The sequence below is a fragment of the Achromobacter mucicolens genome (genome assembly GCF_902859725.1).
GTDB classification, from domain to species: domain Bacteria; phylum Pseudomonadota; class Gammaproteobacteria; order Burkholderiales; family Burkholderiaceae_B; genus Achromobacter; species Achromobacter mucicolens.
The window spans coordinates 1-57671 of record NZ_CADIJP010000019.1; the positions used below are offsets into that span (position 1 = coordinate 1).

50 protein-coding genes (1 of these 50 running past the window's edge) are annotated in these 57671 nt (G+C 67.0%); 34 read left to right on the forward strand and 16 right to left on the reverse strand.

The features are described from left to right. Both HV786_RS21450 and HV786_RS21455 read right to left on the reverse strand, forming a co-directional pair. Positions 1-1356 (reverse strand): collagen-like triple helix repeat-containing protein (locus HV786_RS21450; protein WP_175211781.1); only part of this gene is annotated, 1356 nt, incomplete at its 3' end. Between the two features lie 348 nt (positions 1357-1704). Next, positions 1705-3432, reverse strand: coding sequence for a ShlB/FhaC/HecB family hemolysin secretion/activation protein (locus tag HV786_RS21455; protein WP_128827500.1), 1728 nt, complete (start codon positions 3430-3432; stop codon positions 1705-1707). A 481-nt stretch (positions 3433-3913) separates the two neighbouring features. On the opposite strand from HV786_RS21455, the gene HV786_RS21460 reads away from it, so the two are divergent. From HV786_RS21460 to HV786_RS21540, 17 genes are all read left to right on the forward strand, one after another. After that, entirely contained in the window at positions 3914-4744 is an 831-nt protein-coding gene (locus tag HV786_RS21460) for an MHYT domain-containing protein (RefSeq protein ID WP_128827499.1), read from the forward strand. A 120-nt stretch (positions 4745-4864) separates the two neighbouring features. After that, positions 4865-5077, forward strand: a complete 213-nt coding sequence (locus HV786_RS21465; RefSeq protein WP_128827498.1) for a Flp family type IVb pilin — start codon at positions 4865-4867, stop codon at positions 5075-5077. Positions 5078-5226: 149 nt separating this feature from the next. Then, on the forward strand, positions 5227-5733 hold the full coding sequence (locus tag HV786_RS21470) for a prepilin peptidase (protein ID WP_128827497.1): 507 nt from the start codon (positions 5227-5229) through the stop codon (positions 5731-5733). Then, positions 5679-6140: a TadE/TadG family type IV pilus assembly protein gene (locus HV786_RS21475; RefSeq protein WP_175211783.1), complete on the forward strand. Its 462-nt coding sequence runs from the start codon at positions 5679-5681 to the stop codon at positions 6138-6140. Before HV786_RS21470 ends, HV786_RS21475 begins: the two co-directional genes overlap by 55 nt. Before the next feature lies 1 nt (position 6141). Then, on the forward strand, positions 6142-6633 hold the full coding sequence (locus tag HV786_RS21480; RefSeq protein WP_175211784.1) for a TadE/TadG family type IV pilus assembly protein: 492 nt from the start codon (positions 6142-6144) through the stop codon (positions 6631-6633). Next, positions 6630-7604, forward strand: a complete 975-nt coding sequence (cpaB, locus tag HV786_RS21485) for a Flp pilus assembly protein CpaB (protein ID WP_175211786.1) — start codon at positions 6630-6632, stop codon at positions 7602-7604. Before HV786_RS21480 ends, cpaB begins: the two co-directional genes overlap by 4 nt. Positions 7605-7669: 65 nt before the next feature. Further along, on the forward strand, positions 7670-9031 hold the full coding sequence (locus HV786_RS21490; protein WP_128828835.1) for a type II and III secretion system protein family protein: 1362 nt from the start codon (positions 7670-7672) through the stop codon (positions 9029-9031). Continuing rightward, positions 9028-10344: a pilus assembly protein CpaE gene (locus HV786_RS21495; RefSeq protein ID WP_175211788.1), complete on the forward strand. Its 1317-nt coding sequence runs from the start codon at positions 9028-9030 to the stop codon at positions 10342-10344. Before HV786_RS21490 ends, HV786_RS21495 begins: the two co-directional genes overlap by 4 nt. Positions 10345-10380: 36 nt before the next feature. Beyond that, positions 10381-11739: a TadA family conjugal transfer-associated ATPase gene (locus tag HV786_RS21500; protein WP_128828648.1), complete on the forward strand. Its 1359-nt coding sequence runs from the start codon at positions 10381-10383 to the stop codon at positions 11737-11739. Further along, positions 11739-12662 (forward strand): type II secretion system F family protein, encoded by a 924-nt coding sequence (locus tag HV786_RS21505; RefSeq protein ID WP_175211797.1) that lies wholly within the window; start codon positions 11739-11741, stop codon positions 12660-12662. Before HV786_RS21500 ends, HV786_RS21505 begins: the two co-directional genes overlap by 1 nt. A 13-nt stretch (positions 12663-12675) precedes the next feature. Further along, positions 12676-13665 (forward strand): type II secretion system F family protein, encoded by a 990-nt coding sequence (locus tag HV786_RS21510; protein ID WP_175211799.1) that lies wholly within the window; start codon positions 12676-12678, stop codon positions 13663-13665. Next, the gene (locus tag HV786_RS21515) at positions 13665-14528 is read left to right on the forward strand and encodes a tetratricopeptide repeat protein (protein WP_175211801.1); all 864 of its coding nucleotides are present in this window, start codon (positions 13665-13667) and stop codon (positions 14526-14528) included. The genes HV786_RS21510 and HV786_RS21515 overlap by 1 nt, the downstream gene beginning before the upstream one ends. Positions 14529-14550: 22 nt before the next feature. After that, a complete protein-coding gene (locus HV786_RS21520; protein ID WP_175211803.1) occupies positions 14551-15006 on the forward strand; it encodes a DUF3613 domain-containing protein in 456 nt (151 codons plus the stop codon). Between the two features lie 102 nt (positions 15007-15108). Beyond that, positions 15109-17151, forward strand: coding sequence for a TadG family pilus assembly protein (locus tag HV786_RS21525; RefSeq protein ID WP_175211805.1), 2043 nt, complete (start codon positions 15109-15111; stop codon positions 17149-17151). 49 nt (positions 17152-17200) lie between these two features. Next, on the forward strand, positions 17201-18589 hold the full coding sequence (locus HV786_RS21530) for a sigma 54-interacting transcriptional regulator (RefSeq protein WP_128828541.1): 1389 nt from the start codon (positions 17201-17203) through the stop codon (positions 18587-18589). A 117-nt stretch (positions 18590-18706) separates the two neighbouring features. Continuing rightward, positions 18707-19411 (forward strand): DUF2968 domain-containing protein, encoded by a 705-nt coding sequence (locus HV786_RS21535; RefSeq protein ID WP_175211807.1) that lies wholly within the window; start codon positions 18707-18709, stop codon positions 19409-19411. 46 nt (positions 19412-19457) lie between these two features. After that, positions 19458-19916, forward strand: coding sequence for a DUF1178 family protein (locus HV786_RS21540; protein WP_056323766.1), 459 nt, complete (start codon positions 19458-19460; stop codon positions 19914-19916). A 50-nt stretch (positions 19917-19966) separates the two neighbouring features. Here the strand turns inward: HV786_RS21540 and efp are convergent, their stop codons facing one another. From efp to HV786_RS21555, 3 genes are all read right to left on the reverse strand, one after another. After that, entirely contained in the window at positions 19967-20527 is a 561-nt protein-coding gene (efp, locus tag HV786_RS21545) for an elongation factor P (protein ID WP_006220534.1), read from the reverse strand. A 128-nt stretch (positions 20528-20655) separates the two neighbouring features. Then, positions 20656-21768, reverse strand: a complete 1113-nt coding sequence (gene earP, locus HV786_RS21550; RefSeq protein WP_128828644.1) for an elongation factor P maturation arginine rhamnosyltransferase EarP — start codon at positions 21766-21768, stop codon at positions 20656-20658. A gap of 7 nt (positions 21769-21775) precedes the next feature. Beyond that, the gene (locus tag HV786_RS21555) at positions 21776-22978 is read right to left on the reverse strand and encodes a DUF2863 family protein (RefSeq protein ID WP_128828643.1); all 1203 of its coding nucleotides are present in this window, start codon (positions 22976-22978) and stop codon (positions 21776-21778) included. A 234-nt stretch (positions 22979-23212) separates the two neighbouring features. Here HV786_RS21555 and HV786_RS21560 point away from each other — a divergent pair, with 234 nt between their 5' ends. Continuing rightward, entirely contained in the window at positions 23213-23986 is a 774-nt protein-coding gene (locus HV786_RS21560; protein ID WP_175211809.1) for a DODA-type extradiol aromatic ring-opening family dioxygenase, read from the forward strand. 168 nt (positions 23987-24154) lie between these two features. On the opposite strand, the gene acnA is transcribed toward HV786_RS21560, so the two are convergent. Beyond that, a complete protein-coding gene (gene acnA, locus HV786_RS21565; protein ID WP_128828641.1) occupies positions 24155-26860 on the reverse strand; it encodes an aconitate hydratase AcnA in 2706 nt (901 codons plus the stop codon). A 249-nt stretch (positions 26861-27109) separates the two neighbouring features. Next, positions 27110-28018 (reverse strand): LysR substrate-binding domain-containing protein, encoded by a 909-nt coding sequence (locus HV786_RS21570; RefSeq protein ID WP_128828640.1) that lies wholly within the window; start codon positions 28016-28018, stop codon positions 27110-27112. Positions 28019-28169: 151 nt separating this feature from the next. On the opposite strand from HV786_RS21570, the gene HV786_RS21575 reads away from it, so the two are divergent. Continuing rightward, complete coding sequence (locus HV786_RS21575) at positions 28170-29078, forward strand: pirin family protein (RefSeq protein ID WP_175211818.1); 909 nt, start codon at positions 28170-28172, stop codon at positions 29076-29078. 231 nt (positions 29079-29309) lie between these two features. Continuing rightward, positions 29310-31538: a TonB-dependent receptor gene (locus tag HV786_RS21580; RefSeq protein WP_175211819.1), complete on the forward strand. Its 2229-nt coding sequence runs from the start codon at positions 29310-29312 to the stop codon at positions 31536-31538. Between the two features lie 204 nt (positions 31539-31742). On the opposite strand, the gene HV786_RS21585 is transcribed toward HV786_RS21580, so the two are convergent. The 4 genes from HV786_RS21585 to HV786_RS21600 form a co-directional block, all read right to left on the reverse strand. Then, positions 31743-32339, reverse strand: a complete 597-nt coding sequence (locus HV786_RS21585) for a transglycosylase SLT domain-containing protein (protein ID WP_062839126.1) — start codon at positions 32337-32339, stop codon at positions 31743-31745. 207 nt (positions 32340-32546) lie between these two features. Next, the gene (acnB, locus tag HV786_RS21590) at positions 32547-35138 is read right to left on the reverse strand and encodes a bifunctional aconitate hydratase 2/2-methylisocitrate dehydratase (RefSeq protein WP_128828638.1); all 2592 of its coding nucleotides are present in this window, start codon (positions 35136-35138) and stop codon (positions 32547-32549) included. Positions 35139-35371: 233 nt separating this feature from the next. After that, positions 35372-36259, reverse strand: coding sequence for an FxLYD domain-containing protein (locus tag HV786_RS21595; RefSeq protein WP_175211821.1), 888 nt, complete (start codon positions 36257-36259; stop codon positions 35372-35374). Beyond that, complete coding sequence (locus tag HV786_RS21600; protein ID WP_128828637.1) at positions 36249-37127, reverse strand: FxLYD domain-containing protein; 879 nt, start codon at positions 37125-37127, stop codon at positions 36249-36251. The genes HV786_RS21595 and HV786_RS21600 overlap by 11 nt, the downstream gene beginning before the upstream one ends. Before the next feature lie 311 nt (positions 37128-37438). Here HV786_RS21600 and HV786_RS21605 point away from each other — a divergent pair, with 311 nt between their 5' ends. Continuing rightward, positions 37439-38203 (forward strand): TSUP family transporter, encoded by a 765-nt coding sequence (locus HV786_RS21605; RefSeq protein ID WP_128828636.1) that lies wholly within the window; start codon positions 37439-37441, stop codon positions 38201-38203. Between the two features lie 37 nt (positions 38204-38240). Here the strand turns inward: HV786_RS21605 and HV786_RS21610 are convergent, their stop codons facing one another. The 3 genes from HV786_RS21610 to HV786_RS21620 form a co-directional block, all read right to left on the reverse strand. Further along, positions 38241-38681, reverse strand: a complete 441-nt coding sequence (locus HV786_RS21610) for a CBS domain-containing protein (protein WP_056324612.1) — start codon at positions 38679-38681, stop codon at positions 38241-38243. A gap of 104 nt (positions 38682-38785) precedes the next feature. Then, entirely contained in the window at positions 38786-39790 is a 1005-nt protein-coding gene (locus tag HV786_RS21615; protein ID WP_175211823.1) for an acyl-CoA dehydrogenase family protein, read from the reverse strand. Between the two features lie 11 nt (positions 39791-39801). After that, positions 39802-40950: an acyl-CoA dehydrogenase family protein gene (locus tag HV786_RS21620; protein WP_128828635.1), complete on the reverse strand. Its 1149-nt coding sequence runs from the start codon at positions 40948-40950 to the stop codon at positions 39802-39804. A 212-nt stretch (positions 40951-41162) separates the two neighbouring features. On the opposite strand from HV786_RS21620, the gene HV786_RS21625 reads away from it, so the two are divergent. Next, positions 41163-42344, forward strand: coding sequence for an acetyl-CoA C-acyltransferase family protein (locus HV786_RS21625; protein WP_062839119.1), 1182 nt, complete (start codon positions 41163-41165; stop codon positions 42342-42344). A 57-nt stretch (positions 42345-42401) separates the two neighbouring features. Here HV786_RS21625 and HV786_RS21630 read toward each other — a convergent pair whose 3' ends face one another. Then, the gene (locus tag HV786_RS21630; RefSeq protein WP_128828634.1) at positions 42402-43181 is read right to left on the reverse strand and encodes an IclR family transcriptional regulator; all 780 of its coding nucleotides are present in this window, start codon (positions 43179-43181) and stop codon (positions 42402-42404) included. A gap of 112 nt (positions 43182-43293) precedes the next feature. On the opposite strand from HV786_RS21630, the gene HV786_RS21635 reads away from it, so the two are divergent. The 11 genes from HV786_RS21635 to HV786_RS21685 all read left to right on the forward strand — a co-directional run bounded on the left by HV786_RS21635 (position 43294) and on the right by HV786_RS21685 (position 56014). Further along, complete coding sequence (locus tag HV786_RS21635; RefSeq protein ID WP_128828633.1) at positions 43294-44157, forward strand: enoyl-CoA hydratase; 864 nt, start codon at positions 43294-43296, stop codon at positions 44155-44157. After that, entirely contained in the window at positions 44154-46238 is a 2085-nt protein-coding gene (locus tag HV786_RS21640) for an acetate--CoA ligase family protein (RefSeq protein ID WP_175211825.1), read from the forward strand. The genes HV786_RS21635 and HV786_RS21640 overlap by 4 nt, the downstream gene beginning before the upstream one ends. 32 nt (positions 46239-46270) lie before the next feature. Further along, positions 46271-47239, forward strand: a complete 969-nt coding sequence (locus tag HV786_RS21645) for a Bug family tripartite tricarboxylate transporter substrate binding protein (protein ID WP_175211827.1) — start codon at positions 46271-46273, stop codon at positions 47237-47239. Between the two features lie 4 nt (positions 47240-47243). After that, positions 47244-48446, forward strand: a complete 1203-nt coding sequence (locus HV786_RS21650) for an acyl-CoA dehydrogenase family protein (RefSeq protein ID WP_175211829.1) — start codon at positions 47244-47246, stop codon at positions 48444-48446. A 6-nt stretch (positions 48447-48452) separates the two neighbouring features. Further along, positions 48453-49472 carry an acyl-CoA dehydrogenase family protein gene (locus tag HV786_RS21655; protein ID WP_175211831.1) on the forward strand — a complete coding sequence of 340 codons (1020 nt, stop codon included), beginning with the start codon at positions 48453-48455 and terminating at the stop codon, positions 49470-49472. Positions 49473-49507: 35 nt separating this feature from the next. Continuing rightward, the gene (locus HV786_RS21660) at positions 49508-50278 is read left to right on the forward strand and encodes a class I SAM-dependent methyltransferase (protein ID WP_128828631.1); all 771 of its coding nucleotides are present in this window, start codon (positions 49508-49510) and stop codon (positions 50276-50278) included. 159 nt (positions 50279-50437) lie between these two features. After that, complete coding sequence (locus HV786_RS21665) at positions 50438-51190, forward strand: GntR family transcriptional regulator (protein ID WP_062839112.1); 753 nt, start codon at positions 50438-50440, stop codon at positions 51188-51190. Further along, positions 51141-52457 (forward strand): malonyl-CoA decarboxylase domain-containing protein, encoded by a 1317-nt coding sequence (locus HV786_RS21670; protein ID WP_175155877.1) that lies wholly within the window; start codon positions 51141-51143, stop codon positions 52455-52457. The genes HV786_RS21665 and HV786_RS21670 overlap by 50 nt, the downstream gene beginning before the upstream one ends. A gap of 54 nt (positions 52458-52511) precedes the next feature. Beyond that, complete coding sequence (locus tag HV786_RS21675; protein ID WP_142054461.1) at positions 52512-53321, forward strand: enoyl-CoA hydratase/isomerase family protein; 810 nt, start codon at positions 52512-52514, stop codon at positions 53319-53321. A gap of 4 nt (positions 53322-53325) precedes the next feature. Continuing rightward, complete coding sequence (locus HV786_RS21680) at positions 53326-54867, forward strand: malonate--CoA ligase (protein ID WP_128828630.1); 1542 nt, start codon at positions 53326-53328, stop codon at positions 54865-54867. A 175-nt stretch (positions 54868-55042) separates the two neighbouring features. Next, positions 55043-56014: a Bug family tripartite tricarboxylate transporter substrate binding protein gene (locus HV786_RS21685; RefSeq protein ID WP_056323841.1), complete on the forward strand. Its 972-nt coding sequence runs from the start codon at positions 55043-55045 to the stop codon at positions 56012-56014. A gap of 4 nt (positions 56015-56018) precedes the next feature. Here HV786_RS21685 and HV786_RS21690 read toward each other — a convergent pair whose 3' ends face one another. Beyond that, a complete protein-coding gene (locus HV786_RS21690) occupies positions 56019-56975 on the reverse strand; it encodes an aldo/keto reductase (protein WP_128828629.1) in 957 nt (318 codons plus the stop codon). Positions 56976-57267: 292 nt separating this feature from the next. On the opposite strand from HV786_RS21690, the gene HV786_RS21695 reads away from it, so the two are divergent. After that, positions 57268-57671, forward strand: the beginning of a protein-coding gene (locus HV786_RS21695) for an ABC transporter substrate-binding protein (RefSeq protein WP_056323846.1). Its footprint extends 568 nt past the window's final position; the window shows 404 of its 972 coding nt (coding positions 1-404); its start codon is at positions 57268-57270; its stop codon lies beyond the right edge, outside the window.

Below are 57671 nucleotides of genomic sequence, written 5' to 3' on the forward strand. Positions count from 1 at the left end.
GAGCAATCCGCCGCCGGCCGGTCCGCCTGCCGCGCCGCCCACGGCGCCCGTCACGCCACCCAAGAGGCCCGTCACGGGCGCCAGCAGGCCGCCCGCGCCGTTTCCGCCCGTCACGCCGCCGGTCACGCCGCCCAGACCCAGGCCGCCGGTCAGCGAGGCCACCGCACCCGTTGCGTTGGCCAGCGTCGAGCCGAGCGGATTGGCGTTGCCCGGCGTGGCGTGGACCAGGCCACCCGCGCTGGCGACCGCGCCGCCCAGGCCTTGCAGCACGCCATTCAGGCCCGGCGTGCCGCCGGGCAGCGAGCCGCCCAGGTTGGTAACCGTGCCGCCCAGGCTGGTCAACAGGTTGGCCACCGGCGCACCCAGCTTGGTCGTGTCGCCCACCTGCTGCGTCAGGCCGACGACGTTGCCAGCCAGCGGGCTGGCGGTGGGATCGAGCGCGCCGCCCAGACCAGCCAGCGTCGGCTGCAGGCCCAGCGGCAGCACGTTGTCCACGGTCTTTCCGGCATTGCCGAGCGCCGGCTCAAGCAGCGGCGTCGTGGGGCCGCTCAGCGCACCGCCAGTCACGCCGGCCAGCACCTGCGTGATCGGCTGCAGCAGGCCGCCGTCGCCGGACAGCGGGCCGGTCAGGGCACCGACGGCGCCCGTGGCATTGCCGAGCACCGTGGTCAGGGGATTGGGGTTGTTGGCATCGGCGTTCAGCAGACCGCCCGTGCTGGCGACCGTCTTGCCCAGGCCATCAACCAGACCGCCCACGCCTGCGCTCAGCCCTGCCGGCAAGCCCGCGTCCTTGACGCCGCCGCCCAGGTCGCTGACCAGTCCGCCCACCTGCCTGACGACGCCGTCGGCGGGTTCTCCCAAGCCGGTTGTGGCGCCGACCTGCTGGGTCAGGCCAACCACGGTGTCCGCCACCGGCTTGATCGTCGGATCCAGCACCTTGCCCACCTCGCCCAGCGTCGAGTCCAGATTGAGGGGCAGGGTGTTGTCGACGGCCGCGCCGGTGTTGCCAAGCGTCGTTTCCAGCAGGCCGCTCACGCGCGGCGGATTGGTGCCGGGATCGGTGCCGCCGCCAGGGTTGGTGCCGCCTCCGGGGTTGGTGCCGCCGCCCGGGTTGGTGCCGCCTCCGGGGTTGGTGCCACCACCGGGGTTGGTGCCGCCACCGCCGGGGTTCACGCCGGGATCAAGGCCCCCGCCGCCGCCGGGATTTGTCGGGATGTCGGTGCCTGGAAGACCGGCGGTCTTCTTCCCGCCGCCGCCACCGCCGCCGCAGGCGGTCAAGGCGCTGATCAGCGCGGTGGCCATGACGGTGGCGGTCAGGACGTGTTGCAGGCGGCGCATGTCGGAATGGATCTGCATGACGAACTCCTTTGGCTGGAAGAATCGGGTGGTGAAACAACCCGGTACGTGTCTTCATGCACAATCCATGCCAAGATTTTTCAAACTCGCTGCAAACCGGCATATTCCGCAATTTCAACGGATCCGAAATGCCCTATTTATCAGGGTATCCGCCCGATTTCAGGGGTTTTCCCCAGGCGCCGGAAAACCGTCATTTTGAGATGTTGCCGAGCCCGCGAATGTTACGGAAAGCCGCCCATCGGCCGTAACGTTACGGTCCGCGTTACGTAACGTCCGTGACCGCAGCCCATGAAAAACGCCCGTCTGGACGGGCGTTTTTATACTGGCGATAGTGCGCTTCGGCATTCGCTAGAGCGCGTCCCAGAATACCGAGTAATTGGCGTTGAAACGGACGTTGCGGTCATTGTTGATGGTGGCCGATCCCACCGGCTTGGCTACGTTGAAATCGAATAGATAGTGCTTGTCGTCGGTAAACCGCAGGCCCAGGGCAAGGGACGACAGGTGACGATCATTCAGGGATTGCAGATCCTTGTTGTTGTACCAGGTGCGTGCAAAGTCGACCAAGGCGTAGGGCTGCACGCTGGATAGGTAGGTCCATCCCACGCCGAAGCGGCGATTGATTTCCGCCGATACGCCCACACCCTTGTCGCCGCTTTGCTCGCCCTGCGGATAACCCATGGCAAAGCGCCAGCTTCCAAACGAGATTTGTTCTGAAGCGGGCAGGATATTGCTGGAATACTGCGCCGCGCCCGAGAAGACCAGTCCGAACTGGTTGGGAAGCGCGAAGGTTTGCTTGGCATTCAGGTTGTAGCGGCTGAAATCCAGCTCCAGCATCGGCGTGGCGGAGTAACCGTAGTTGGTCGAAATATCCTTTTTGGCCCCTGCTGCGTCAAACCCTTTGGCAGCGCCCAGCGTGACATCCGTGGCCTGGGTTTCTGAAACCTGGATATAGCGCACTTCGGCCATGGCCGCGCGCACCTGCGCATCCTGCTGCAACCAGCGGTCGGTTTCGCGGGCGTCATACCGGTCCTTGGAGTTTGCCGCGTATACACCCAATGTTCCGGTCAGCGAACGCCTGTTATTCAACAGAAACGGATAGCTCACCCCAACGCCGATGCGGTCGTTCTTTACGCGGCGTTCAAAACCCAGCAGCTCGATCGCATCGTCCTGAGGCCGCGCATCGTAGTGATAGCCATCGATCTTTACTGCGAAACCGTTGGCGCCGACCGGCACGCGGATTTCACCGGAGATGTACTTCACGTCATCGGTATTGAAGGGCACCGCCGCGATCAGTTTCACCTGCTCGCCCAGTGGCGTCAGGCTGTTGGTGGTGACGTTCACCACCGGCTGCATGCCGGTGCCCAGATCGGCCACGTCGCCGCTCAGGCTTACGGGCTGGCGGGTGGCGGTCAGCATCAGGTCGGTGGCGCCGTCGGCCCGCCGGGGCAAATCCAGGCTGGGCGTGAACCGCACGCCGGGCACGGTGCGCATCAGATTCAGCTGGCGCTCCAGCGTGGCCTGGCTGAGCGGCCGTTCGGCCAGCAGGGGCGAGGCAAGCGTCTCAAGCCGGGCCTGCGCGTTGCCGATGTCGCCGTCGATCCGCACATTGGCGATATAGCCCTCGACCACCGTCACCACCACCAGTCCATTGGCAAACGTCTGGTTCTGCACCAGCGCAAAAGACAGGGGAAAGCCTTTGTCGCGGTAGAGCTGCGTGATCTTGTCGACCTGGGCGACCAGTTCTCCCAGGCTGATTTCCTTGCCCGCCAGCGGGGCCAGCACCTCGGACACCTCCTCGAACGGGATGGCGCGTACGCCGCTCACGTCGAAATTGCGCGGCACGATCCGTTGTGCCAGCCTGGCCTGCAAGGCCAGTTGCTCGGGCGTGGCGGTCTGGACGACGGGCGGGGGTTGCCTTGCCGACGGCGGGCGTTCCACTCGCGGCAGGGCGTCCACCGGGTTGCCGCGCAGCGGGCCTTCAGCCCGAGCCGTCGAACCGGCCGCCAACAGGCAAATCAAGGCCAGAGACAGCGGCCCTGCCTGGAACGTCACTCGCGTGCCTGTCTTGTCTGTCATTTCTGCCTGCTCATGTGAAAGACGAGCCGATAAGGATCGCGTATCGAGTGGAAAATGGTTACCGCGTCAGCAAAGAATGGTTGCGTTTCGGGGGCGTTTATATGGTGCCAGTATTCGCGTCAGAATGACAATTCATTTCAAAACCCCTTTGCGGGTGGTCTGGTAATGCGTTGTCGATGAATCATTATGGCGTCCCCATTAACTTATTCAGTAAAAGATAGGCGAGATTCGACCGTTTTGAATAAGATTGCACCGAGTTTTGGAGTATCCGTTACATCTCGCGTGTCGCAAGTTTGCGAAATTCAGTGAAAACCCTGATGCGTATGATTTGGCAATATATAAACTGAATCCCAAGTATCAAAAATACTCAAAATGTGTGGACCCGCCGGGAGATGCGCATGGCTGGGCTTTACTGCAGGACGCACCGCAAATATCGGCCGGCTGCGCCACGGCGCGGCCGGTTGCCACACGAGGAGCCTTCATGAGCCCGGGCGAGATCGTTCCGCTCTCATTCGATGGCGGGCTGGTGGCGCTGTCGTTTCTGATCGCGGCCCTGGGGTCCTATGTGGCCCTGTTGGCGGCCGCGGGCATTCGCGCCGAGACTCAGGACGGCGAAATCCGCGGGGGCTATATCGTCATCGGCGCGGTGGCAATGGGCGGAGTGGGTATCTGGGGCATGCACTTCATCGGCATGCTGGCGCAGAACCTGCCCTTTGAGGTCGGCTACCAGATCGGGCTGACGATACTCAGCTTTCTCGTGGCGGCGGGGTTTTCAGGGTGGGCATTCTGGTATGTCGGCCGGGAGCGTTTCTCTTTCACCCGGTGTCTGATCGGCGGTTGCGCGGCGGGATTCGGCGTGGCGTCCATGCATTATGTCGGGATGAGCGCCGCGCGCATGCCCGCGGTACTGCTCTGGAATCTGCCACTAGTGGTCTTATCGGTGCTGATTGCCGTGGTGGCGGCGACCGCCGCGCTGTGGCTTGCATTTAATACGCAGAATGAACGCCAGCGTATTGGCGCGGCCATTTTGATGGCCGTCGCGGTGTGCGGCATGCACTACACGGGCGCGGCGGCTGGCGCGGTCATCTGCACCGCGAAGAACGATGCCGGCGGCCGGTATATCGGGGGCGCCATGCTGCCGTATATCGCATTCGCACTGTCGATCGTCACCTTGCTGCTCATGCGCTGGCATTTGCAGCGTGCTTCCCAACGTTTTCGCGCGCGGATGGCGCAGCGTATCGACTCGATCATTGAATCGGCGCCTGTCGAGGCGCCGGGCAGGTCCCCCGGCGCTTCGGCTGGGCCGGGTTAGCGGGACCCTGGATGCGCGGCGCGTAGAAGGGTGCGGCGCGCGGGTTGTTCCAGGCTTTCAAGGGCGTGCTCTGGTCTTCAGGAGCGGCCCGGTCATCAATCGATGCCCATGGAGCTTGATATGAAAACAATGCTTGCGCAGTTCTGGAATGACGAAGACGGCATTACGGCCCTGGAGTACGGGCTGATCGCGGGGATGGTGGCGGTCGCGCTCATTGTCGCGGTGGGCGCCTTTACCGGATCCCTGAAAGGCATGTTCGAGGACCTTGGCACCAAGCTGGACAACGCCAAGGCCGGTACGGGCACCACGCCGCCGGCTGGCGGCACCAGCTGAGCGGCAAGCGGATCCGCGCCGCGGTGGCACACGCCACCGCAGCGCGTCCGCCATCCCGCCTGATGCTTGATTGAAAGGGGCCGCACCGGCTGCGGCGCGTCTGTCGTCCGATCCGTTCTTCAGAAGGTCTGGCCTTGTACCCAGGGGTGATGCTGTGGTGGCTGTTGTTTACATGCTGGATTCTGGCGCTGATCCACGCCGATCTGCGCCATCGCCGCGTCCCGAACCGGCTGATCGTCATGGGGTTCGCGGCGCAACTGCTATGGCTGCTGGCCGCCGCGCTGGTACCGGGGTGGGCTTATCCGCCGCGCTGGACCGGCTGGTTGCCGACGCTGGCGGGCTTTATGTCGGCGCCGCTTTTCCTGCCGCTTTGGCGCTGGCGCCTGATGGGGGCCGGCGACATCAAGGCCATCGCCGTGCTCGGGCTGCTGCTGGGTTTCGCGCCGCTGATGGTGACGCTGGTGCTGGCCAGCGTGCTGGCCGGGCTGCACAGCCTGGTGGTCGTGGGGGTTTCCGGGGTGTGGGCGTTGGGCCAACGGGCGCGCCAGATTCCCTACGCCGCATATCTGGGGCTGGGGGCTTTCAGCGCGGCACTTATTCCGTGGAATTCGCCCTGGTATTCGTGGTGTTCTTCCTGGTGTTCTACGGGATCCTGACGTATTCCCTGGTGGTTGCCGCACAGCATTCCGTGACGCTCGCCGCGCAGGACGGCGCGCGCAAGATCCTTCAATGGCAGCCGGGCACCGCATCGCTGGCGGCGCGGGCCGAAGCCGGGCGCGATTCGGCGCTATCCCAGGCAGCATGGATCAGCGCCATGTCCGCGGGGCCGGTGCGGGTCGCCGTTTGCGGCCGCGACGGCGCGTTGACCAGCGCGGCTGGCGGCGCCTGCAGCGGCTTGCCGCTGGCGCAGGATCAGGTCGAAGTCAACGTGTCCTATGCCTATGGCGCGCATCCGCTCCTTCCGGTGGTGCCGTTTCTGAACACGGCGCTGATGCCGGCCTCCAGCGTGCTGAGTGCGCGCGCGACGGTGCATCTGGGCGATGCCCTGGGCGCAGGAGGCTGACATGCGCCCGTTGCCACGACTTTCCAACCGCCCGCCGGCGCGTCGCCGCCAGCGGGGCATCGCGGCGCTGGAATTTTCCTTGACGCTTACGGCGCTGCTGCTCTTCATCTGCGGCGTGGTCGGGTTCGGCGCGCTGTTCTGGATGCAGCAGCAGTTGGCCGGCGCAGCCGCCGATGGCGCGCGCGCCGCCGTCCATGCGCGCTTCAGCGGCGAGTCCGACGTGCCGGCCGAGGCGTGCCTGGCCGCGATGCGAACCTTTTCCGCCGGCTCGGCGGTGCTATGCAGCGCCTCGCGCGCGCCGTGCGCCTGGCCGGGGGCGGGGGGCGGACAGGCCGACTGCGCGACCGTCGCCATGACCTACAACACCCAGACCTGGCCGCTGCTTGAAACCGTGCGCGGGCTGGTCACGGCCTTGCCGGGCGCAAATCGCGACTGGCTACCCAGCAGGCTGCATTCGCAGGCCGTCGTGCAGATAGCGCAGGAGACGCCATGAGCAGTGTGAGCAGGATCGTCGCGGGGCTGTTGCTGGTGGCGGGCGTGGCGCTTGCCTTCGTGGCCTGGCGGCTCGCTTCGGCGCCTCCCCGCCCGGCAGTCAGCGTGGCGCCACCCGCGCCGGTGGCGCCGCCGGCCGAGCCCGTCAAGCTCTATCCCGTCGTGGTGGCCCGCGAGGCGATCGCGGCTGGTTCGCGCATCGACAGCGTCCGCATGCTGACGGTGGTGCAGTGGCAGGCCGCGTTGTCCGGCGGCTTCACCGACCCCGCCCCGCTTGAAGGCGCGGTGACGAAGGTCGACATTGCCGTGGGCGATCCGATCGTGCCCAGCCTGCTGACGCAGGGCCTGGCGCGCCAGCTCAAGGCGGGCGAGCGCGCCGTTGCCATCGCGGTGGACGAGGTCATCGGCGGCGGCAACCGCATCGTCCCGGGCGACATGGTGGACGTCTTCTTCATGATCGACAAAAGCGCCGAGGTGGCGGTGGGTCAGGCGCGTCTCTTGCAGTCGCAGGTGCGCGTGCTGGCCTACGGCAAGGCCTCGGTGGAAGGGCCGGACGAAAAGCCGGCGCTGCAGCAGGGCGGCCCCGGCCAGCCGGCGCGCACCGCGGTGCTGGCGGTGCCGGTGGATCGCGTGAACGAGCTATTGCTGGCCAGCCGCGCGGGCCGCTTGCAGCTGGCGCTGCGGCCGGTGGGTGACGAGGGCATGCCGGACGCAACGTTGTTCGCACCGCGCGGCACGGTGTTGCCGGCGCGTGCCGATCTGACGCCCGCGCAGCGCGAGTCGCTGCGCGCGGGCCCGAACCGCGCCTTTGCCGGCGAGAGCCTGGTGCAGCTGGACGGCACGACCGCGGCCGCCTTGGCGCCTGCCGCGCGCGAGCCCGCAGCGCGGGGTTCGGTGCGTCCGCAAGGTTCCGGCGGGGGCCGGACAGTGGAAATCATTCGAGGAGACAAATCCGAGCGCGTGCGCTACTGAACGGGGCCGCGGGCGCACCAGGCGCTGCCCGCGGCGGGACGAATTCCATCATCGGGTCCTGCACTATGAAGAAACTTCAGCGCACCACCATGATCTGCCTTCTGTCGGCCGCCGCGGCGTTGACGAATGACGGCATTAGCCTGGCACAGACCGCGGCGCCCGCGACGGGCGCGACCGCACCGGTCAGTGAGATTTCCATGGCGGTCAGAGAGCAGCAGACCGTCATGCTCGAGCGTGGCGCGCCCACGCGCATTGCCATCGGCGACCCCGACGTCGCGGAGGTGAAGGTGCTGCCCGCCGCGGCCAATCGCGCGGGCGCCGTGCTGCTTTACGGCAAGAAGCCCGGCACCACGCGGCTGCAGGTCTGGACGGCCGGCAATACCGCGCCGCAAATCTGGAACGTGCGCGTGGGCGGCAGCGTGCAAGGCGCGCTGGCAAGCCGCGGCCTGGGCGGCGGCGCCAACGTGGACATCGCGGACGGCCACGCCGTCGTGTCCGGTCACGCGGAATCGCCATTGGGGCAGATCGCGTCTTCCACCATCGCGGCCTCTGCCGTGGGCGGCGACAAGAACGTGGTGGACCTGTCCACCGCCGGCGCCGGCGGGGTGGTGCAGGTGGAAGTGAAGGTGGTGGAAGTGTCGCGTTCGGTGATGAAGGCGGCCGGCATCAACTTCGCGGCCACCAGCGGTCCCTGGAGCGTGGCCAGCTCCACCGTGCCCCCCAGCCTGGGCGGCGCGCTGGCATCCGGATTTTCGCTGTTCTACGACTCGAACAATTTCGCGGCCCGCCTGCGCCTGCTGCAGACCAACGGCATGGCGCGTGTGCTGGCCGAACCCACGCTGGTCGCGTTGACGGGCCAGAGCGCCAGCTTCCTGGCGGGTGGCGAGCTGCCGATTCCGCAGGCGGGCGGGCTGGGCACCGTCAACGTGACCTTCAAGCCCTTCGGCATTGGCCTGACCGTCACCCCGACCGTGCTGTCGCGTGACCGGATATCGCTGAAGGTGGCGCCCGAGGCCAGCGAGCTGGACTACAGCAACGGCATCGCCATCAACACCAGCGCGGACACCAGCACCATCATTCCGGCGCTGCGCACCCGGCGCGCCGACACGATGGTCGAGCTGGGCGATGGCGAAAGCTTCGTGATCAGCGGCCTGGTGTCGCGCCAGACCAAGGCCATGGTCAACAAGGTGCCCATGCTGGGCGACCTGCCGATCATCGGCGCCTTCTTTCGCAGCGTCGACTATTCCCAGGAGGACACCGAGCTGGTCATCGTCGTGACGCCGCGCCTGGTGCGGCCGATCGCGCGCGGCGTGGCGTTGCCGTTGCCGGGTGCCCGGCAGGAGCAGACGGATACGGCGTTCAACGCCTGGGGCTATTACCTGACCGGTTCCGCGAGCGGTCAGCAGATGCCGGGATTTTCACGGTGACCAATATGAAGACACATGTCAGTGAAGGAGTGGGCCTGCAAAACGGCACGCGGTTTCTGTTTTGTTCCCAGGGCAGTACGATTGCCGCGCAATTGGGACAGGCGTTGGGCGACCTGGGCGTGCTGACCCAGGAGTCGCCGCGCATCGAGGAACTGGCGCGGCGTCTGACCGACCTTGCGCCGCAGGTGGTGTTCCTGGATTTTTCCCTGAGCGACGACGAACCCGGCAAGCTGTTCAAGTCCGCCGAGCTGGCGCGTCTTCTGGCACGCATCGCACCGACGCTGCCGCGCGTGGCGGTGGGGTACGTCAGTCAGCCCGAAGGGGCGATCGCGGCCCTGCGCGCGGGCGCCAGCGATTTCGTCGATCCGTCGGTGGCGCCGCAGGAGGTCCGGGACGTGGTGCGGCGCGTGCTGGACCGCCCATCGATGGGCCGCATGGACGGCACACGCCGCAGCGTCGTCCTGCTGGGCGCGCGTCCCGGCGTGGGCACCAGCACGCTGGCCGTGCACCTGTCGGGCATGCTGCAGGACCGCCTGAAGGCCGCGTACAACCAGCGCGCGGCCAAGGCGTCCCGGCCGCCGGGCGAGCCGCTGCCGTTGTCCAGCCGCGTCGCGCTCATGGACCTGGGCTGGCCCGTCGGCGATTGCCAGCTCTACCTGAACATCGGCGGCGACTTCGATTTTGCCGAGGCGGCGCGCAACCTGCGCCGTCTCGATTCCACGTTGCTCGGATCGGCCATGGCGCATGCGCCCAATGGCCTGAGCGTGCTGTCGCTGCCGCGCGATCTCGCGCAGATGCGCGAGGTGTCGCAGTCGGATTCGCTGCTGGTGTTTGAACGCATGCGCCAGCATTTCTCGGTGGTCGTGGCCGACGCCGGCGGATTCACCAACCCGGAGTTCGTGTCGGGTCTGGCGCGCGCCTCGCAACTGAACTGGATCGTGACCGACCAGAGCGTGGGCGCGCTGGTGTCGCTGGCCGGGCTGCTGCAGGAACTTGAGCAGTTGCACGTGGACCGGGCCAGCCTTGGTCTGATCGTGAACCGCTATGACGAGCGCTACGGCATGACGGCCAGGCAGATCGCCGAACGCTTCAACCTGGAACTGGTGGGCACGCTGCCAGACCGCACGCTGCCGCTGATGGTATGCACCAACCGCGGCCATCTGCTGCACGAAGAGGCCGAGCGCGATGTCTACGTGCGCGCGGTGCAGACATTGGCCGAGCGGCTGTGCGCCGAGGAAGCCGCGCCCGGCGGGCACGCCAGCTGGCTGGCCACCTGGCTGCCGGGCGTGCACCGGCGCATGGTGATCGGCTGACGGGCAAACAGACGCACGGTGACGGGATCCGAGACGATGATGACAGCGACGATAGAGTTCGGCGGCGACGGCGACAAAGGCTTTTCGGCGTCGGACCGCTACCAGGAAGTGAAGACGGCGGCCTACGAGCACCTGCTGTCCCGCATCGAAGAGCTGGGCGCGGAGTTCGGCCGGTGGACGCGGTCGGCGATCCAGGAGTTCGTGGACATCGAGGTCGCGAGCTTCGTGCGCCTGCGCCGGGTGGCGATCAACGAAAGCGAGATGCGCGCCATCGCCGAGGCCTTGACCAAGGAACTGGCTGGCCTGGGCCCGCTGGAGGACCTGCTGGCGGATCCGGCGGTGGAAGACATCCTCATCAACGGCTATGACAACGTGTTTGTGTCGCGCCGCGGCGTGCTGGCGCGCGAGGCGCTGCGCTTTACCGACAACCAGCATGTGCTGCGCATCGTGCGCCGCATCCTGGCCCCGATCGGCCGGCGGCTGGATGAGTCCAGCCCGATGGTGGATGCGCGCCTGCCCGACGGCGGCCGCCTGAACGTGGTGATCGAGCCGCTGGCGGTGGACGGGCCGATGGTGTCGATCCGCAAGTTCCGGCAGGATCCGCTCAAGCCCGCGGACCTGCTGACGCTGGGCACGTTCGACGACGCGATCTACCGGCTGCTGAACGAGGCGGTCAAGCACCGCTGCAACATCCTGGTGTCCGGCGGCACCAGCTCCGGTAAGACATCGCTCTTGAACGCGCTGGCGTTTTTCATCCCGGAGTCGGAACGCGTGGTGACCGTGGAGGACACCGCGGAACTGTCGCTCAACCATCCGCATGTGGTGCGGCTGGAATCGCGCCAGGGCGGCTTTGACGGCAGCGGCGCGGTCACGATCCGCGAACTGATCCGCAACAGCCTGCGGATGCGGCCGGACCGGGTGGTGGTGGGCGAGGTGCGCGGCGCCGAGGTCATGGACATGCTGCAGGCGATGAACACCGGCCACGAAGGCTCGATGGCGACCATCCACGCGAATTCGCCGCGCGAATGCCTGTACCGCATCGAGATGCTGGCCGGGTTTGCGGGGTTCCAGGGCAGCGAGGACAGCCTGCGCCGCCAGATCGCAAGCGCGCTGGACTTCATCGTGCAGATCGGCCGGCTGTCCAACGGCAAGCGCCGCGTGCTGTCGGTGACCGAGGTCACGGGCATGGGCGACAACGTGATTTCCACCCAGGAGCTTTATCGCCACGATGCCTTCGCGACGCCCGATGGCGAGGAACGGGATCGCTGGAACTGGCTGGGCATCCACCCGCATACGCCCAAACTTGCGAAGCTGCGCAGCGAGGCGCAGGCCCAGGACAGCGGGCCGGACGACCGCGATGGCGCGGGCGGCGGGTTCTGGAGCAGGAGGCGCTGATGCAAGACGTTTTCGCGCTTGCCAGCCTGGCTGCGCTGCTGGCTGCCGGCGCGGTGCTGCTGTGGCGCCACGCTGACCGCAGCGCCCGCCGCGCGGCCAGCTCCGCCTTCCTGGAGAGCCAACTGGCGCGGGGTCGCGAAGCGGCTTCCGGCGACGCGCCATTTGCCGAAAACGCGCGCGAGTTCCGCAGCGGCCACGCCGGCTGGGACCGTCTGCTGCGCCTGGCCGGCCTACGGCAAAGCGCCGGCCTGTATCTGCGCATCGCGCTGCCCATTGCGGCAGGGGCGGCGCTGGCGTGGATGCTGCTGGGAACGCTGTCGGGCGCGGTGACGCTCGTGCTGCTGACCGTGTTCGCCTACTTCCTGCTGTGGCTGCGGGCCGACAAGCGCCAGCGCCGGATGATCTCGCAGCTGCCTGCCTTCCTGGACAACATCGTGCGCCTGCTGACCATCGGCAACAGCATCGCCGCCGCCTTCCGGACCGCGGCCGCGGCCACCGACGAGCCCCTGCGCGAAGTGGTGGAAACGGCCGCCAGCCTGAGCAGCTCCAAGGAACTGGACGCGGCGCTGGCGCATGTGTCGCGCCTCTATGGATTGAAGGAGCTGTACATGGTCGCGGCGGTCGTATCGCTGGCGATGCGCTTTGGCGGCCGCAGCGACCAGGTGCTGGAACGCATGGCCGCCTTCATGCGCGACGTGGCGCAGGCGCGCAATGAACTGAGCGCCAGTTCGGCCGAGGTGCGGCTGTCGGCCTGGATCCTGGCGCTGCTGCCCGTCGGCGTTGCCGGGTTCATCATCGTGGCCAACAACAACCTGTTCATGGGCCTGTGGGAAGACCCGCAGGGCTTCAAGATGCTGCTGACGGCGGTCTGCCTGCAGATCGGCGGCTGCTATTGGCTGTATCGCATGGCCAAGGCCATCTGAGGGGAGGCGCGGCATGGACATCCTGCAATCCTGGAACGCTTCCACCGTGCTGGCGATGGCGCTGATGCTGGTGGCGGTCGGGCTGGTGGTGCTGGGCCTGGGCATGGCGCGGCGCCTGCGCAGCCAGGACCGCAGCCGCCAGGTGGTGGATCAGGCGCTGGCAGCGCGAGCGGGCGGGGCGCCTGACGCGCCGCGTGAAGACGGGCAGGGCAGACTGGCCGCGGCGGCGCGGATGGCCGATACCGTTGGCAAACGGCTCGCCGAGGGCCGGCTTGCGGATGCGCTGCTGGCCGCCGAGGACCGCAAGCTGGTCGACATGGCCGGTTATGTGCGGCCCGCCACGGCGCGTTCGCGCTTCGTCCTGATCCGGATCGGGCTGGCGCTGCTGCTGCCCGCCGCAGTGATCCTGCTGGACCTGCACAAGCAGTTGCCGGCGATGCCGCTGCGTGCCGTTGTGGCGGCGTTTGTGGCGTTCGCGTTGGGCTACATGCTGCCCAAATGGGTCGTGCAACGGCGTCTTGCGCGCCGCCGCCGGCAGGCGGCCGACGAGCTGCCGTTGCTGATCGATCTGCTGCGTCTCTTGCAAGGCGTGGGGTTGTCCATCGACCAGAGCCTGCAGGTGCTGGTCAAGGAATTCGGCCAGGTGTTGCCGGTGCTGTCGTCGGAACTGCGCCTGGCCTCGGAGCTGTACGTGCGCGGCCGCACGCGCGAGCAGTCGCTGGCCAGGATGGCCACGGGCTTCGACAACGACGACCTGTCCGCGATCTGCCGTCTCATCGCGCAGGTGGACCAGCACGGGGGCGCGGTGCAGGAGCCCCTGAACCGGTTCGGCGAACGGCTGCGGGACAAGCGGCGCCTGGAGCTGAAAGAAAAGGTGGGCAAGACCACGGTCAAGATGACCGGCGTCATGATCGTGACGCTGCTTCCCGCCCTGTTGATCGTGACGGGCGGTGCGGGATTTATCGCGGTGTTGCGCGGCTTGTCGCGCATGGGAGGGATGTGATGGACGGCGGAACGAATAACGGGTCGCGCGCGGCGCGTTGCGGGCTTGCTGCCTCGGTGCTGGTCATCGGTGCGGGCTTGAGCGGATGCCAGACCAACAAGACCGAATCGGCTTGGCAACTGATCCAGCAACAGCAGCAGGAACAGGCGCTGATGCGGCAGAAGGAGGACGAGGCCGAGAACCGCAGCCGGCCCAAGGAGCCGGAGATGATGTTGTCGCTGATCGTCGAAGCGCAACGCCAGGAGCGCTACTTCGCCTCGCTTGCGTACATCGACGGTTTTGAGCAGAAGTTCGGCAAGGACCCGCGCGTGGCGGTCCTGCGCGCAGAGGCGCTGCGCCAGACGGGCCAGGCGGCGTTGAGCGAGCAGGCCTACCGGGCGCTGACCGCCACCGACCAGGCGGCCGAAGGCTGGCATGGACTGGGCCTGATCGCCGGTTCGCGCGGGCAATTCGATCAGGCCGCCGACTACCTGGCGCGGGCGGCCCGGCTGTCGCCGATGGACGCGCGGATCCTGGGCGACCTGGGCTACGCGCGCCTGCGCGCGGGCGATCCGGCGGGCGCGCGCGTGCCGCTGGGCCAGGCGGCCGAGCTGACGCCGGAGAGCGGCAAGGTGCTGGCGAACCTGGCGGTGCTGCTGCTGGTGGAGGGCGATGCGCTGCGCGCGCAGCAGGTGATGGACCGCGCGCAACTGGGCGAGGACGCGCGCGGGCAGGTGCTGCGTCTGGCCGCGCAGATCCGCGGCCAGCTCGCGCCGGTCGCGGCCCAGGCGTCGGCAGCCCGGGTGCACGGGGGCGAGCAGGCCGTCCTGCCGATGATGAGCCCGCTGATGGAAGGTCTGGGCAATGGTCCCATCGTGCGTTAACCGCTGGTCAAGGAGCTTCGTCATGACGCGTCCGATTCCCCTCGCCGTTTTCGTTCTGGCCAGCGCCTGCGCGGCGCTGGCGCCGTTCGCCGCACACGCGCAAGCGAATGCCCCGCTGACGGGCAGCATGTCGGCCGCGCCGGCTTCAGCGTCGGCAGCCCTGGCGTCGACGGCCACGATGCCGGACCGGCCGGTGGTGCAGCAGGTGCAGACGCCGTTGCCGCCCGCAGTAACGCCATCGACGGCATCGTCCGCGTCGGCGCCAACAGCGGAGTCATCCGCCCCGGCCCGGCAGGAGGCCTTCGGCGACGTGACGCGTGGTCTGCTGGCGGCGCAGGCGGACGGCCGGCGCGCGGGCAATGCCTTGCCCATCCTGGGGCCGGTCTCCACGGCGGCGTGGAACCGTTATCTGGAAAGTTTCAAGCAGCCCATTCCCGTGTGGTTCGACCGCAACGTGGAAATTCCCAACGTTCAATAGGAATGGCCCGCGGTTTGTTCCCGCCGCAGGCCAAGACGGAGTCGCAAGCGCATGTCAGCCGGCCATCCTCGTCCTTGCCCGCCGCCGCGGCAACGCGGCAGCATGACCGTGGCCGTCGTGTTCGCGGTGCTGGTGGCGGCGGTGTTGCTGGGCGTGCTGCAGCTGGGCTATGGCGCCTACATGAAGCGCGAGATGCAGAAGGCGGCGGATCTGGCGGCGCTGTCCGCGGTGCAGGTCCTGAACCTGGGCGCCAGCGCCGATTGCACCCGGGCGGCTGCCGCGGGCCGCGCCTCCGCGCTGGCCAATCTGCCGAACATCCTGGACACCTTCACGGCAGCGGACCTCACGGTGACATGCCAGGTGTGGGATCCGGCGCGATCGGACGCCACCGGCATGCATGTGTTCGAGGCGGCGGGCGGGCAGGCCTACAACGCGGTGCGCGTCACCGTGCGCAGACAGCTGGCCAACCTGGTACCCGGCGTGGGCGGCGTCACGGCGTCGGCGCAGGCGGTGGCAACGCGCACGCCGCCCGTGGCGGCCTTCACGGTGGGTTCCCGGCTGCTGCGTCTGGAACGCGGCGGCCTGCTGTCGCAACTGCTGGCCACCGCCGGCGCGTCGCCGTCGCAGCTGGACGTGCTGGACGCGGCGGGGCTGGCCAACGTGGCCATCACGCCCGCCGGCCTGCTGGAGGCATTGGGCCTGCCGCTGTCGGCCGCAACCGGCGTGGGCACACCCGAACAGCTCGCCGCGCTCAATTCGCTGACGCTGGGCCAGTTGCTGAACGCGACGCTCAGCGTCATCGACAAGCAGGGCACGGCCAGCGCCGACGTCGCGCTGCTGCGCAACGCCATCAATACGGTCCTCGCCCTGATGCCGCTGAACTTGCCCGTGAAACTGCTTGGCGACGGCGGCGTGCTCGATTTGCATGTCGCGGGCGGCGACGCCGGCGCGGCATTGCAAGCCGAGGTCAACGCGCGCAACCTTCTCGAAACCGCGCTGGTCATCGCCAATGGCAGCAATCTCATCAACCTGGGATTGAGCGTGCCGCTGCTTGGGCTGGACGCGCGCGTGCGCATCGTGGAGCCGCCCTCCCTGGCCGTGGGCGGCGTGGGCACCCAGGCGGTGAGCGCCGGGCTGCGCGTGTATCTGCGCGTCAATACCAGCAATATCCCGCTGGTCGGGCCGTTGCTGGCAAGCACCCTGAACACCCGGGTGGACCTGCCCATCATCATCGGCGTGGCGCAGTCCACCGGCACGCTGCGCCAGCTGTGCGAGGCGCCGCTCAAGGAAAACCAGGCGGTGATCGATGTGACGTCGGCCGCGGCCAGCGTATGCCTGGGGCGCTTTCCCGGCATGACGTCCGCCACGGATACCAGCGCCGCGAATTTCCAGTCGCTCACGAATCGCTGCGAGCCCAGCGCTTTCGGGGCCATTGGCCGCCATCAGGTCCTGAACGTGCTGGGCATCCTGCCGCTGACCGCGCGGGTGACGCTGCCGGTGTTCGGGTCGTCCGCGCCGGTGCCGGTCACGCTGACCGCGCCGCCGTCGCCCGACGCCACTGCCACGGTCAACGCCACCAGCGTGGACCTGTCCAAGCTGGCCGCCAACCTCTCTGACGCGCTCATCGGCGGCATTTTGGGCGACCTTTTCAACACCGGCACGCCGCTCACCGACACGCAGCGCAAGGACCTGGCGACCCAGCTGGTGGGCGGAGACAAGAACAACGCGGGCAAGACGATTTCCAAAGTCGTCAACGACATGCAGTGGTCCAAGACCGCAATGGACCAGTTGGGCGCGCGCCTCACGACAGGCGGCCTGACCGGCGTGTTGGGCGGCACGCTGCAACTGGTGGGCGGCATCCTGAACTCGTTGCTGCTGGCCCCCTTGAGCGACGTGACGTGCGCCTTGGCGCTGACGCCCGACGCGATCCGGCAGTGCCGGGTCAATGCGGTCGGCACGCTCGCCCTGAACGGCAGCGGACAGGTCGGCGGTGTGCTGTCGGTGGTCATGGTGCTGCTGGACCCGCTGCTCGGTTCGCTGTCGAGCGTGTTGCAGCAACTGCTCGGCGTGCTGGGCCTGAGCGTGGGCCAGACCGACGTTTCCCTGATCTCCGTGGATTGCGGCAAGCCCCGCCTGGTGTACTGATGACGACGCGCCTGACTTCCATTCCCCTCTTTCCCGCATGGGCCAAGCGATGAGCGAGAATTTCGCGCACGAAGCGTTCGACGTGTACGTCTGGGAGGGCGCTTCCGACATCGCCAGCCGGGCCGAGCGCTGCCTGGCCGGCATGGACGTGTCGCTGGTGCGCGCCGACGCGGGCACGGCGTTTCCGCCGCCGCGCGACGTGACCCGGCGCGCGGTGGCGCTGGTGTCCGTATCGGTGATGGGCGACAAGCGCTTCAGCGGCTATGACTGGCTGGCGGCGCAAGGAATGCCGGTCATCTGGGTGGCCGCGGAAGCGCGCGGACGCGATCCGCGCTTCTACCCGCCGGAATATTCGTACACGCTGCCGTTGACCTTCACCAGCGCGGATCTGCGCAAGCTGCTGGTCGAACTGCTGGGCACGCTGAATCGGCTGGACCGCACCGCGCCCCGTCGCGAGCAGCCGCTGGTGGCCGTGTCTGCGGCCATGCAGGAGCTGCTGGCCGAAGCGCAGATCTATGCGGACTGCCGCAGCAACGTGTTGGTTCACGGCGAAACCGGCGTGGGCAAGGAACGCATCGCGCGCCTGCTGCATGATGAGGCCGCCTGGCGCGACGGTCCCTTCGTGGCGGTCAATTGCGGGGCGATCCCCGAAGGCCTTTTCGAAGCGCATTTCTTCGGCCACGCCAAGGGTGCGTTCACCGGCGCGATCGGCGCGCACAAGGGCTATTTCGAGCAGGCCCAGGGCGGCACGCTGTTTCTGGACGAGATCGGCGATCTGCCGCTGTATCAGCAGGTCAAGCTGTTGCGCGTGCTGGAGCAGAACACGGTGACGCGGCTGGGCGCGACGGCCGAGGTGCCGGTGGACTTCCGGCTGGTCGCGGCCACCAACAAGGATTTGCGGGTGCTGGTGGGGCAGGGCGAATTCCGTGCAGACCTGTATTACCGGCTGGCGGTCATCGAGCTGCGCATTCCCAATCTTGAACAGCGCGGTCCGCACGAGAAGGCCGCCATCTTTCGCGCCTTGCTGCTGAACCAGGGCGTAAAGGACGAGCCGCCGTCCTGGCTGCTGGAACGCGTTGCGCGCACGCGCTTCGAGGGCAATGTGCGCGAACTTTCGAATGTGGCCGAGCGCGTTGCCATCGTGCGGCGCCAGTTTCAGGCGTGGGATCCGACGCGGATCGAGCGCATCTTCGATCAGCTGGACGAGCCGCTGCGGCCAGGCGGCGCCCCGGCCCGGGCCGAATCCGCCGCATTCACCGACGCCGAGCGCGCCGAGCGCGAACGCGTGCTGGCGGCACTGGATGCCAACGGATGGCGGCGCCAGGACACCGCCCACACGTTGGGCATCAGCCGCAAGGTGCTTTGGGAAAAAATGCGCAAGCTTCAGCTGGGCGGCGCCCAAGGCGAATCCGCCGAAGGCGTCGCCGGGACGGTATGAACACCGCAATTGGGAATGGCCCGCACCGGGCCACAGTTCTTGTGCGGAAAACGCGGCTACTGCGCTGCGCTCAGAAATAAATTGATATAGTGCCGCAACCGTTTTTTTGGGGGAAACATGAACGTCCAAGTTATCCGAGGCGCCGCCCGCATGGTGTTGTTGGGCACGGCCCTGTCGGGGCTGGCCGCGTGCGCCAGCGCCCAGCCGCAAGCGCCCCGTCCCACGGTGAAGCAGGTCGAGGACACGCAGGCGCCCGCCACGCCGGTGACTCCCCCCGCGCCGCCGCAGGCTGCGCGCCCGGCCTCCACGCTGTCCGAGCTGCAGGCATTGATCCAGAGCCGCCAGGTGTCGGAACTGCGCACCGCCTATAACGGCACCTACGGCGCCAGCCTGCTGTTCAAGCCGGATGACCTGACCTATTACGTGGCCCTGTTCCAGCAGAAGGATTTCTGGCGGGTGGTCAAGACCAAATCGGACAAGCAGGCCGAGGCGACGTACCGCACCTTCGTCGCCCAGTCGGCCGAGCTGGCCGAGGTGGACATCAAGCGCATCAAGATGAAGGCCGAGAATGCGCACGCCGAGAAGCTGCTGGCCAGCCGCAGCGCCGAGCTGAGCGCCCTGCAGGCAGACCGCACGGCGCGCCTGCAGCAGGAAGAGCAGGTCGCCGCCCGCCAGGCGCAATCGCGCGAGCAAGCCGCGGCGCTCGCGGGGCAGCAGAAGGACGTGCGTCAGCAATTGCGCGACTTGCAACGCCAGATCGACGCCTTGCAGGCACAGCAGGCGCTGGTGAGCAATACGCCAGCGCAAAACCGGGGCAAGTAAATGCTGCGCGCCTTGTACTCTGGGCGCGGCACCCCATATAGACGCCATGGCACTGAAAGTTTTTGACCTCGAGTGCGACCACAGCCACATTTTTGAAGGCTGGTTCGGTTCGCACGAAGACTACGATGCGCAGCAGGCGCGCGGCCTAGTCACGTGTCCGGTCTGCGGGTCGGCCACCATCACCAAGCGCCTGTCCGCGCCCCGCCTGAACGTCGCGCACCTGCATGCGCCTGCCGCTCAGCCCCTGGTGCCGCCCGGCGCGTCCGACGCCGAAAAGATGGCCGCCTTGCAGGCCGCCGTCATGCGTCAGGTGCGGGCGCTGGTTCGCAGCACCGAAAACGTCGGCCCGCGCTTTGCCGAAGAAGCGCGCCGCATCCACGAAGGCGATGCCGACGACCGCCCGATCCGCGGCACCGCCACCGTTGAAGAGCGCGAAGCCCTGGCCGAAGACGGCATTGAAGTCATGGCCGTGCCCGACTTCCTTGACGACGAACGGCTGCAGTAATAAAAAAAGCCAGACCGCAAGGTCTGGCTTTTTTTTGACGCTGGGCCGGATCAGTTGTTGACGCGGCTGCGGTATTCGTTCGTGCGGGTGTCGATTTCGATCTTGTCGCCGATGGCGCAGAACAGCGGCACGTTCAGTTCGTAGCCGGTGTTGATCTTGGCCGGCTTGGTCACCTTGCCCGAGGTGTCGCCACGGACGGCGGGTTCGGTGTAGGTGATTTCGCGCACGATGGTGGTGGGCAGTTCAACCGAGATGGCGCGGCCGTCGTAGAAGACCACTTCCACGGGCATCGCTTCTTCCAGGTAGTTCAGGGCGTCGCCCATGCTTTCGGCTTCGATTTCGTACTGGTTGTACTCTTCGTCCATGAAGACGTACATCGGGTCGCCGAAGTAGGAATACGTGCATTCCTTGCGATCCAGTTGAACGACTTCGAACTTTTCGTCGGCCTTGTAGACCGATTCGCTGGCCGAGGCGGTCAGCAGGTTCTTGAACTTCAGCTTGACGACGGCGGCGTTACGGCCCGACTTGTTGTATTCGGCCTTCTGGACCACGAGGGGATCCTTGCCGACCATGACCACGTTGCCGACTCGCAATTCCTGAGCGGTTTTCATCGATAAAACTCCGGGGGTGATGGGTGCACTCGCCGTGCTTGCATAAGCCGCATCAGGCTTTTGCACACCCCGGGAGGCGTCATAGTTGAGGCCCGACAGATTCAGGGCGACTCAGAAAACTCTCTATTCTAGCGTTTCTTGGCCAACTCTGCGCAGAATGCGGCCAGATTTTCCGCCAGACCAGGTAGCGCGGACTGGCTGGCGTTCCAGGCGTGCGCCGCGTCCACCCATGCCGGCCAGGCGTCGGGCGCCAGCGCGGCCGTGATGGCCGGGGCCGTGCGGCCCGGTTCGGACTGGTTCCAGGCGCGGATCAGCGCGTGGGCGGATTCGGGGGCCGGATAGCGCGCCAGCCAGGCCTCCAGTTTTTCCAGATGGACGTTTTCGTCTTGCGGATAGATCTGCCAGACCAGCGGGCGTGCGGCCCAGGCGGCGCGCACGAAGGAATCTTCGCCGCGCACGAAATTGAGGTCGGCGCACCACAGCAGGCGGTCGTAATCGGGCTGGGCAAGAAAGGGCAGGCGGACGACGCGTGGCGATCCTGCCGTCTGGCAGGCGGCTTCCAGCGCCGGCGCGACGCCTTGCGGAACCAGCAGCAGGGTGGGACGCGCATCGGCCGCCAGCGCCTGCGCCAGTTCACCCGCCGGCGCGGACGGGTAGCAGAACAGGGATACGGTACGGGCGCCATCGCGGCGCAGGGCCAGCGCATCGTCCGGCACCCCGGCCGATCTCAGGAAGGCCTCCTGCAAGCCGGCCGACCCTTGCAGCGCTTCGCGTTCCGCGGCCAGGGCCGGCTCGCGCAGCAGGCCGCCGGTGGCCGGTGTGAAGCCGGGGAAGAAAAAGTGCTTCACCAGACCGTCCGGCCGCTGCGACGGCAGGCCGTGGCAGCTTTCGACCCAGGCCTCGGCGCTCAGGTATTCCAGGTTGATCCAGACGGGATGGGTGCGGCGCATGGACGCGATGAACGCCTCGGGCGGGTCGCACGCGAACGCTTCGATCACGACGTCTCGCGCCTGCAGCGCGGCGTCGGGCTTGTCCGGCCAGTGCACGATATCGACGCCCGCCAGTTGCTGGCGCGCGGCGCCCGGCAGGATGCCGGGCTGGATGTGCGAGAAGCTGGCCAGGTCATCGACCCACAGGCGGACATCCCAGTGGAAATCGCGCGCAAGCTGGCGCGCCAGGCGCCAGCACACGCCGATGTCGCCGTAGTTGTCGACGACCCGGCAGAAGATGTCCGCTTGCATGGCAGGCCTAGTGGAACTGGGCGGGCGCGGCCTCGGCGTCCTCGGGCAGCTCGGCGTGCACCAGTTCGCCCAGGGGATTGGGGAAGTAGGGCGCGCCGCAGTCCTCGCAGTATTCGGGCGGCAGCACGCCGGGGATGCGGCGCACGTCGGTCACGCCGTATTCCTTCAGCAGCGCCGCGATCTCGTCCACCACGTCGGGCTGGCCCTCGTCCATGACCAGGTCTTCCTCGCGGCCGTACAGCGGCCAGACGCAGCCGTAGTACACGTCGTTGCTGTTGCGCGCGGTAAAGCCGATGCGGTATTCGTCAATGCGGCCTTCGCCGCAGCCGGCCACGACGGCCCGCAATTGCGCGGCTTCCAGGTTGACGGCGCCTTCCAGCCAGCTGACCGCCGCGCGCAGCGACAGCGGACGAACCTGGCGATCGGCTTCGCGATTGCTGACGTAGTAGGCATCGGGCAGCAGGGCTTCAAAGCCGCAGCCAGGCAGCAGCCCGGCTAGCGTCGGCTGCGCTTGCGCCGCCCATTGCGCCAGACACGCATCGCGGCTGGCGTCGGCTTCGCCCACGTGTTCCTGCCAGCGGAAGATCGGCTCGCCCTCGGGCACGGCCACAGTGCCGACGATGTAACGCGTGTCGGCCAGCATGTTGGCCGTTTCGGTGTCGGTATTCAGCGCCGGCTTGGTGGTTTCGGCGCCCAGCGCCTGCGCGCCCAGCCGTTGCAGCCACTGCCAGGTCTCGGAGAACGTGCGCGGCATCTGGTCCACGCTGACCAGCAAGGGCATCAGCGCGGTGCGCGCGTTGCTGGAAAGGACGTGCCCGTGAAGCTGCGCCAGCAGGGCCTGCTGCGCGCTGGCGGAAATCGGGCCGGTCGGAATGGCATAGCGGGTCCACGCGACGATGGGCGCGACGATCAGCAGCACGTCGTACCGGACGCCATTTTTCTCGATCTTCATCGATTCGGACAGGGTTTCGGCCTGCTCGATCAGGACCTCGTAGGCGCCTACGTCGCTTTGGGCAAGGTGGTCCAGCGCCGCTTCAAGCGGGGCATCCTGACCGGCCTTGAGCAGCTTCGGGATCGCTTCGCCAAGCTGGGTCTCCCAAAAGACGTCTTCGACGCGGCTGCCCGAGCGATTCAGCGACTGGGCAAGCGCGACCAGCCGGGTGGCGTCACGGGTCATGCGGGGAGCGGATTGGCTGCGGGATCGGGCCATAACTTCGGGGGACGTCCATTCAGTGTGTAACGACGTAGTTTAACGCCCGGCACTCGCGGCGGGGGGCGCGAGGTTAGCCCTGCGTCGGACGCCGCCGCCGGGGCGGCCAGCGGGATCCGGGAGAAGACGGATTGATGCTGATCGGGCAACAGACAATCCCTATGAAGGGGGTTTATTGCGCATTTGAATCGGCTGACAATGTGAGCATCGTTAATTGCTTCTGGAGGCATCGCCATGCGTTGGCCTACGCTTTTCGTTTCACACGGTTCTCCCATGCTGGCCGTTGAACCCGGCCGGACCGGCCCCGCGCTGGCCGATTGGAGCGCCGCGCAGGGCCGCAAGCCGCGCGGCATTCTGGTGGTTTCGCCGCACTGGATGGGCGAAGGCCTGGCGCTGTCGACCCGCGACCAGCAGGTTGCCTGGCATGATTTTGGCGGATTCCCGGCCGAGCTCTATGCGCTGCAATACGCCGCGCCCGGTTCGCCCGAACTGGCCGCGCGCGTGCAGGCGCTGCTGGCGGAATCGGGCATCGCCGCCGACCGCGATCCGCGGCGTCCGCTGGACCACGGCGCCTGGGTGCCGCTGCGCTATCTGTATCCCGACGTGGACGTGCCCGTCGTGCAACTGTCGCTGGACATGGGCCGCGACGCGGCCGGGCAGATGGAACTGGGCCGCGCGCTGACGCGCCTGCGCGACGAAGACATCCTGATCATCGGCTCGGGGTCGCTGACGCACAACCTGCGCCACGTCCGCATGCCGCAGAACGCGCCGGCGGCGGACTACGTGCCGGGATTTCAAGCGTGGTACGCAGACAAGCTGGCGCGCCACGACGTGCCCGCGCTGCTGGACTGGCAGGCGCAGGCGCCCGGCGCGATGCAGGCGCACCCGCACGACGACCACCTGATGCCGCTGTACGTGGCGCTGGGCGCGGGCGGAGAAAAGGCAAGGCGCCTGAACGACGAGGTGTCTTATGGGGCGCTGGCGATGGACGCCTATCAGTTCGATTAAATAATCAAGAGGCAGACCACCCGGCCGCCAATGAAGAGCGCCCCGGAACCGTAAAGGTCCCGGGGCGTTCTGCAGAAGAATAGTCGCCCCGCCGCCCGGCCGCCCGAAGGCGGGGCCGCCCCCTTGGGGGGCAGCAAGCGCGCGAAGCGAGTGCGGCGTGGGGGCCCTTTACGCCGCCAGCAGCTGGCGCAACACGAACGGCAGGATGCCGCCGTGCTGGTAGTAATCCACCTCGATCGGCGTATCGATGCGCAGCAGCACGGTCACGTCCTGCTTGGAACCGTCCTTGCGCGTGATCGTCAGCGTCACGTCCTGCATCGGCTTGATGCCGTTTTCCAGGCCGGAGATATCGTACGTTTCCTCACCCGTGATGCCCAGCGATTGCACGCTGTCGTTGCCCTTGAACTGCAGGGGCAGCACGCCCATGCCCACCAGGTTGCTGCGGTGGATGCGTTCAAAGCTGCGGGTGATGACCGCCTTGACGCCCAGCAGCTGGGTGCCCTTGGCGGCCCAGTCGCGCGACGAGCCGGTGCCGTACTCTTCGCCGCCGAACACCACGGTGGGCGTGCCGGCCGCGACGTACTTCATGGCGGCGTCATAGATCGACATCTGTTCGCCGGTGGGCTGGAACAGCGTTTCGCCGCCCTCGAAGCGGCTGCCGTCGGGCAGCGCCGGAATCATGAGGTTCTTGATCCGCACGTTGGCGAACGTGCCGCGCATCATGATTTCGTGGTTGCCGCGGCGCGAGCCGTAGCTGTTGAAGTCGGCCTTCATGACGCCGTGTTCCTTCAGCCACTTGCCCGCGGGCGAGCTTTCCTTGATGGAGCCGGCGGGCGATATGTGGTCGGTGGTGACCGAATCGCCAAACACCCCCAGCGCGCGCGCGCCCTTGACCGTGGGCATCGCGCCCGGGGTCATGCCGAAGCCCTCGAAGAAGGGCGGTTCGGCAATGTAGGTGGAATCGGGCCAGTTGTAGGTGTCGCCGGTGACGCCCTTGATGTTCTCCCAGAGCTTGCCGGGATTGCTCTTGACCTGGCCGTAGTTGGCTTCGAAGGCCTCCGGGTCCAGCGCGTACTTGAGCAGCGCGTCGATTTCCTCGGTGGTCGGCCAGATGTTGCCCAGCCACACGTCGCCGTTCTTGCCGCGGCCCACGGGCTCGGTCATCAGGTCGCGCGTCACGGTGCCGGCCAGCGCATAGGCCACGACCAGCGGGGGCGAGGCCAGGAAATTGGCCTTGATGTTCGGGTGAATGCGCGCCTCGAAGTTGCGGTTGCCCGAGAGCACGGCCGAACACACCAGGTCGTTGCTGGTGATGGCTTCGTTCAGGTCCGGGGTCAGGTCGCCGGCGTTGCCGATGCAGGTCGTGCAGCCGTAGGCGGCCACGTCGAACCCGAGCTTTTCCAGATAGGGCAAGAGGCCCGTCTTGGTCAGGTATTCGGTGACGACGCGGGATCCGGGGGCGAGCGAGGTCTTGATGTGCTTGGGCACGGTCAGGCCGGCTTCCACGGCCTTCTTGGCCAACAGGCCCGCCGCCAGCAGCACGCTGGGGTTGGACGTGTTGGTGCAGGACGTGATGGCCGCGATCAGGATGTCGCCGTTCTTGATCTTGGTGCCGGCGCTGGTCGTGAAGGTCTGGTCGAGCTTTTCGGCGGGCTGGTTGAAGCCGTTCTCGGATACGGGCTTGGAGAACAGGTCGATGAACGTGTTCTTGACGTTGCCGATTTCGATACGGTCTTGCGGGCGCTTCGGGCCCGCCAGCGACGGCGCGACGGTGGACAGGTCCAGCGTCAGCAGCTTGGTGAAATTGATGTCCTTGGAGGCCGGCACGCCGAACATCTTCTGCGCCTTGAAATAGGCCTCGAAGGCGGCGATTTCCTCTTCGGTGCGGCCGGTGCCGCGGAAGTAGTCGATGGTGCGTTCGTCGACCGGGAAAAAGCCCATGGTGGCGCCGTATTCCGGCGCCATGTTGCCGATGGTGGCGCGTTCGGCCACGGTCAGGCTGGCAGTACCTTCGCCGCAGAATTCGACGAACTTGCCAACCACCTTTTCGCGGCGGAGCATTTCAGTGATGGTCAGCACCAGGTCGGTGGCGGTGACGCCGCCGCGCAGTTGGCCCTTGAGCTCGACGCCCACCACGTCCGGCGTCAGGAAGTACACGGGCTGGCCCAGCATGCCGGCTTCGGCTTCGATGCCGCCCACGCCCCAGCCCACCACGCCGATGCCGTTGATCATCGTGGTGTGGCTGTCGGTGCCCACCAGCGAATCGGGGTAGTAAACGTTGTTCTTCTTGTCCTGGTGCACGCCGCGCGCCAGGTATTCCAGGTTGACCTGGTGGACGATGCCAAAGCCCGGGGGCACGACGCCAAAGGTGTCGAACGCCTGCATGCCCCACTTCATGAACTGGTAGCGCTCTTGATTGCGCTTGAACTCCAGCTTCATGTTCAGGTCCAGCGCGTTCTTGGTGCCGAAGTAGTCGATCATGACCGAGTGGTCCACCACCAGGTCCACGGGCACCAGGGGCTCGATGCTCTTGGGGCTTTTGCCCATCTTGTCGGCAACCGAACGCATGGCGGCGATATCTGCCAGCAGCGGCACGCCGGTGAAGTCCTGCAGCACGACGCGGGCGACCACAAACGGAATTTCATCTTCGCGCTTGGCGTTGGCTTGCCAGTTGGCCAGCTGACGGACGTGTTCTTCGGTGACCTTCTTGCCGTCGCAGTTGCGCAGCACGGATTCCAGCACGATGCGGATGGAGACCGGCAGCCGCTGCACATCGATGCCAAGCGACTTGCCCAGCGCCGGCAGCGAATAGAACTGACAGGACTTGTTGCCGATCTTGAAATTCTTGAGTGTGTCTAGGGTGTTGTGCGGCATGATGGACTCCGTGGTTTTGCCCAGGCTGAAGGCGGCATTTTCAGGCGTTTCGGCGCGTTTGTCATTGTCTCTTGGACAAGTTTGCCGAGGGTCTATATCTTGGTTTATGTCTTATATCTTATATAAGACTTGAGCGGCACGTCAAAGTTCCGGCCCCTTATCGCGCCAGACCGGCTCGGATTCGGCGAAACCCTTACTTTGGCGGACGCGCGCCAAGCCTGCAAGACCCTGTGCTCCGGAAGGCGCGCTTCAGGTCAGGTACGCGGGCAATTCAGCCGCCGTGAATTCAAGAAAGCGCTTCAAGGCCAGCGGCTCGCCGCAACGTGCGGGCATGACGGCGTAAATGCGGGCGGGCGCGGGCGTCCAGTCGGGCAGGATGCGCGCCAGCCGGCCTTGATCGAGATCGTCGCCGCACAGATAGCGCGGCACCAGCGCCAAGCCCAGGCCCGCGCCCGCCATCGCGCGCAGCGTGTCCATATTGGTGCTCAGGCTGCGGGGCTGGAATTCCACCGCTTCCATTTCGCCGCCCGGGCCGGTCAGGCGCCAGGTGTGCAGGCCGTCCTGAGTGCCGTGGGCAAGCAGGGGCAGGGTGGCCAGGTCGCGCGGGTGGCGCGGCGGGGACTTGGCCATCGCCGGGCTGCACACCAACGCCATCGGCACGGCGGATATTTCGATCGCATTCAATCGGGCGTCGGTCAGCGACGATGACTGGGCGCGAAAGCCCAGGTCGTACCCTTCGCCGACCAGGTCGATGATGTGGTCACGCGTGTCCAGCAGCACGCGCACGCGGGGGTGCTCCGCGCAGAAGCGGGCAACCAGGCCGCCCAGAATCCGGGTCGCAAGCGGCGCGGGCGCGGTGATGCGCAGCATCCCGGCGGGCGCATCGCCAATGGACGCGGCCAGGTCGAAGACACTGCGCGCTTCGCGGGCCAGCGCTTTGGCGTGGGCATGAATCTGTTCGCCCATCGGGGTGAGCGACACGCACCGCGTATTGCGCTGAAGCAGCCGCACGCCCAGGCGCGCTTCCAGCTCGGCCACTCGGCGGCTCAGCTTGGAACGTTGCATATTCAACACACGTGCGGCCGCCGAGAAGCCGCCTTTTTCAACGACTTCGCTGAAAAGCAGCAGGTCTTCAAGGCGGTGAGCGTAGTTAGGCATACAGCGTTTTAATAGGAGAATTCGGAATATTTACTGGCATTGTCCTGACAGCCGGGACAATTATTCCTGAAATTGGCCCCTACTGTCCGGCGGTCCGAACTCATAAGCTGTCGCGGCAATACATGTTCAGCAACCAGCAAGGCAGCATTTTTTGACTCTTCACCTTAGCGCCGTCGTTCCGGGTTCCAGCCGCTACATGGGCGACGCCTGCACCATCCGCCAGTTTCGCCATACCGATTTCTCGCGATGCATCTCGCCCGTGGTGCTGGTGGATCACTTCGTCATGACGGGCCCGACCTTTGAACCGCATACGCACGCGGGCATCAGCGCCGCGACCCTGCTGCTGGAAGACAGCACCGGCGTCATGCAAAGCCTGGACGGCATCGAGAACAACCAGGACATTCACGCGGGCGACCTGCACTGGACGCAGGCCGGGCGCGGCATCGTGCACGCGCAGCGGCCGGTGGGCGAGGCCCGGCTGCACGGCCTGCAGATCTTCATCGATCATCCGGCGCACCTGAAATCCTTGCCGCCCATGACCTCGATGCTGCGCGCCGCGGACATGCCTGCCATCCAGGCGCCTTCTGGCAAGGTCCGGGTTGTGTCGGGCAGTTTCGGGGGGCTGGAGTCCCCCTTGCGCACGCCCGAACCGTTGCTGATCCTGGACGGCTGGCTACGGCCCGGCGCGACCACCCTGGTGCCCATGCCGCCCGGCTGGAATGCCTGGTTCTACGCCATCCAGGGCGATCTGGGCGTGCGCGCCAGGCATTGCAGCAAGGGTGCGGCGCCGCTGCCCAAGGTGGCGGGCGGCGATCCGGACTTTGCGGTCGTGCCCGCCGGCAGCGCCGCGGCAGCGGGCGCCACGCTGGACGGTGAAGAAGGGGTCCTGTTGCTGATGGCCGGCAAGAAGCCCGTGCATTTTGTGCTGGTGGCGGGGTCGGCGGTCGGGAAAGTGTTGCAACAGGGGGGCGCGGCGTTGCCCGGCGCCGACGGGGCGCTTGCCGAGGCGTTGCCGGCGTATGGGGAAACCGAATCGGCCGATGCGCTGACGACCTGCTGAATCGTCGCGGAATATGTTGCTTGGCCGCAACGCCTAGCCTCAATTCTGTTTGAGAGAATCAATGAGAACGATTCTCTTTTGGTAACATCGACGCGCTTAGACCTCAAGACCCCAGCCGCGAATGTGCTTGGATGGCGCCGGTCACCCCGGATAGCCACGCAATTCGAAACGGGTTTTTGCGGATCTCCCCACCGCAACGCGGACCCGCTTCCGCTTTACCAGCGCCCCGATATGAAAATCAGAACTCTCGCTTGCATGGCCGCCGCCTTGCCGTGCTTTGGCGCCGTCCACGCCCAGACCGCTCCCCAGACCGCTTCGCAGACCCAGCCCGCCACGACCAGCGGCCCCGTGACCTCGATGGACGCCATCCGGGTCGAGGCCAGCGCGGACGCATCGGCCGGCGGTCTGTCCGCGCCGTTCGCGGGCGGGCAGGTGGCCCGCGGCGGCCGTGTCGGCATCCTCGGCACCGAGGACTTCATGAACACGCCGTTCAGCGTCACCAGCTACACCAACGAGCTGATCCAGGACCGCCAGGCCAAGAGCGTGGGCGACGTGCTGCAGAACGACTCGGGCGTGCGCGTGGCGCGCGGTTTTGGCAATTTCCAGGAGTCTTACTTCATTCGCGGCTTCATCCTGAGTTCGGATGATGTGGCCTACAACGGCCTGTACAGCCTGCTGCCCCGTCAGTACATCGCCACGGAGCTCTTCGAGCGCGTGGAAGTGCTGCGCGGCGCCTCGGCCTTCCTGACCGGTGCGACGCCCGGTGGCGGCGGCATTGGCGGCGTCATCAACCTGGTGCCCAAGCGCGCGCCGAACGAGCCGTTGACGCGGGTCACGACGGGGGTTTCCAGCGGAGGCCAGTTCCAGTTGTCCACCGACATCGCCCGCCGCTTCGGCCCGGACGACAGCACCGGCATCCGCTTGAACGCCGCGCAGCGCAGCGGCGACACGGCCATCGACGACGAACATAGCCGCACCAGCGTGGTTTCCTTGGGCCTGGACTGGCGGTCCGCCGACACGCGCCTGTCCGCCGACATCGGCTGGCAGGAAAACAAGCTCAAGCGTCCGCGCCCCAATGTGACGCTGGGCGCCGGCGTCACGACCGTGCCCGATGCGCCGGACGCCAGCTCCAACTACGCGCAGCCGTGGACGTACTCCAACGAGCGCGACGTCTTCGGCACGTTGCGCGCGGAACATGACTTCAGCGACAAGCTGACGGCGTACGGCGCGTTCGGCATGCGCCGCAGCGACGAAGCCAACTCCCTGGGCAACATCACGCTGACCAATGGCAGCACCGGCGCCGGCAACTTCTACCGCTTCGACAACACGCGTGAAGACAGCGTCAACACGGGCGAAATCGGCCTGCGCGGTAAGTTGCGCACGGGTCCCGTGGGGCACGAATTCGTCGTGTCGGCGTCCTGGTTCGATCTGAAGAAAAAGAACGCGTACGTGATGGACTTCCGCAACACGTTCCCCACGAACATTTACGATCCCATCTCGTACGACAAGCCTGCCTTCAGCGCCGGCGCGCTGCGCGGCAATGATCTGGACAACCCCGCGCTGCAGGGCCGTACCCGCCTGAGCAGTTACGCCATCGGCGACACGATGTCCTTCCTGGACGACAAGGTGCTGTTCACGGCCGGCATCCGCCATCAGCGCATGTCGCAGCGCGATTACGCGTACAACACCGGCAATGAAAGCGGCGCCTACGACGCCAGCCACAATTCGCCCGCCTTCGGTCTGGTGGTCAAGGTTGCGCCCAGCGTTTCGCTGTATGCCAACTACATCGAAGCGCTGGTGGCCGGCCCGACCGCGCCCGCAACCGCAGGCGGCCTCCCGGTGCCGAACGTGGGCCAGAGCCTGCCGCCCTTCGTGTCCAAGCAGAAGGAAGTAGGCGTGAAGTATGAAGGCGACAGCCTGGGTGGCGGCCTGGCGTTCTTCTCGACGGAAAAGCCGCGCGCGGCCTACAACGCGGCCAACGAGCTGACCAATTCGGGCAAGGACCGCCACCAAGGCGTCGAGCTGACCGTATTCGGCGAACCCGTGCGCAGCGTGCGCCTGCTGGGCGGCCTGACCTGGCTCGATGCCAAGCAGGTGTCGACGGGCACCGCCTCGCTGAACGGCAACCGCGTGATCGGCGTGCCGCGCTTCCAGGCCAACATGGGCGTGGAATGGGACATCCCGGGCGTCGAAGGCCTGGCCATTGACGGCCGCGTGGTCTACACCGGCTCGTCGTATGCCAATGACGCCAACACGCTCAAGGTTCCGGGCTGGACGCGCTTTGACGCCGGCCTGCGCTACATGATGGACGTGGACGGCCACGTCCTGACGCTGCGCGCCCGCGTGGACAACATCGCCAACCGCAACTACTGGTCGTCGGTGGGCGGCTATCCGGGCAACGGCTACCTCGTCCTGGGCGGCCCGCGCACGTTCTCGCTGTCGGCCAGCATGGACTTCTGATCGCGGCGGGCGACCGCCCACGCAGAAAAAATCCCGGCTCACCGGGATTTTTTTTCGTTCATGCAGCGCGAGGCGGGTTGAAGGTGTGTTGGAGGTGTCTGACACCCCGGGGAGATGATCTTCAGCCTGCGGTGACGTCTCAGGGGGTGTCAGACACCGGGGCAATTCAGCGGGTGTCAGACACCCGGGCGATTCAGCGGCCCTTCACCATAACCAGCCGCCCCGCGACAGGCTCGATTCGCAGCTCTTGTACTGCGCCGTGAACTTCTCGGCGCGCGCCTGCACTTTCTGCGAGACCGTCTTCAACCATGCCTTGCGGTCGTAACTGCGATTGCGGTAGCCGGTCCAGCCCTCGTGGTAGTTCAGATACTGCCCATACGCATCCCACTTCGAGATGCCATTGATACGCTGCGTCTTGTTCATGTACCAGCCCATGAAGTCCAGTGCGTCGGCAAAGTTGTCGCGGCTGGAGGTCCAACCGCCCGCTTCGCGCTTGTAGTCGGCCCAGGTCTCGTCCTTGGCCTGCGCATAACCGTAAGCCGAGCTCACGCGGCCCCACGGGATGAAGCCCAGGAAGTAATAGCGTGGCGGCAGCGCGTCGTGCTTGAAGGAAGACTCCTGGTACATCATTGCGATCGGCACCGGCACCGGGGCGCCCCATTTCTTCTGCACCTCCAGCGCCGCGTCGTGCCATTCCGGTTTCTCGCGGAAGATGGCGCAGATGTTGTCGGGGTTTGAGGGCGGCGCGGTGGCGCAGCCGGCTAGCGTCAGCAACAGCGTCGGCGGCAACAGCCGGATCATTGGCAGGCTTCCTCCAGGAAAAATGCGCCGGGGCTTTCCCGGCGAGGGCGGCCGACGTCTCACCGGCATGCCTGGATTGTATTGAAACGTTTCGTTATACAGGCTGCATGCTGATCCCAATCGCTCGGACAGAGGCAAAAAAAAACGGCCCCGAGCGATTGCACGGGGCCGTTGTTCAGGCCGCGAGGCCTGGCTGGGCGATCAGGATCAGACCTCGATCACGTCCGCCACGTCCTTGTAGTCGGGGATCTTGTCAAAGTTCAGGTACTGGTAGATCTGGTCGCCGCTCTTGTTGATGACGCCCATGTCGGCCATGTACTCGTCCTTGGTCGGGATGCGGCCAAGCTTCGAGCAGATGGCGGCCAGTTCGGCCGAACCCAGGTACACGTTGGTGTTCTTGCCCAGGCGGTTCGGGAAGTTGCGGGTGCTGGTCGACATGACCGTCGCGCCTTCGCGGACCTGCGCCTGGTTGCCCATGCACAGCGAGCAGCCCGGCATTTCGGTGCGGGCGCCGGCCGTGCCGAACACGCCGTAGTGGCCTTCCTCGGTCAGTTGCGTGGCGTCCATCTTGGTCGGAGGAGCGACCCACAGCTTGACCGGGATGTCGCGCTTGCCTTCCAGCAGCTTGGACGCCGCGCGGAAGTGGCCGATGTTGGTCATGCAGCTGCCGATGAACACTTCGTCAATCTTGGCGCCGGCGACTTCCGACAGCGTCTTCACGTCGTCGGGGTCGTTCGGGCAGGCGACGATGGGTTCATGCACGTCGGCCAGGTCGATCTCGATGACCGCGGCGTATTCGGCGTCGGCGTCCGGCTCCAGCAGCTTGGGGTCGGCCAGCCAGGCTTCCATCGCCTTGATGCGGCGGCCCAGCGTGCGCTCGTCTTCGTAGCCGTTGGCGATCATCCACTTGAGCATCACGATGTTGCTGTTGATGTACTCGATGATCGGTTCCTTGTTCAGGCGCACCGAGCAGCCGGCGGCCGAACGTTCGGCGGAGGCATCCGACAGTTCAAAGGCTTGTTCGACCTTCAGGTCGGGCAGGCCTTCGATTTCCAGGATGCGGCCGGAGAAGATGTTCTTCTTGCCTTGCTTGGCAACCGTCAGCAGACCTTGCTTGATGGCGTACAGCGGAATGGCGTTGACCAGGTCGCGCAGGGTGACGCCGGGCTGCAGCTTGCCCTTGAAGCGCACCAGCACCGATTCCGGCATGTCCAGCGGCATGACGCCCGTGGCGGCGGCGAAGGCCACCAGGCCCGAGCCGGCCGGGAACGAGATGCCGATGGGAAAGCGCGTGTGCGAGTCGCCGCCGGTGCCGACGGTGTCGGGCAGCAGCATGCGGTTCAGCCACGAGTGGATGACGCCGTCGCCCGGACGCAGCGATACGCCGCCACGGGTGCTGATGAATTCCGGCAGCGTGTGGTGCGTCTTGACGTCCACGGGCTTGGGGTAGGCGGCGGTGTGGCAGAACGACTGCATCACCAGGTCGGACGAGAAGCCCAGGCAGGCCAGGTCCTTCAGTTCGTCGCGGGTCATGGGGCCAGTGGTGTCCTGGCTGCCGACCGAGGTCATCTTCGGTTCGCAGTAGGTGCCCGGGCGGATACCCTTGCCTTCCGGCAGGCCGCAGGCGCGGCCGACCATCTTCTGGGCCAGCGTGTAGCCGCGGCCGGAATCGACCGGATCCTTGGGCAGGCGGAACAGCGTCGAGGGCGGCAGACCCAGCGCTTCGCGGGCCTTGGCGGTCAGGCCGCGGCCGATGATCAGCGGAATGCGGCCACCGGCGCGCACTTCGTCAAACAGCACGTCGGACTTGACCTCGAATTCGGCGATGACTTCGCCGTTCTTGATGGCCTTGCCGTCGTAGGGGCGCAGTTCGACCACGTCGCCCATTTCCATCTTGGAAACGTCGAGTTCGATCGGCAGCGCGCCGGCGTCTTCCATCGTGTTGTAGAAGATCGGGGCGATCTTGTTGCCCAGGCACACGCCGCCAAAGCGCTTGTTCGGCACGAAGGGGATGTCTTCGCCCGTGAACCACAGCACCGAGTTGGTGGCCGACTTGCGCGACGAACCCGTGCCGACCACGTCGCCCACGTAGGCGACCAGGTGGCCCTTTTCCTTCAGGGATTCGATGAACTTGACCGGGCCGCGCTTGCCGTCTTCTTCCGGCTCGAACGCGGCGCCGTCGCGCTTGTTCTTGAGCATCGCCAGGGCGTGCATCGGGATGTCGGGACGGGTGGTGGCGTCGGGGGCGGGCGACAGGTCGTCGGTGTTGGTTTCGCCCGGGACCTTGAAGACCGTGATGGTCAGGCTTTCCGGCAGTTCCGGACGGCTGGTGAACCATTCGGCGTCGGCCCAGCTTTGCATCACGGACTTGGCGTTGGCGTTGCCCTTGTCGGCCTTTTCCTTGACGTCGTGGAAGGCGTCGAACATCAACAGGGTCTTCTTGAGCGCATCGGCGGCGATGGTGCCGATTTCCGCATCATCCAGCAGGTCGACCAGCGGGCCAATGTTGTAGCCGCCGAGCATCGTGCCCAGCAGTTCCGTCGCCTTGGCTCGGCTGATCAGCGCACAAGCTTCCTTGCCCAGGGCCACGGCGGCCAGGTAGGAGGCCTTGACCTTGGCGGCGTCATCCACGCCGGCCGGCACGCGGTGCGTCAGCAGCTCGACCAGATTCTGCTCCTCGCCAGCGGGCGGATTCTTCAGCAGTTCGATCAGTTCAGCGGTTTGTTTGGCCGTAAGGGGCAGCGGGGGAATCCCCAGAGCCGCGCGTTCGGCAACGTGTTGGCGGTAAGTATCCAGCATGTGAGGCCTGCTCAAAGTCGGGTTGGAAGAAGGGTTGTCGGCCGGAATTGTAGAAGCAAGTGGGGGCAGGTAGCAAATGTCTTATATCTTATATAAGACTTGACCCGATAGCCTGTTGCTCGGCGGCGACGTCCAGGAGGGCAGGGCGGCGCTGACGGGCGCATATGAGGCCGGGCCCCATGAAAAAGGGCGGCCGCATGGCCGCCCCGGGGAAACGCCTTTCAGTCGGCCGATCAGGGCGCGGTGGCGTCGTAGACCACGCCAACCCGGGCGAAATTGCCGCCGTACTGCTTGACGTCGACCTCGAAGGGCGCGCTGTCGCCAGGCGGCAGGCGCGGCACGCGCAATTCCTTGAAGGTGGCGCCGGTGAGCTGGTCCTGGGCGTCGTACAGGCTGACCCACACGCGCACCTTCTCGACCTCGCGCTCGCTGTCGTTGCGCACCCGGCCATGCACCGTCACGTACTTGTAACGGAAGCGGTAGGTGAAGTTCAGCGTGCCGGTGCCAATGGCGGCTTCGGTGTTTTCCACGGTCACGGCAAGCTGCGGCCGCGGTCCGGGCAGGGCGGCGCGCTTGGCGGGCAGCCAGTTCGTCTTGACCTCGGAAAAGCGTTCCACGCGCCCGGTCAGCGCCACGGGCACGCGCTCGCCGGGATACAGATACGTCGGCAGGCTCCAGGATTGGCGCAGATCCAGCGGTCGCGAACCGTCGAACACCGCGATCTCGGCGCGCGGCGACAGCGCCACGTATTCCTTGCTGGTGTTGACCAGTTCCGCATACAGCACGGGCCGTTCGATCTCGTCGAGCAGGCGGCGCGGGGCCGACAGCTTCAGCGCACCGGCGTCGAACAGCGCGAAGTCCGGATCCAGCAATTCCTCGGTGGTCAGACGGACATGGTCGATGACCCGCGTGTTGGCCGGGCTGACGCGCACGATTCGGCTGGCAGGCGGTTCGGCTGCGGCCGGCGCGGCCTTGGCGGCGGTTTGCGCGGGGGGCTGGCTGCGCGGGCCGAGGGCGGTGAACTTCCAGGCGGCGTAGGCGCCCGCCGCAAACAGGATCAGCGCCAGCGCGGTCAGGGCCGGCCGCGACAGGCGCCGGGAGGGGGAGCGATCAGCTTTCACTTTGCACCATGTAATCGTAGGCGGCGACCTCGCCGTCGCGCAGCATCTCGCAGCGCACGTCAAAGGACGTCAGCGCATCCGGGGCCAGCGGGCTGGCGGTGGCATAGCCGTTGCCGGTGCCGATCAGCCTGCCGTCGGCGCCGTAAAGCATGACCGTGATCTGCGTGCTGCTGGCCGGCTGGACGCCCTGGTTGCGGATGAGGCCCACCAACCGGTAGGTGCCGTCGTTGCGGACGAGCTGCACCTTGCTGGCGGCCACGTCGTTGTTCTTGCCACGCGCCGGCGTCGGCGTGGCAACCTTCAGGTCATAACGGCTGAACCCCTTGTCCGGCGCCGAGATCTTCAGGGGCGTGTATTCCCCCGGCTCAAGCGAGCGCGCCGGCGCCGAGCCGGACACGGTGGCCAGCGACAGGTCGCCCTGGAAGAACGATGCCGACACACGCGGCACGTCGATCTTGCGGCCCGTTTCGTTGCGCACGATCATGACGAGTTCGGTGCGTCCGCGGGTCTTGATTTCCTGCACGTCGGTCAGCTTGACCAGCGAGGCGTCGATGGGCGGTTCGGCAATGCGGGTGGGTGCGGATGACGGGCGCGAGCCCAGCGTGGAGACGACCAGGGGGACGATAACCGCGGCCAGGATCGCCACCGAGATCGCCACGAGCGCCACGGGCTTGATGGGCGCCGGCTGAGGCTTCTGGATGTTGCGCAGGATTTTTTCCAGGCGCTGCGCCACGTTGTCCTCGACCAGCGTGACCGCGTGGCAGTGGCTGCACTGGTATTCGTTGGTGTCCAGCTTGGTGAACTGGGCGCTGCCGCAGGTGGAGCAGGTCAGCGTCACCGTATTGATGGTGGTCTGTTTTGGCGTCATTCTCGGTACGCAGGCGGGCCGCCCGCGCTGCGCGAACCAGGTTTGCGCGGCGGACGGCAGGGGATAGCCGGGCGGCAAGGATAGCGGCCGCGCGGCATGGCCGGGGTGCATGAGCGCATCAGATTGTAACCAACTGTGTGGAATCGGCGCGACGGGGGCCGGACCCCCGCATTTCCCCGGTGCTATCATTCCCGCCGAAAAGCATTAGCCCGTTAACTCGTTAACCTGTTACCACGCCGTTTCCCGTCGATCCGCTCACTGCCGCCCCGGCGCGCAGCCGGGCAGAGCCGAGGTCTGGCTCCACCCGTCGCATGAGCATCGATCAACACCTGCTGTTTTTGGCCTGCGTGGCGCTTGCCACCTATGCCCAGACGATGACGGGCTTTGCGTTTGGCCTGGTGCTGCTGGGCCTGTCGGGCGTGTTTCAACTGGCCTCGGTCGCCGAGGTCGCCAACGTGGTCAGCGTGCTGTCGCTGGTCAACGCGGGCGTCACGCTGCTGCGCGCCAGACCGCAGGTGAACTGGTCGCTGCTGACGCCCGCCGCGGTCAGCAGCCTGGCCGGCGTGGGGGTGGGCGTGGCCGCGCTGACGTGGATCAGCGGATCCATGGCGGTGCTGTTGCAACTGCTGCTTGGCGTCACCATCCTGGCTTGCGCCATCTTGCTGGTGACGCGCACCCAGCCGCTGGCGCAGTTGTCTTCGCGCACGTCCAGCGTGTTTTTCGGCGGCGTGTCGGGCGTGCTGGGCGGCCTGTTTTCCAGCGCCGGCCCCCCCATGGTCTATCACCTGTACCGCCAGCCGCTGCCGCTGGCCACCATCCGCAACAGCCTACTGATCCTCTTTTCGCTCAACGCCACGGTGCGGCTTGCGCTCGTGACCGGGCAGGGCGCCTTCATGGCGTCGTCGTTCTGGATGAGCGTGCAGGCGCTGCCGGTCGTGATTGGCGTGACGTGGTTCGCGCGCCGCTACAGCACCGAGAATTCGATGAAGACGGTCAAGCGCATGGTGTTCGTGCTGCTGCTGGCCGCGGGCGTGGGCCTGATCGTCCCCGCGTCGAGAATGTTGGCGGCCGGCTAGGTGCGGCCGGCTAGGTGCGGCCGGCCAGCACTCTCCTTTAACCCCGTTCGCCCGTGATGTAGCGTTCCAGTTCGTGGATGATGAACTTCTGCTCGCTCATCACGTCCTTGACCAGGTCGCCGATGGACAGCAGGCCGATGAGCTTGTCGTTGTCGATGACGGGCAGGTGGCGGAAATGCCGTTCGGTCATCATCGCCATGCAGTGTTCCCGCGTGTCGGCGGGACCGACGTAGTAGACCGAGTCCGTCATGATGTCGCGCACCTTGGTCGTGCGCGATGAGCGGTCCTGCAGGACGATCTTGCGCGCGTAGTCGCGTTCGGTCAGCATGCCCAGCACCACGTCGCCTTCCACCACCACCACCGCGCCGATGCCGCGGTCGGCCATCGTCTTGATCGCGTCAAAGACCGACGAATCCGGAGAAACCGTCACGACGGCGTGATTGGCCTTTTCCCTGAGAAGCTCAGCAACTGTCTTCACGATGTGCTCCCGAAACGAACCATGCTCCATCCTAAGCCTGCCAGCGGGATTGCCGCAAGCGCGACGCGTTGTTTCGCGTTGTTGTCGCGAAACGCGTGACGTGGCTAGGCGGCTGGGCGGGCGTACAGCGCTGTGCGCAGGTAGGTCAGCGCATCGGCCCCGCTGGCGATCGCGTCCGCCCCGATGCGCTCGTGCCAGTGGGCTTCCGATCCCGCCGCCAGCCGCCAATCGCGCAGCCGGCGGGTGTAAAGCTGCAAGTCAAATTCCTCGGTGACGCCGATGGCGCCGTGCACCGCGTGCGCGATGTCGGCCACCTGCGGCACGGCCTGGCTTGCGCGGGCCTTGCCCAACGCGGCAAGCAAGGGGCGGGGCAGGCCGTCGTCGCCTTGAAAGGCCAGCTCTGCCGCCATGCGGGCGGCCCACACCTGTTCGGCCATCACGCTGATCTGCTGTTGCACCGCCTGAAAGCGGCCGATGGGCTTGCCGAACTGCGCTCGCTGGTCGGCGTACGCCAGCGTCATCGCCAGCACCCGGTCCATCGCGCCGGCGATCAGGCCGGCATAGGCGGCGGCTGCCAGCGTGTCCAGCGGCGCGGGACCCTCGATGCGTTCGGCGTCGCCAAGCGCCCACGACGCGCCGCCGTCCAGGCTGCCGTGCACGCCGTTCGGTTCGACGCGCGCCGCCTGCATGGGCAGCAGCCAGGCCTGGCCGCCGATATCCGCCAGCACGTAGTCGGCGCCGCGCGCCCAGGCCACGCTGACGCCGGCGATGCGTGCGCCATCGATGGCAAGGCCATGCGGCGCAAGCGCGATCGAGCCGGCCGCTTGCGGGCGCTGCGCGCGGCTCAACCAGGCGCGCGCGAGCAGGGTGTGGGCAATGGGGTAGGGGCACAGGTGCCGGCCCGCCGCCAGCACGACGGGCAGCGCGTCTGCGAGGTCCAGACCCGCGCCACCGTGCGCTTCCAGAACCAGCGCGTCCGCAAAGCCCGCGTCCTCGCAGGCCTGCCACGCGGCGGCGGGCGGCTGGCCCTTTTCGGTCCGGCGGATCACTTCGGGCGTGCAGGTCTGGGCAAAAAGGCGTTCGGCGGCATCGCCAAAAATGTTGTCCATGGCGGTCGTCCTTATCGAAGGCCAAGTCCGCGGGCGATGATCCCGCGCAGGATTTCACGGGTGCCGCCGCGCAGCGAAAACGTGGGCGCAACCTGTTCCAGATACGCCAGCGTGCGCAGCAGCGGCAGGGGCACGGGCCGGTCCGGATGCCGGCCCAGCGTATCGCCGATGAGGCGCGGGATGGCCTGTTCAAGCTCGGTGCCCAGGTCCTTGACCAGCGATGCCTCCGTGGCGGGACTCAGGCCGGCGGCCAGCTTGCCGGCAACCGCCAGCGACATGGCGCGCAGCACCGCCATCTGCGACAGGATGGCGCCTAGCGTGGCGCGGCTTGCGGCGTCGGCGTCGCGCTCGCGGCAGTGCGCCAGCCAGCATTCCAGCAGCGCGATGCTGGAATACAGACGCTCGGGGCCGCTGCGCTCGAAGGCCAGTTCGGCATTGACCTGCGCCCAGCCCGCGCCTTCCTCGCCGATCAGCGCATCGGCCGGCAACGCCACGTTGTCGAAGAACACTTCCGAAAAGTGCGCGTCGCCCGCCAGGTCTTCGATGGGCCGCACCGACACGCCGGGCAGCGACAGGTCCACGATGACCTGCGACAACCCCTGATGCCGATCGTCCACGGTGCCCGAGGTGCGCACCAGCGCAATCATGTAGTGCGAGCGGTGCGCGTTGGTCGTCCAGATCTTGCTGCCGTTCAGGCGCCATCCGCCGCCATCGGGCTCGGCACGCGTGCGGATGCTGGCCAGGTCCGACCCGGAGCCCGGTTCGCTCATGCCGATGCAAAAGAAGGCCTGCGCGGCGCAGATGCGCGGCAGGTAGAAGTCCCGTTGTGCGGGCGTGCCGTACTTCAGGATGAGGGGTGCGCTCTGGCGGTCCGCGATCCAGTGCGCCGATACGGGAGCGCCGGCGCCCAGCAATTCTTCGGATAGCACGAACCGCGCGAAATGGCCGCGCGCCGCGCCGCCGTATTCGCGCGGCAACGTCAGACCCAGCCAGCCGCGTTCGGCAAGCTGGCGGCTGAATCCGGCGTCAAACCCCATCCAGGAGCGCGCGCGCTCATCGGGCTCCAGCCCGTCCAGCGCATCGGCCAGGAAGGCGCGCACCTCGGCGCGCAAGGCTTCGTCCTCGGGGGGGATGGCAGTCAGTTCCAGCGTATCGATCATCGGGCGCTCCGGGTCGGGCAAGGGCGCCGCAAGGGGCGCCGGTGGCCACTATCGGGGAACGCGTCGAACGCTGTCCAATAGTATTTTTTGCCTTTCCGATACGGCTTCGGTATCGGCGGCCGAAACGCGGGCGCGGTGGCCCGGCAGTATGATTGACCGCACTTCAAGCCACGCATCGCGCGACTCAAAACGCACCACAAGGAGGAAACACCATGAATGAAGTCATCGTCGCTTCGGCCGTCCGCACCGCCATCGGGGATTTCGGCGGCGCGCTCAAGGATGTGCCGCCCTGCGATCTTGGCGCCACCGTCATCCGCGCCGCGCTGGAACGCGCGGGCGTCTCGGGCGACGAAGTGGGCCATGTCGCCGTCGGCCACGTCATCAACACCGAGCCGCGCGACATGTACCTGTCGCGCGTGGCCGCCATGAATGCCGGCATCTCCAAGGAGACGCCCGCCTTCAACGTCAACCGGCTGTGCGGCTCGGGCCTGCAGGCCATCGTGTCGGCCGCGCAGTCGATCATGCTGGGTGACGCCGACATCGCCGTGGGCGCCGGCGCCGAAAGCATGAGCCGCGCGCCGTACATCGCCCCGGCCCAGCGCTGGGGCGCGCGCATGGGCGACAGCGTCATGCTGGACATGATGACCGGCGCGCTGTCCGACCCGTTCGGCAAGATGCACATGGGCGTCACGGCGGAAAACGTGGCCGCAAAGTTCGGCATCAATCGTCAGGACCAGGACGCCTTGGCCGCGGAATCGCACCGCCGCGCCGCGGCGGCGATTGACGCCGGCCACTTCCGCGACCAGATCGTGCCCGTGAAGATCAAGTCGCGCAAAGGCGAGATCGTGTTCGACACCGACGAACACGTGCGCCGCGACGTCACGGCCGACAGCCTGGCCGGCCTGAAGCCGGTGTTCCAGAAGGAAAACGGCACGGTCACGGCGGGCAACGCGTCCGGCCTGAACGACGGCGCGGGCGCGCTGGTGCTGATGAACGCCTCGGTCGCGGCCAAGCGGGGCATCAAGCCGCTGGCGCGCCTGGTCGCCTACGCTCACGCGGGCGTGGACCCCGACATCATGGGCATCGGCCCGGTGCCCGCCACTCAGGCGGCGCTCAAGCGCGCGGGCCTGACGGTCGACCAGCTGGACGTCATCGAGGCGAACGAGGCGTTTGCCGCCCAGGCGTGCGCGGTGTCGCGCGAGCTGAAGCTGGATGCGGCCAAGGTGAACCCGAACGGCAGCGGCATCGGCCTGGGCCACCCCATCGGCGCAACCGGCGCCATCATCGCCACCAAGGCCCTGCATGAGCTGCAGCGCGTGCAAGGCCGCTATGCGCTCGTCACCATGTGCATCGGCGGCGGCCAGGGGATCGCGGCGATCTTCGAACGGATCTGATCCTTTACGCGCCACAGGCCCGCAAAGCTCCGGCAGCGCCGGGACTTTGCGGGCTTTTTACTTGGCGTCCTGATCCAGATAGTCCTTGGCCCACGCCTGGCATTCGGCGTGCAGCAGGGCACCCATCTGCGCGCGCCGGGGCGCGTCGAGCCGGCTGCTGATGGCGCCGAAGCTGAACGCCACCCACGTCAGCTCGGACACCGGAAACGCCACCCCCACGCCCGATACGCCCGGCGTGATGGTGTCCACGATCTCGGAATACCCCGCGGCGCGGGTCTGCCTGACCGCCTTCATCAGCGCGGTGCTGGACACGCGAATGTGCGCGTAGCTGGCGGCGTGCCGGGCATACAGCGCGGCGATCTCCTCGTCGGGCAGTGCCGCCATCAGCGCCAGGCCGCCCGCGCCCACGCCCAGAAGGCGGCGCTCGCCCTGGTCGATGGTGAAGACCTTGACCGGGAATGAGCCTGCCTCGCGCAGCAGGCATAGCGCGTAGTCGCCCTGGCGGATCACCAGGAAGACCGTGTCGCCTGACAGGCGGGCGAGCTTCTGCGCGAAGGGTCGCAGCGCGTCCAGCAGCGGCGTGCGGCGCAAGGCGGCAAACCCCAGTTGCATCGAATCCACGCCCAGCCGATAACGGCGGGTGGCGCGGTCGCGTTCGGCGAATTGTTCTTCCAGCAGGCAACTGAGCAGGCGGTGGGCGGTGGAGCGCTCCAGGCCGGTCGCGGCCATCACACCCTGCAGATCGATGCCGTCCTCCTGATGCTGCGCCAGCACGCGCAGCAGGCCGAGCGCGCGGCGCATGCTCTGGGTTCCCCCGGTTGATCCTGTCGTGTTCATATTGTGGGAATAATTGATTGAATATTTTGTATTCTAGGATTCGTGGTGCGTTAATTCAATCCAGCCGATCGCGCCGCATTCGATGGCGCGGCATCACAAGGACGAGGAGACCATGGAATACGCCACCCTGGCCGTCGAACGGTTTGACGCGGTATGCCGCATCAGCCTGGCCCGCGAATCCGCGCGCAACGCGCAAAGCCAGCAGATGCTGGATGAACTGGACCACGCGCTCGCGTGCGCTGAGGAGGACGACGACGTTCGGGTGGTGATCCTGGCCGGCCGCGGCGCGCATTTCTCGGCCGGACACGACCTGAAGGAAGCGCAGGCCAAGCGCGCGGACTTTACCGTCGAGGAACGCTGGGCCTACGAGTCGCGCCGCTACTACGGCTATTGCCTTCGCATCTGGGACTTTCCCAAGCCCGTCGTGGCGCAGGTGCAGGGCGCGTGCGTGGCCGGCGGCTTCATGATCGCCAACATGTGCGACCTGGTGGTGTGCGCCGACACCGCGTACTTTTCGGACCCGGTGGGGCATACCCTGGCCGCGGCCGCCACCGAGGTGCTGATCCATCCCTGGGTGATGGGCCTGCGCAAGGCCAAGGAGATGCTCTACACCGGCGAAAAGGTCGGCGCCGAGGAAGCGCTGCGCATCGGCATGGTCAATCGGGTGGTGCCTGAGGCGGATCTGGAGGCTGCGACGCTTGGCCTGGCGCAGCGCATTGCCCAGGCGCCTCCCTTCGGACTGCGCCTCCTGAAGCGTTCGCTGAACCGCACGGCCGACGCGCAGGGCTTTCGCACGGCCGTGTCGGCGCATTTCGACACGCACCAGCTCTCTCACCTTACCGAGGAATTCCAGGCGGTGCGCCAGCGAGGCCTGGCCCAGGCCATCCAGCGCAACAAGGACCTGCCTGCCCGCGATGCGCACGAGGCGGCCGGACAGTCCGGCGCGGTCTCGGGAAAGACGGGTGAAACCGCATGACGTCCCGCCTTGAACCGTTGCTCAATCCCCGTTCGATCGCCATGATCGGCGCCAGCGGCAATCCCGGTAGGATCGGCGGCATGCCGCTCGAATTGCTGACCCGCTTTGGCTTTGAGGGCGGCATCTATCCCGTCAATCCGAAGTACCAGGAAGTCTTTGGCCTGCGTTGCTGGCCTGACATTGAAGCCGTGCCCGAGCCGGTGGACCTGGCGGTGCTGGCCATCGCGGCGGCGGAGGTGACGCCCATGCTGCGCCGCTGTCACGCCAAGGGCATTCCCGCTGCCATCGTCTATGCCGCGGGCTTTGCCGAGGCGGGCGGCGAGGGCGCGCGCCTGCAGGCCGAGCTGGAAGCCTTTGTGGCGGAAAGCGGCATGGCGGTTGCCGGCCCGAACTGCATGGGGTTTGCGAACCTGAATACGCAGGCGCACACCGCCTTTGCCTCGGTGTTCAAGACTGCGCCCGCGCAGGACGGCCCGGGGTCGGTCAGCCTGCTGACGCAGAGCGGCAACGTGTGCGCCGCGGTATACGCCATCGCGCGCCGTGTGGGGCTGCCGTTCTCGCACTTCATCAACACGGGCAACGAGGCCTGCCTGGATTTTTCGCAGTATCTGGAATATCTGGCGGCCGATCCGCAGACCGAGATCGTGCTGGGCTACATCGAACAGCTGCGCGATGGCGGCCGATTCGTGCGGGCGTGCCGCGAACTCGAGCGGCGCGGCAAGCTGCTGATCGCGCTGAAGGCGGGCGCCACCGACAAAGGCGCGCAGGCGGTGCAGTCGCACACGTCCGCGCTGGCCGGCGATCGCCGCGTGTATGCGGCGGCGTTCCGGCAACTGAACGTCATCGAGGCCACGGATTTCGCGCAGATGGCGCACCTGGCCAGCCTGGCGACGCTGCGGCACCGCGCGGCGGGCAAGCGCGTGGCGGTGCTGACGATGTCGGGTGCGCTGGGCGCCATCCTTGCCGACAAGTTCATCGGTGCGGGGCTGTCGCTGCCGGATTTGCCGCCGGACCTGCAGGAGGTGCTGCGCGGGGGGATTCCCGATTACGGCATGGTGGGCAATCCGGTGGACGTGACCGGCAACGTGGTCAACGATCCGGCGTTCGTGCGCACCGTGCTCCAGGCGCTGGGAACGTCGGACGCCATCGACGTGGTGGTCGTGTATGCGCCCGGCTACATGCTTGACCGCATGGCCGACGCGCTGGCCGAGGCATCGCGGCAGCATAAGCGATTGTTCGTGGCCATAGACACCGGCCTGGCGCAAAGCCGCGCGGCGCTGCGCGAGGCCGAAGTGGCGGTGTTCGAGGACCTTGGTCTGGCCGTGGCCGCGCTGGCGCCCTATCTGTTGTGGTGCGAAGCGCGCGCCGCCCGGCGCCAGGCGGATCAACCGGTATTGGACGCGGTGGCCGTGCCGGCCTTGCCGTGCAACGAGGCGCAGGCGCGCGCTTACGTGGCCGCGTTTGGCGTACCCGAGGCCGCCACCGGGGTGGCGCGCAGCGCGGACGACGCGGTGCGCGACGCGCGCCGCGTGGGCTATCCCGTCGCCGTGAAAATCCTGAGTCCCGACATTGCCCACAAGACCGAGGCCGGCGGCGTCGCGCTGAACCTGGCGGACGACGAGGCGGTGCGCGCGGCCTGGGCGGACGTGACGCAGGCGGCGGCCCGCGCGCAGCCTGGCGCGCGCATCGACGGCGTGATGGTCCAGAAGATGGAGCGTGGCGTCGCCGAGATCATCGTCGGCGCCACGCGCGATCCGGTCTTCGGGCCCGTGCTGACCGTGGGGCTGGGTGGCGTGCTGACCGAAATCTACCAGGACACCAGCCACCGCCTCTTGCCGGTGGACGAGGACATCGCGTTGCAGATGTTGCGCGAACTCAAGGCGTTTGCGTTGCTGGACGGCTTTCGCGGCAAGCCGCGCGGCGACGTGGCGGCGGCGTGCCAGCGCATCGTGGCGATCGGCAACGCCTTGCTGGCCGCGCCCGCGCACGTGTCTCAGATCGAAGTGAACCCGCTGCTTATCAAAGAGGCAGGGCAGGGCGTCGCGGTGCTGGACGCCCTGATCCTGCCCGCAACCCCGTAGCGCGATCGCGCACCCCCCAGGAGGAGACAAGCATGATCAAGAAAGCATTGGCCAGCGTCGCACTGGCTTGCATGGGCATCACCGGCGCCGCCCACGCCCAGGACACTTACCCCAGCCGCCCCGTGCGCATCGTGGTGCCGTTCTCGCCTGGCGGCGCGACCGACATCATGAGCCGCCTGCTGGCGGAAAAACTGAGCGGCAGGCTGGGCCAGCCGGTGATCGTGGAGAACAAGCCCGGCGGCGGCACGATGATCGCATCCGACTACGTCTCGCGCGCCGAACCGGACGGCTACACGTTGCTGATGGCCGCGTCGTCGCTGGGAATCGCGCCCAGCATCTACGCCAAGGTCAACTACGACCCGATCAAGGACTTCGCGCCGATCTCGCAGGTGGCGTCGGTGGTGCACGTGCTGGGCGTCCATCCGTCGGTGCCGGCCAAGAACGTCGGCGAACTCATCGCCTACCTGAAGGCCAACCCGGGCAAGGTCAGCTACGGCTCGGTCGGCACGGGCAGTTCGACGCACCTGGAGGCCGAGCTTTTCAACAGCATGGCCGGAGTCCAGATGGCGCACATTCCGTACAAGGGCAGCGCGCCAGCGCTCAACGATCTGGTGGCCGGGCGCCTGCAGGTGATGTTCGATGCGTGGGCATCGTCCGGTCCCTTCGTCAAGGACGGCAAGCTGCGCGCCCTGGCGGTCACGACCGCCAAGCCGTCGGCCTCGGTGCCCGAGCTGCCGACGGTGGACGCCTCCGGCCTGCCTGGCTATTCGGCCATGCCGTGGCTGGGCCTTGTGGCGCCGGCGCGCACGCCGCAGCCGGTCATCGACAAGCTCTACCAGAACATCGCGCAGATCCTGCAGCAGCCCGAGGTCAAAAAGCAGTTCGTGGGGTTGGGGCTGGACATCATCGGCAGCGACCCCAAGGCCTTCGGCGCGTTCATCCAGCAGGATGTGGCGACGTGGGCCAAGGTCGCGCGCGACTCGAACATCCGGCTGGAGTGACCGCATGACGATGCTGGAAACCGCCGCGCAGGTCTGCGCGGCGCAGGAAGACGAAGCGTTCCGGCGCGACCTGCGCCGCTGGCTCGACGCGGCCTACGCCGGCTTTGCGCGGTCGTGGCCCGGCGGCGCCGATCCGCGCGACCTGGACTACCGGCGCGCCTGGGAAGACACGCTGTGCGCAAACGGCTGGTCCGGGCTGGGCTGGCCCCAGGCCTACGGCGGCAAGGCGCTGCCCTTGTCGCGCCAGGCGGTCTTTCATGAAGAGCACGCCCGTTGCGGCGCGCCGCTGGGTGTGAACCTGATCGGCCACGGCATTCTGGCGCCCACCGTGCTGCATTTCGGCACCGAGGCGCAGAAGCAGCGCTTTCTGCCTGGCATCCTGACAAATCGTGAGGTGTGGTGCCAGGGCTATTCGGAGCCGGGCGCGGGGTCCGACCTGGCTGCCGTGCGCACGCGGGCGCAGGCCGAGCCGGGCGGCTTTCGCCTGAACGGCCACAAGATCTGGACATCGTTCGCGGACCGGGCGCAGTGGTGCTTCGTGCTGGCGCGCACCGATCCCGACGCGCCCAGGCACAAAGGGTTGAGCTTCCTGCTGGTGGACATGCGCAGCGCGGGCGTGCGCGTGGAACCCATCCGGCAGATCACGGGCGAGGCCGAATTCTGCGAGGTCTTCTTCGATGACGTTTTTGTGCCGCAGGATGCGCTGCTGGGCGAATTGAACCAGGGCTGGCGGATCGCCATGGCCGCCGCCAGCTTCGAGCGCGGCACGTATTTCATTCCGCGGCTGGTGCGCTTTGCGCAAGAACTGCGGCAAGTGCGCGAGCTGGCCTTGCAGCCCGACGCTCACGGGCGCACGCCCGCCTCGTCGGCGCCGGTGCGCCACCGGTGGGCGCGGCTGGCCGCCGACAGCCATGTGCTGGCGCTCAAGTCGCAGCGCGCGCTGGCGGGCGCGATGCGCGGCGATCCCCCTGGACCCGAAGGGTCGTCCACCAAGATCCACTGGAGCGAGGCGCACCAGCGTCTGCTCGAGCTGTCCCTGCAACTGCTGGGCGAAGACGCCAGCCTGGGCGTGGACGCCGCCGATGCGCGCGCCGCGCAACTGACGCACGCTTATCTGTGGTCGCGCGCCGAAACCATTCTGGCGGGCACGTCCGAGATCCAGCGCAACATCATTGCCGAGCAGATGCTCGGCCTGCCCAAGGCCTGACGCCTCATGAATCTGCATCTCAGTGAAGACCAGCGCATGTTGCGCGATGCCGCGCAACGTTTCCTGTCGCAGCGCCATCCCGTGGCCGTGGCGCGCGCCGCAATCGGGCAGGACGCGGCTGCGCGCCATGCCCTGTGGCGCGACCTGGCGGAGCAGGGCTGGCCCGCCTTGCTTGCGCCCGATACCCACGGCGGGCTGGGGCTGGGCATGCGCGAGGCCTGGATCGTGGCCGAGGAGGCGGGCCGTCATTTGCTGAGCCTGCCGCTCGTGGCCAACATGGTGTTGCTGCCCACGCTGTGCCAGGCGCGGGGCGTGCCCGCCGGGTGGACGGGCGACATGATGGGGGGTGACACCTGGTATGCCGACGCAGCCCTGCGTCCCGACGGGTCGGCCTTTATCGAAGGCGCGTGCGACGACGTGCGCGCACTGGCCGTGCGAAAGACGGGCGCGGCGTCATTGCGCCTGATGCTGCTGTCGCCCGTGCGCGGCGTGGGCGGCCTGGATCCCACGATGCCCGTCGCGGTCGCGGCCAACCCGCAGGTCGTGGCCAGCGCGGATATCGAAACCGATCCCGGCGCGTGGGATGTTCTGCGCACGCGCTTGCGCGTGCTGCGCGCTGCCGAAATGCTGGGCGCGGCGTCGGCGGCGCTGGATATCGCCGCGGCATACGCCCGCGAACGCCAGCAGTTCGGCCGCGCCATCGGCGCCAATCAGGCAATCAAGCATCGTCTGGCCGAGGACTGGATGGCGCTGGACGACGCGCGGCTTGCGGGCTGGGCAGCCGCGGCCGCGTTGGATACCGGCGCGGCATCCGCGCCGCGCGATTGCCTGTTCGCGCCGCTGCTGGCCGGGCAGGCCAGCCGGCGCGTCGCGCAGAACGCCATCCAGGTCCACGGCGCGCTGGGGGTCACGTGGGAATGCGATGCGCATCTTTACTTAAAGCGCGTGTTGCGGCTGGATGCCAGCCTGGAGGCCGAAGTGCCGGGGCCCGATCTGCTGGAACGCATCTGGGAAGCGGCGGCGTAGCTGACGAGGCGGGCTGCGGGCCTACAATCGCGCCCATGCACAAATCCAACTTTCCCTCCGAACTCGACCAGCCGACGCTTTCCGAAGTGGACGGCGTGCGCTATCTGCACTTCAACACCGAATGGGTGCAGGGTGCGATGCACATCAAAAATCCGTCTGAACTGGTGCTGGAGTACACCGCGCAGATGATGGCCTGGCTGCTATTCCTGGAACCGCCGAAGGAAGAGGCCATCGGCATGCTGGGCCTGGGCGCGGGCTCGCTGGCGCGCTTTTGCGCCAAGCACACGCGCAGCCCGCTGCTGGCCGTGGAATGGAACCCGCGCGTGACCGCCGCGTGCCACATGTTCTTCCGCCTGCCGGGCGCCAACCGGCTGCAGGTCGAACACACCGACGCCGGCGCCTGGGTGGCCGACCCGCTGAATGCGGGGCGCTGCCCCGTGTTGATGGTGGACCTGTACGACGCCGCCGCCGAAGGGCCGGTGCGCGACAGCGTGAAATTCTATCGCGACTGCCGCCGCGTGCTGGGCGAGGTCGGCATCCTGGCCGTGAACCTGTTCGGCCGGCACGAAAGCTTCGGCAAGAACATCGACAACCTGTCCAAGGCGTTCGATGACCGCATCGTGCTGCTGCCCGAAGTCGAGGCCGGCAATCAGATCGTTTTGGCCTTCTCCGGCCCAAGCCTGGCGATCACGCCCGCTGACTTGCTGGCCCGCGCCGAGGTGGTGGAAGGCAAGTACGGGCTACCCGCTCGCCGCTGGGCGCGCTCGCTGACGCGGCATGCGGTGGACGGCGTTTTGCATTTCTGATCCTGGTCTCAACCGCTCTCCTGTCCCCCTTTCATGAACGCCACTTCGTCTTGTTAGGGAAGGTCCCGAGTCTCCCGGGGGTTTACCTTTCTCCAACCCCGGGTCTATCATCGGCTTATTCATAATTATGAATTACGGCGTTTTCCGCGCCGCCTGCCCATGAACCATCCCATCGTCCGGCAAGCCCTGTATCTGGAAGTCGCGGACCGCCTGCGCGGCATGATCCACGCGCGGTCGCTGCGCAACGGAGAGTGGATCGACGAACTGCGGCTGGCTGGCGAAATGGGCATTTCGCGCACGCCGCTGCGCGAGGCGCTGAAAGTGCTGGCCACGGAAGGGCTGGTGCGGCTGGAGCCGCGCCGCGGCTGCTTCGTGAACGAGCTGTCGGCACAGGACCTGGAAGATATCTTCCCGCTGATGGCGATGCTGGAAGGGCGCTGCGCCTTCGAGGCCGCGCGCAAGGCCACCGATGCCCAACTGGCCGAGCTGGAACCGCTGCACGCCGCGCTGGCCGGTCATGCCAAGGCCGGCCGCATCGACGCCTATTACAAGACCAATTACCTCATTCACGAAGCCGTTCAGGCGCTGGCCGGCAACCAATGGCTGTCCGACATGGTCGGCAACCTGCGCAAGGTCCTGAGCCTGTCGCGCCATCGCAGCCTGTCCCGGCCCGGCCGCATCGACCAGTCCTGCGCCGAACACCTGGCCATTTTCGAGGCCCTGAAGGCCCACGATTCCGACGCCGCACAGGCGCTGGCGCACACCCATTTGATGCGTCAGCTTGAAGCGCTGCGCGTTCTCAGCAACGAAGACGCCGCCGATGCGGCGCCGTCCGATCCCATCGTCATCGAGGAGCCCGCCCATGTCCGCACCCGCCAATCTCGCGCCCGCGCGCGGCGCACGCACGCCTGAGCCCGAGGCCGATGTCGTCGACGCCGCCGCCGCGGCCGAAAGCGCCAGCCTGATCACCCGGCTGGGCCGGCTGTGGGATCGCGGCCGCCTGCCCAGCGAGTCGGAAGTCCGCCGCCTGTTTGAGGCGCGGCTGACCGACGTCGCCGCCAACAAGCTGGCGCGCCGCTGGTGCGAGCAGTACTCGGCGGCCGACGGCAAGGACCGCCGCCTGATGCTGGCCGCGCTGGCGCAGATCCGCGCCACCTATGCGGGCGAGGGCGGCGAAGGCGTGCGGCTCTTCAAACGATTCAACGCCCAGCCGCAGGGCCTGCGCTTTCTGGTTGAATTGCGCGCCGACATGCTGCGCTGGCGCAAGCAGGTGGCTGGCATCCAGTCGCTGGATAAGGAACTGGAAGGCCTCTTGTCGGCCTGGTTCGACGTGGGCCTGTTGGAACTGCGCCCGCTGACCTGGGATTCGCCGGCATCGCTGCTGGAAAAGCTGATCCTTTACGAGGCCGTCCACGAGATCAAGTCCTGGGACGACCTGCGCCACCGCGTCGCGCCCGATCGCCGCTGTTACGCCTATTTCCACCCGCAGATGCCGGGCGTGCCGCTGATCTTCGTGGAAGTGGCCTTTGCCAGCCAGATGGCCGACAACGTGCAGGTGCTGCTGGACAGCACGCTGCCGCCGCAAGACCTGGACAAAGCGCGCTGGGCGATCTTCTATTCGATTTCGAACACGCAGCCCGGCCTGAAGGGCATCAGCTTCGGCAACTTCCTGCTCAAGCGGGTGGTCGAGCAGCTGCTGGAAGAGCTGCCCAAGCTGAAGGCCTTTGCCACGCTGTCGCCCATCCCGGGCTTCACCGACTGGCTGGGCAAGCAGGACGCCCAGGCGGTCGAGGCCATCGTGCGCGAAGACAAGACCCGCGCCAAGGACCGCAACCGCGAGGGCGTGCCGGACGGTCAGCGTTGGGTCGCGCGGCTGGCCAAGGCCGCGCAGGGCAAGGCGCCCGACGTCGTCAAGCGCGCCGGGTTCCGGCTGGCGGCGTGCTATCTGCAATCGATGAAGAACGGCCTGCCGGTGGACCCGGTGGCGCGTTTTCACCTGGGCAACGGCGCGCGCATCGAGCGGCTGAACTGGGCGGCGGATACGTCTCCCAAGGGACTGAAGCAGTCGTGCGCCATGATGGTCAATTATTTGTATGACCTGGACGAACTGGACACCAACCTTCAGCGCCTGAACGACGGCAAGCCGCAGATCAGCCGCGGCGTGGGGCGCGTGGCCTGACCGCCGGAAACACGGCGGCGGATTCCATCAACAACAACAACGAGGGCAGGGGACATGACGGAGAACGTGGCTGGCCATGGCCAAGGCCAAGACCGTGTGCGGCTTGAGCGCGAAGGGCATCTGGCCTGGGTGACGCTGTCGCATCCGGGACGCCTTAACGCGATCACGGTCGGCATGTGGCGCGAACTGCGCGAGGTCTTCACGCGCATCGCGCAGGACGATGCCGTGCGCTGCGTGATCGTGCGCGGCGAAGGCGGCAATTTCGCGGCCGGCGCCGACATCCGCGAGTTTCCCGCCGAGCGCGCCGATCTGGCCGGCGTGCAGCGCTATCACCGCGAGATCCTGGCCCCCGCCCTGCAGGCCGTTGCCCAATGCCCGCAACCCGTGATCGCCCAGATCGAAGGCGTGTGCGTGGGCGGCGGTCTTGAAATCGCCTGCCAGTGCGACCTGCGCATCGCCGGCGCATCGGCCCGTTTCGGGGTGCCGATCAACCGCTTGGGCTTTCCGATGGCCCCGGACGAAATGCGCGGCCTGCTGGCATTGGCCGGCCGGGCGGCGACGCTGGCCATCCTGCTGGAAGGCCGGGTGTTCGGCGCCGACGAGGCGCGCGGCCTGGGCCTGTTGACCCGCATCGTCGACGATGGCGAGGTCGCGGCTGCGGCCCGTCGCAGCGCCGACCGCATCGCCCAGGGCGCGCCGCTGGCCGCCCGCATCAATAAGCGCTTGTCCGCCAGGCTCGCCACGGGCGCGGCCTTGACCGAGGACGAGTACCAGGATTATTTCTCCTATGCCGAAAGCCGGGACCACAGAGAAGGCGTGCGTGCCTTCCTGGCCGGCGAAGACCCTTCCTTTTCCGGAGACTAGACAGGTGAGCAACGCCAACCTATACGCTGTCCTGCAAGGCGGCTTTCCCAAAGACCGCAGCAAAGTCGCGCTGGAAACGCCCGACCTCCAATACACCTGGGACGACATCGACCGCGCGACCGCGTGCCTGGCGAACCTGCTGCAATCGCTGAACCTGCCGGACGGCGCGCGCGTGGCCGTGCAGGTCGAGAAGTCGCCCGAGGCGCTGCTGTTGTACCTGGCCACGCTGCGCGCGGGCCTGGTGTACCTGCCGCTGAACACCGCCTACCGCGAATCCGAAATCGAATACTTCCTGGGCAACGCCGAGCCGTCCGTCGTTGTGTGCGCCAGCAAGAACCTGGACTGGGTCAAGCGCGCCGCCGACAAGGCCGGCTGCCCGCACGTCTTCACGCTGGACGAGGACCGCACCGGCACGCTGCTGGAGGCCGCCGGCAGCCTGCCGCAAACCTTCAAGACGGTTCAACGCAAGCCGGACGATCTGGCCGCGATCCTGTACACCTCGGGCACCACGGGCCGCAGCAAGGGCGCGATGCTCTCGCACGGCAACCTGGCGGCCAATGCGCGCACCTTGCATGAATACTGGGGCTGGCGCGAGGACGACGTGCTGCTGCACATGCTGCCGATCTTCCATGTGCACGGCTTGTTCGTGGCCTCGCACGGCGCGCTGCTGGCGGGCGCGCGGATGATCTGGCTGCCCAAGCTGGACGCCGACCAGGCGCTGCATTACCTGCCGCAGAGCACCGTGATGATGGGCGTGCCTACATACTACGTGCGCCTCTTGGCCGATCCGCGATTCAACCGCGACGTGTGCGCCAACATGCGGCTCTTTATCTCGGGCTCGGCGCCGCTGCTGGCCGAGACGTTCTCGGACTTCAAGCAGCGCAGCGGCCATCCCATTCTTGAACGCTACGGCATGAGCGAGACCGTCATGCTGACGTCCAATCCCTACGACCCCGCGCTGGGCGAGCGTCTGGCCGGCACCGTCGGGCGCGCCTTGCCCGGCGTGCAGGTGCGCGTGGTCGACGATGCCGGCAAGCCGCTTGCGGCGGGCGAAATCGGCAACGTGCAGGTGCGTGGCCCCAATGTGTTCTCGGGCTACTGGCGCATGCCGGAAAAGACCCGCGAGGAATTCACCGAAGATGGCTGGTTCAAGACGGGCGACGTGGGCCGTTGGGGCGGCGAGTCCGCTGGCCGCACCGCGCCCGACGACTATCTGTCGATCGTGGGCCGCAGCAAGGACCTCATCATCTCGGGCGGCTACAACGTGTACCCCAAGGAGATCGAGACGCTGATCGACGACATGCCGGGCGTGTCGGAATCCGCGGTGATCGGCGTGCCGCATCCGGACTTCGGCGAGGCCGTGGTGGCGGTGGTGGTGCCCAAGGACGGCGCGTCGCTGGACGCCTCGGCGATGCAGGCGGAATTGAAGTCGCGCATTGCCAACTTCAAGGTGCCCAAGCGCGTGCATATCATCGACCAGCTGCCCCGCAACACCATGGGCAAGGTGCAGAAGAACGTGCTGCGCGACACCTACAAGGCGCTGTAACCCCACATCGTGCCGGTCCTCCGCGGGACCGGCATTTTTTTACCGCATCCAAGGAGACGCCTCCCCAACCAATATCCCGAAAAGACCTGCCCTCAGCATTCAGAAGAAAAAGATATTCCAGCGACGAGACGCCAAAAAACAGGCGCCGTCCCCCGATGCAGCAAGAGGAGACAAAATGAACTATCGCACCACCGCCGCGGCCGTGTTCGCCGTGGCAGCCCTGGGTTTTGGCGGCGTTGCCGCCGCGCAATGGCCCGAACGCCCCATCACGCTGATCGTTCCGTTCCCCGCCGGTGGCGGCACGGACACGTTCGCCCGTCCGCTGGCCGCGCAGCTCACGACGCAGCTCGGCCAGACGGTGGTCATCGACAACAAGGGCGGCGCGGGTGGCACCGTGGGCGCCGGCGTTGCCGCCAAGGCCAAGCCCGACGGCTACACGTTCTTCATGGGCGGGGCGCACCATGCGCTGGCGCCGTCCCTGTACAAGAGCCTGAGCTACAACATCCAGAAGGACTTCGTGCCGGTCGCCCTGGTGGCGCAGCCGCCGCAGGTCGTCGTCATCAATGCCGGCAAGCTGCCGGTCAAGACCTTGCAGGAGTTCATCGACTACGCCAAGAAGCGGCCGGGCGAAATCAACTTCGGCACCGCGGGCAAGGGCAGCACGCACCACCTGGCCGGCGAGCTGTTCGCCATGCAGACCGGGGTCAAGCTGGTGGACGTGCCGTACCAGGGGGCGGGCCCGATGCTGTCGGCGCTGATCGGCGGGCAGGTGGATCTGGCCTTCGACGGACTGGGTTCGTCCGCCGGGCATATCCGCGCCGGCGCGATCAAGCCGCTGGCCGTGGCCGCCACGGAGCGTTCGCCGTCGCTGCCTGACGTGCCGACTGCCGCCGAGGCCGGGGTGCCGAACTACGTCGTGTCGACCTGGTACGCGATCTGGGCGCCCGCCGGCACGCCCAAGGAGGCCACGGAAAGGATGGCCGCCGAGATCACCAAGGCGCTGAACACGCCCAAGCTGAAGGAAACCTGGGCGGGCAACGGCACCGGCGTGCCCACGCTGACCGGCGCCGAGTTCGGCAAGTTCGTCGACAGCGAGGTCCAGCGCTGGGCCAAGGTTGTCAAGGACTCCGGCGTTACGCTGGACTAGCGCCTTACCGCCAATCGCTGGCCCGGCTGAGCCGGGCCAGCTGGTCGTGCGTCAGCGTCAGGCTGGCGGCCTTGACCAGTTCGTCCAGTTGGGCGAGCGAGGTGGCGCTGACTATGGGCGCGGTGATGCCCGGCTGCGCGATCTGCCAGGCCAGCGCGGCCTGCGCGGGCGTGCAGCCGGCGTCCTCGGACACCTCATCCAGCGCCTTCAGGATGCGGTAGCCGCGGTCGTTCAGGTAGGTCTCGACGATCTTCTTGCCGCGCGCGCTCTTGCCCGCATCGCCGGGGCTGCGGTATTTGCCGCTAAGAAAGCCGCTGGCCAGCGCGAAATAGTTGATCGTGCCCATCTGCTGCGTCTTCACCAGGCTTTGCAACCCGGATTCGAAGGGTTCGCGCGTGTACAGGTTGTACTCGGGCTGGATGCTTTCATAGCGCGGCAGGCTGTGCCGCTCGCTGGCGATCAGTGCTTCGGACAGCCGCACGGCCGTGTAGTTGGACGCGCCGATCGCGCGCACCTTGCCGGCTTCGATCTGCTTGGCGTATTCGCCCAGCGTGTCGGTCAGCGGCGTGTCCGGGTCGTCCTGGTGGGATTGGTACAGGTCCACGTGGTCGGTCTGCAGGCGCGCCAGCGACGCCTCCAGCGAGCGCCGGATATAGGCGGGCGACAGCCCCTTCTGGCCAGGCCCCATTTCCATGCCAACCTTGGTGGCGATCAGGACCTGATCGCGCTTGCCCGTTCGCTTGAGCCACTTGCCGATCAGGGTTTCGGATTCGCCGCCCTGGTTGCCCGGCACCCAACGCGAATACATATCCGCCGTGTCGATGAAATTCAGGCCGGCGTCCAGCAACGCGTCCAGCAGCGAAAAGGTGCCGGCTTCGTCGACGGTCCAGCCGAAGACGTTGCCGCCGAATGTGAGCGGGGGAACCTGCAGGCCGGATCGGCCCAATGCGCGTTTGATCATGGCTGGCCTCGGGATGCCGTCGCCGGGCACGCGGAACGGGATGAACGGCGTTCGCCCGGCGTGGTCAGTATATTCACGCCGCTGCCCCGTGGCGGGGCATGCCCTGATGGATGCACCATTACAGGGATTCCCCCCAACTCCATTTGGTGGGCGGCACGTTAGACTATACGGCTTTATGGCGGGCCGAACGGGTGGCAAATCCGGGTGGTAAACCCGGGTGGCAAATCCCGCGGCGGCCATGAAGACACCGGCAACTTCAACAAGCAATACCACGGGTTCAAGGAGCAAACATATGCTGATCGGAAAACACCATTTTCTGACGGTTGGCGCGATGGCGCTGGCAATGGCTATCGCCGCGCCGGCCGCCGCGCAGCAAAAGTCCGTCGCGGTGACCGCCATCGTCGAGCATCCGGCGCTGGACGCCGTGCGTGACGGGGTGCAGGACGCCCTCAAGCAAGCCGGCTACGAGCCGGGCAAGAACCTGAAGTGGCAGTATCAAAGCGCTCAGGGCAACAACGGCACGGCCGCCCAGATCGCCCGCAAGTTCGTCGGCGACCGCCCGGACGCCATCGTCGCGATCGCCACGCCGTCGGCGCAGGCCGTCGTTGCCGCCACCAAGGACGTGCCGGTGGTGTATTCCGCCGTGACCGACCCGGTCGCCGCGCAACTCGTGTCCAGCATGGATGCCTCGGGCAC

Coding starts and splice junctions, on each gene's coding strand:
- HV786_RS21455 (WP_128827500.1), bottom strand. CDS start 3,432: ATGACAGACAAGACAGGCACGCGAGTGACGTTCCAGGCAGGGCCGCTG.
- HV786_RS21460 (WP_128827499.1), top strand. CDS start 3,914: ATGAGCCCGGGCGAGATCGTTCCGCTCTCATTCGATGGCGGGCTGGTG.
- HV786_RS21465 (WP_128827498.1), top strand. CDS start 4,865: ATGAAAACAATGCTTGCGCAGTTCTGGAATGACGAAGACGGCATTACG.
- HV786_RS21470 (WP_128827497.1), top strand. CDS start 5,227: ATGCTGTGGTGGCTGTTGTTTACATGCTGGATTCTGGCGCTGATCCAC.
- HV786_RS21480 (WP_175211784.1), top strand. CDS start 6,142: ATGCGCCCGTTGCCACGACTTTCCAACCGCCCGCCGGCGCGTCGCCGC.
- cpaB (WP_175211786.1), top strand. CDS start 6,630: ATGAGCAGTGTGAGCAGGATCGTCGCGGGGCTGTTGCTGGTGGCGGGC.
- HV786_RS21490 (WP_128828835.1), top strand. CDS start 7,670: ATGAAGAAACTTCAGCGCACCACCATGATCTGCCTTCTGTCGGCCGCC.
- HV786_RS21500 (WP_128828648.1), top strand. CDS start 10,381: ATGATGACAGCGACGATAGAGTTCGGCGGCGACGGCGACAAAGGCTTT.
- HV786_RS21505 (WP_175211797.1), top strand. CDS start 11,739: ATGCAAGACGTTTTCGCGCTTGCCAGCCTGGCTGCGCTGCTGGCTGCC.
- HV786_RS21510 (WP_175211799.1), top strand. CDS start 12,676: ATGGACATCCTGCAATCCTGGAACGCTTCCACCGTGCTGGCGATGGCG.
- HV786_RS21515 (WP_175211801.1), top strand. CDS start 13,665: ATGGACGGCGGAACGAATAACGGGTCGCGCGCGGCGCGTTGCGGGCTT.
- HV786_RS21520 (WP_175211803.1), top strand. CDS start 14,551: ATGACGCGTCCGATTCCCCTCGCCGTTTTCGTTCTGGCCAGCGCCTGC.
- HV786_RS21525 (WP_175211805.1), top strand. CDS start 15,109: ATGACCGTGGCCGTCGTGTTCGCGGTGCTGGTGGCGGCGGTGTTGCTG.
- HV786_RS21530 (WP_128828541.1), top strand. CDS start 17,201: ATGAGCGAGAATTTCGCGCACGAAGCGTTCGACGTGTACGTCTGGGAG.
- HV786_RS21535 (WP_175211807.1), top strand. CDS start 18,707: ATGAACGTCCAAGTTATCCGAGGCGCCGCCCGCATGGTGTTGTTGGGC.
- HV786_RS21540 (WP_056323766.1), top strand. CDS start 19,458: ATGGCACTGAAAGTTTTTGACCTCGAGTGCGACCACAGCCACATTTTT.
- efp (WP_006220534.1), bottom strand. CDS start 20,527: ATGAAAACCGCTCAGGAATTGCGAGTCGGCAACGTGGTCATGGTCGGC.
- earP (WP_128828644.1), bottom strand. CDS start 21,768: ATGCAAGCGGACATCTTCTGCCGGGTCGTCGACAACTACGGCGACATC.
- HV786_RS21555 (WP_128828643.1), bottom strand. CDS start 22,978: ATGGCCCGATCCCGCAGCCAATCCGCTCCCCGCATGACCCGTGACGCC.
- HV786_RS21560 (WP_175211809.1), top strand. CDS start 23,213: ATGCGTTGGCCTACGCTTTTCGTTTCACACGGTTCTCCCATGCTGGCC.
- acnA (WP_128828641.1), bottom strand. CDS start 26,860: ATGCCGCACAACACCCTAGACACACTCAAGAATTTCAAGATCGGCAAC.
- HV786_RS21570 (WP_128828640.1), bottom strand. CDS start 28,018: ATGCCTAACTACGCTCACCGCCTTGAAGACCTGCTGCTTTTCAGCGAA.
- HV786_RS21580 (WP_175211819.1), top strand. CDS start 29,310: ATGAAAATCAGAACTCTCGCTTGCATGGCCGCCGCCTTGCCGTGCTTT.
- HV786_RS21585 (WP_062839126.1), bottom strand. CDS start 32,339: ATGATCCGGCTGTTGCCGCCGACGCTGTTGCTGACGCTAGCCGGCTGC.
- acnB (WP_128828638.1), bottom strand. CDS start 35,138: ATGCTGGATACTTACCGCCAACACGTTGCCGAACGCGCGGCTCTGGGG.
- HV786_RS21600 (WP_128828637.1), bottom strand. CDS start 37,127: ATGACGCCAAAACAGACCACCATCAATACGGTGACGCTGACCTGCTCC.
- HV786_RS21605 (WP_128828636.1), top strand. CDS start 37,439: ATGAGCATCGATCAACACCTGCTGTTTTTGGCCTGCGTGGCGCTTGCC.
- HV786_RS21615 (WP_175211823.1), bottom strand. CDS start 39,790: ATGGACAACATTTTTGGCGATGCCGCCGAACGCCTTTTTGCCCAGACC.
- HV786_RS21620 (WP_128828635.1), bottom strand. CDS start 40,950: ATGATCGATACGCTGGAACTGACTGCCATCCCCCCCGAGGACGAAGCC.
- HV786_RS21625 (WP_062839119.1), top strand. CDS start 41,163: ATGAATGAAGTCATCGTCGCTTCGGCCGTCCGCACCGCCATCGGGGAT.
- HV786_RS21630 (WP_128828634.1), bottom strand. CDS start 43,181: ATGAACACGACAGGATCAACCGGGGGAACCCAGAGCATGCGCCGCGCG.
- HV786_RS21635 (WP_128828633.1), top strand. CDS start 43,294: ATGGAATACGCCACCCTGGCCGTCGAACGGTTTGACGCGGTATGCCGC.
- HV786_RS21640 (WP_175211825.1), top strand. CDS start 44,154: ATGACGTCCCGCCTTGAACCGTTGCTCAATCCCCGTTCGATCGCCATG.
- HV786_RS21645 (WP_175211827.1), top strand. CDS start 46,271: ATGATCAAGAAAGCATTGGCCAGCGTCGCACTGGCTTGCATGGGCATC.
- HV786_RS21650 (WP_175211829.1), top strand. CDS start 47,244: ATGACGATGCTGGAAACCGCCGCGCAGGTCTGCGCGGCGCAGGAAGAC.
- HV786_RS21655 (WP_175211831.1), top strand. CDS start 48,453: ATGAATCTGCATCTCAGTGAAGACCAGCGCATGTTGCGCGATGCCGCG.
- HV786_RS21660 (WP_128828631.1), top strand. CDS start 49,508: ATGCACAAATCCAACTTTCCCTCCGAACTCGACCAGCCGACGCTTTCC.
- HV786_RS21665 (WP_062839112.1), top strand. CDS start 50,438: ATGAACCATCCCATCGTCCGGCAAGCCCTGTATCTGGAAGTCGCGGAC.
- HV786_RS21670 (WP_175155877.1), top strand. CDS start 51,141: ATGTCCGCACCCGCCAATCTCGCGCCCGCGCGCGGCGCACGCACGCCT.
- HV786_RS21675 (WP_142054461.1), top strand. CDS start 52,512: ATGACGGAGAACGTGGCTGGCCATGGCCAAGGCCAAGACCGTGTGCGG.
- HV786_RS21685 (WP_056323841.1), top strand. CDS start 55,043: ATGAACTATCGCACCACCGCCGCGGCCGTGTTCGCCGTGGCAGCCCTG.
- HV786_RS21690 (WP_128828629.1), bottom strand. CDS start 56,975: ATGATCAAACGCGCATTGGGCCGATCCGGCCTGCAGGTTCCCCCGCTC.